This window comes from Paenibacillus sp. FSL k6-2145, from assembly GCF_037976585.1.
In the GTDB taxonomy this organism is placed as follows: domain Bacteria; phylum Bacillota; class Bacilli; order Paenibacillales; family Paenibacillaceae; genus Paenibacillus.
This window is the reverse complement of sequence record NZ_CP150267.1, coordinates 4,094,448-4,152,118: the sequence shown is the minus strand read 5'-3', so window position 1 is coordinate 4,152,118 and position 57,671 is coordinate 4,094,448. Positions and strand designations below refer to the sequence as shown.

Genomic DNA, 57,671 nt, shown 5'->3' with positions numbered 1-57,671 from the left:
TTATATTCATGTTGCTCAATATAAGGGCGGAGGCGAAAAGCTGGATTTGTTGCATTTCCGCCCTTTAAGTATGATGACACTTCATAAAACTTAACAACTTAGGAAGTTGGATCGTACAGATCCGCATCGTGAACCGTTACCCAGTCAATTTGTCTGTAGCCAGTACCGGCCATCGTTTGATTGACTTCCAACACTTCAAGAGCTGGTGCTTGCCATTCCTTTTTTTCCATTTGCATCGTATTCACCTCCTTTCATGTGCCCTCATTCAGAATTTCCGAATGAACCGATAGACAATCAGACTATGCATCATCAATCGCAGATCTGGATGTGAAGCAAGCTCTGGTCTCGGACTCGGAAAGTTCGCCAGGGCAGATTTGATACGCTCCGTGTTTAATATGCCAGCGACCTTGCTGTCAGAACACAAAGCACGCAACTCAGCCGTAAAGGCATCCCAATTCGGAATGATGCGATGCAGCCAATCCGCCGGTTGTACACCCCGTACCCGCTGATTCAGTCTGACCTTGTCAGGCAACTCCGGTGAAGTAGCCCGGCGAATCAATGAACGATCCGTCCCTTGTTTCACATATTGTTCAATCGGAACGGACAGACAGAACCGGATGACTCTGGCATCACTTGTCGGATCACGTTCCCAAGCCCGGTAACGGAGAGAACATTTCGTAGCTACAGCACCGTTTTTGTTGGCGATGGCCAGGTTATTGAATTTCTCGGCACGTACTTTGAGTGCATCAGCCTGGGCACCGCCCTGCAGAACAATAATGGATTTGAGTCTTTCCAGTACACCTGTTCTTTGCGCAAAATCAGGATGGATCAACTGCACGGACGCGGCCTGGCTTGCTCCTTTGGACTGAGCCTTGAACCATTCCGGATATGCCTTTTTCCCGGTGATCTTAGCTATACGGGAGAAGGGCATGCCGGTCCGCTCACTATACTGCTGCATCTCACGGAACCAGCGATACCAGCGGCCACTTTTCAGTAGACTGGCGTAATAATCCAGAGCCGGCCCCCAGGAGATGGTGAAATTACCACGTGCGCCTGTGAGCAGGATGCCTGCATCCTGCTGGCTCGCTTTTTCATAGAATCCGCGAATCCAGAATGAATTTTCAAAGTATTTATAGGGCATTTCCATAATGTCGAGCCAGGTATCCACTTCACTAAGTGGACTTCTGCCTTCAAAATCAAGGTAGTTCTCTGTGATATTGCCGACATGATTAATGGTTGAACGTATAAAGGGCCGTTCGTCTGCGAGCAACGTTTTCGACGTATAATCTGTGAAATCCGGTACGGGAACATAACTGTAGGCCTGCAGCCGTTTGCCCTGACTTCTCAATGTTCCGGAAGCAAAACCAACCACGGCTCCCGAGTCCAGCCCTCCACTTAAAGCAGCAGCCACCTGCCTGTGCGTTCGTAGTCGTGATCCAACCGCCTGCCCAAAGATCTCCCGAAACGCTTCTACATACTCACCATCGGATTTAAGCCTCAGAGGTTCGACTTCATTCCAGCGATGATATTGCTTCAGTTCCAGTCTCCCATCCCGGAAGACAAGTGTATGTGCAGAAGGCAGTTGGCTTATTCCCCGATATACGGTCGAATTGATATCTGCTGAATCATGCATGTCAGGAATGGCAAGGAATTCGGACAGCCAAGTCTCATCAAGTTCTTTATGTACCCCTTCAAGCCCAAGCAACGGATTCATGAGTGTGCAGAAAGCAAAACGTGAACCATCATGTCGGTAATAAAAAGCTCTCATACCTGTAATGTCTCTCGCTGCATACAGTTTGCGATTCCGCTCATCCCAGATGGCGAATACAAAATCGCCCAGTAATCGGACAGCCACATCGTCTCCCCAGCGCTGATAGGCACGCAAGATCAGTTCACTATCCGCCAACATAGCCAGTTCAGCTCTGGATATCTGTAATTGATCTGCCAGTTGTTCCCGGTTATCCAGAATCGCATCTGCCGTGATGGTCAGACCACTTTCCTCATCATATAAAGGCAACTTCTCGCTAACCGATTCCGGTGTAATCCATTGGGCGTGACAGCTAAGGAACGCCTCGTTGCCTTTCCACACCCCTGTTGTATCCGCAGGGACATGCCCCAGGCTTGCGTACAGACGCCAGCTGTCTTCCCATAGCGCCTGCTGACCATCGTTGTGAACAATTCCTGCTATGGCGCTCATGACTTGCCTCCCCGTAGAATCTTGCGCTGTGAAGCCCAGGCGCTGATCTGATGACCAAATGGTACCCATGATTTGATACGCTGTATTTTGCTTTGAGCAGAAGCCAGCTGGACTTTCAAGCGTTCTCGCTCACTGTAACCCCGTTCCAGACGATGATCTGCTGCCCGTAATGCGGCTTGCAGCTGTCTGATCGTCACCAGTGCAGCTAGCGTCGGGTCTGTCTTTTCCGGTTCTTCGGCAACTTGGTCATTAAGATTCCCAAGCGGATCATGAACGACAGAATCTGCCGGTTGCATTCGATATTGCGGTTGCCACTGGCAACCGGTCGCTGCTGTCAACTGATGCGTGATTCGGTCAATGACCTCTTGATCTGGACTTGCATCATAATGTACACCCGTCCATTGTTCGGCTTCTGCCAGCTGTTCACTGTATCCCATCCGGTGGAACAGATCTGCCCCCATCACACGGCAATACAGTTCAACTTCATGTGGTTCTAATATGTTTTTCCAGTTGTTAACAGAACCCTGATGTGCCTCTTGATGCGAAGAGAGGAAAGGATCACCCACGCCCATACTGTAGAACATGTCAGACTTGGCACTGTCCAGAAACTGTCCATACTGCTCCATTCCCTGTTCATATCGAATTCCCAGAAACGTGCATAGTTTCTCAAGTTCTTCTTGAGGATTGGAAACCAATCGTTCATATTGCAATTCATACGCATTGGAGTGGGGTTTGGCAAAATACTCATTCAAGCGGAGCATACCCAGTGTAAGATCTACGGATTTCATATTTAATTTGGGGCTCTGCAGACTATGAATCAGGTCGAATCCTTCTCCTGTGTGGCGGTTTACCTTTTTGAATGATGCAGCTATGGCCAGAGGATTACGCTGGAGATGAATACGCTTGGACTGAGGGAACAGACGATCCAGCCATTCCAGCATGTAATAGTATCGTGGAGATTTATCAACGATGAAGTCTGCACCGCTCCCTTCCAGGAATCCATTGTAGATCTCAAGAGCAAAACTTCTGCACGCCTTTTCGAAGACATCCTCGGATACCATGGCATTGTAGAACTGACGAATGATGGAGCTGCCACCATAAGCACGTGAATCAGCCTTGGGCAAATCGACAAGATTCATCAGAAACCACATTTCCTGGGTGGCAAATATACGACTATGATTTTGCAGCATTACGGTGGATAAGGAACTACCACTGCGGGGAACACATAGTAAGAAAACAAGTCCGTTACCTTGAGCATCGATCAATGGCAGCCTCTCCTCTGTTCATTAGTATAAATATGTAGCTGGGATAGACCAGACTCTACCTTTGTGTTTGGCAAAACGAGTAATATGCACGCTATAGGTCAGCATTTTGCAATATTCCGTCGGAAGTTCACCCGGGAATGAAGCAAAACACATGGTTACATTCGACAACTCTCAGATACAATATGTATTTATAGTTTTACTCTATGATACAAAATGTATCATGTCAATCTTTTATTTTCACCTTTTCATAAATTCATACTCTTTCACTGTATTCTGCTGTCTGTCATTTAAGCACTTATTCATGATCAATTATGTTCTGATTGCACAAACGCGAATAAGCTCCAGACATGTTCTGTGAGGAACAATGCCTGAAGCCATACGTAATCCGTTGAGAAACTTAATATGAAAACGGGTGAACAACCATCAGGTAAACCTTACATCTGAACTTTTCCCAGGAGCTCCAACGCTCCTAGTTCGCTCTTCTTCCTGATCTGCCCGTGTAGCATCCTGCATCCCCTTCTGTACCTTCACGGTTAACAATACAGCAATTCCCGCGACGAAAAAGAAGATGAGCGACAGAATACCCCAACGCGTGGAACCCGTGATCTGCCCAACATAACCAAACACAAATGGACCAAAGATCGAAGAGAATTTGCCTGTAATATTCACAAAACCAAAATACTCTCCTGTTCTGCCTGCCGGCATCAGATTGCTAAACAGGGAACGCGCTGTGGATTGACTCACACCCTGCACGACACCAACCAACCCGGCGAGCACATAGAAGTGGATCGCTTGTGTCATGAAATAACCGAGAATCACAATACATATGTAGACCGATAAGCTAACAATTAATACCTGCTTTGCTCCCCAACGCTGTGCCCATGCTCCCAGTAACAATGTACACGGGAACCCGATGAACTGGGTTAACAGTAGCGCGAGCATCAGGTCGGCTGTGCCTATGCCTATACTTGTCCCATAGATCGTAGCCATCAGAATGATGGTATTAATGCCGTCATTAAAAAACCAGAAAGCCACTAACATGCGGATTAACTGGGGAAAACGCCGCATCTGACGAAAGGTTTGCCGCAGTCTGCGTACGCCCACCGCAGCATACCCTGTCCACGTTCCGGGCAGATCCGGTGATGCAGGCCGTCTTGGAGCATGGCGAAAGATCGGTATCGAGAACAGCAACCACCACAACGAGACGGAGATGAAAGCAAGTCTTGTGCCTGCTAGTGTACTGCTCATCCCGAACCAGCCCGGTTGCTGAATCATCAGCAGGTTCACTGCAAGCAGCAAACCTCCTCCAATATAACCATAGGCATAACCTTTGGAGGATATCATGTCCCTTCGTTCCACGGGTACCAGATCCGGCAGCATTGCATCGTAAAAGGTGTTACCACCCGCAAAACCAATCGTGGATATGACCAGCAACGCGGAAGCAAGGAACCAGTCCCCTTCACCGATTGCGCTGAATCCCAATGTAGCAAGGACGCCTATAATTGCAAATACACGCAGGAAGTCGCCCTTCCGTCCTGACAAATCAGCTAGCGTGCCTAACAACGGTGTTAGCAGAGCTACGCACAACATGCCAATGGAGTGTGTATAGGCCAGATAGGAGGCGGCGGTGTCCGTATCCAGCGTTGCTGCAGCCACCGAAGCATAGAATACAGGCAGTACTGCGGCCAGCACAGTTGTTGCGTAAGCCGAGTTGGCCCAATCATACATAATCCAAGCCTTGATCGCCTTTTTATTCACATGAATCCTTCCTTTACATGCATCTCTATATTAGTGCGAGTTCAACAAGTCTAAGTGACTTTTTAAACAACCTCTATTAGATGCCAGATCGATGTCTTTCTCCTATTGTAAAGGAAGGATATCACACTTGTTCACTGTTTCTGTAAAAAATGGTGCAGTTCTGTTCTTACGACTCACCTTACCTCCGAGGTGAACTTGCGTAATTGTATCATTTTATATCCACTCTCATCACATATCGTCCTCGCCCGTGAATATACTTAATTACCGACAGGCCAAACTGTGCCGCGTAATCAATGGGGGGTGCCTACATGTCAAATTCACACCAGCCTTACTCGTTCGTCGTGTCGAAGGAAGATTGGTCGCTTCACCGCAAAGGGTACCAGGACCAACAGCGCCATCAGCAAAAGGTGAAAGATGTCATCAAGCAGAATCTGCCTGATCTGATTACGGAAGAAAACATCATCATGTCTGATGGAAAACAAATCATCAAGGTACCAATCCGCAGTCTGGATGAGTACCGTTTTGTGTATAACTACCAGAAGCAAAAACATGTCGGTCAGGGAGACGGTGACAGTCAGGTCGGAGACGTCATCGGTCGTGATCCATCTGCTTCGCAGAAACCCGGCAAAGGTGAAAAAGCTGGCGATCAGCCTGGTCATGATATTGTGGAAGCCGAAGTTAGTATTGAGGAACTGGAAGATATGCTCTTCGCTGAGCTGGAATTACCCGATCTGAAGCAGAAAGATAAAGACCTGATTGAGACACATACGGTAGTTTTCAACGATATTCGCAAAAAAGGCATGCAGTCCAATATTGACAAGAAACGTACCATTCTGGAGAATCTGCGTCGTAATGCAACGACCGGTACGCCAGGCATCCATCACATCAGTCCGGATGACCTGCGCTACAAGACGTGGGAAGACAAAATCATTCCACAATCCAATGCCGTTATTATTGCCATGATGGATACATCCGGGTCCATGGGTTCGTTTGAGAAATACTGCGCGCGCAGCTTTTTCTTCTGGATGACTCGTTTTCTACGCCGTCAGTATGAGAAAGTTGAGATTGTTTTCCTCGCCCATCATACGGAAGCCAAGGAAGTAACCGAAGAAGAGTTCTTTACCCGTGGCGAGAGCGGAGGCACCATCTGCTCCTCTGTATATATGAAGGCACTGGATATTATTGACAGTAGGTATCCACCTTCTAGCTACAACATCTATCCTTTCCACTTCTCTGACGGGGATAATCTGACCTCGGATAACGAACGGTGTGTGAAGCTGATCGGTGAGTTAATGAAGCGTAGCAATATGTTTGGATACGGCGAAGTGAATCAGTACAACCGCAGCAGTACACTGATGTCGGCTTATCGTCATATCAAGATGGATCAGTTCATGTATTATGTGATCAAAGAAAAAGGCGAAGTGTACAAAGCTTTGCGCAGCTTTTTCCAGAAACGGGAAGGAGGCAGCGTTAGATGACAGATGAGATCCGCGACCTAGAATACGCTATTGCCGAGATTATGGAGATTGCCAATGGTTTTGGTCTGGACTATTACCCCATGCGGTACGAAATCTGCCCATCGGATATTATTTATACATTTGGAGCCTACGGCATGCCGACCAGATTCAGCCACTGGAGCTTTGGCAAAACATTTCATAAGATGAAAATGCAATACGATTTTGGACTCAGCAAAATTTATGAGCTTGTCATCAACTCCAACCCTTGTTATGCCTTCCTGCTGGATGGCAATTCCCTGATTCAGAACAAATTGATCGTAGCCCACGTATTGGCACACTGCGATTTTTTCAAAAACAATGCCCGCTTCTCCAAATCCAACCGTAATATGGTCGAAAGCATGGCTGCTACGGCGGATCGGATCAGCAATTATGAGATGGAGTACGGAACGGAAGCCGTTGAAGCATTTATCGATGCCGTGATCGCGATTCAGGAACATGTGGACCCACAACTCATTAAACCCCGCCATTTGGACAAACAACGCTACATGGAAATGAAAATGCGGGAGCAGCGCGGTGAGAAAGCACCCCGGCCGGAAGGTCGCTATGATGATCTATGGTCGCTTGATGATGTGCAGACGGAAGAAGCACCCGCCGAAGGTATTCAGGTCCATCACTTTCCGCCTGAACCGGAGAAGGATGTCATGTGGTTTATTCAGGAATTCTCGGAAGTGTTGACCGACTGGCAGCGGGATATCATGAGTATGATGCGTGAAGAGATGTTATATTTCTGGCCACAGATGGAAACCAAAATCATGAACGAAGGCTGGGCCTCCTACTGGCATCAACGCATTATCCGTGAACTCGATCTGAACAGTGAGGATACGATCGAATTTGCGAAACTCAACTCCTCCGTGGTGCAGCCATCGAAACAAAGTCTGAATCCGTATTATTTGGGACTGAAGATTTTCGAGGATATTGAACGGCGCTGGGATAACCCAACCCGTGAAGAACAGGAACGTTGGGGCCGCAAACCAGGGCAAGGTCGCGCCAAAATGTTCGAGGTGCGTGAATTCGATTCCGATACCTCCTTTATCCGCAATTACATGACCAAACAATTAACCGAGGATCTCGACCTCTACGTATTTGAGAAAAAAGGGCCGGACTGGAAAATCACCGACAAGTCTTGGGAGAACATACGGGATCAGCTCGTATTTTCACGTGTCAACGGGGGCTCCCCTTACTTAGTCGTGCAAGATGCTGACTATCTTCGGACCGGTGAACTCGTGCTCAAACACCAATATGAGGGCATCGAGCTGGATCTGAAATATATGGAACGCACCCTGCCTTATCTGTATCGCCTCTGGGGACGTACCGTACATGTGGAGACACGTGTCGAGGATAAACCAATCTGGTTTACGTATGATGGTAAGAAACACCACCGCAAGTTTTTGTGAGGTTGTAAATTATCCTATTTGAAACTAAAATATAAATGCTCTTATCATGAGTGAGATTAGTGATTAATAAAAGATAAGACCTAAAAAAGCGGCAAGTTCCCGACATACACAGGAACTTGCCGCTTGGCATTTATAAAATTAATATTTAAAATTACGTTTCATTGCACCATGCTTAAAAGAAGTGATTACATATCCCTCACCGTTGTCCAACAGCTTGTAAGATACAACGTATCGATCCACAAAACAGTAGTACGTGTTGCGGTACTCACGAGACGGCAGCATTGTTCCCATAGTAACAATCTTCTCTTCAACACGGCGAATGAGATTAATTTTGTATTCCATCGTTTCTTGATCTTTAAAATGTTCGCTTTTGATCTGGCGAAGTCGGTTCATTGCCGTGGCGGTCCATTGAACCATCAATTACAGCTCACCACGCTTCACCAGTTCAATCAAGTCATCTGTTGAATACAGCTTGCCTTGTTTTATGTCTTTCTCAGAAGCTTCAATCATTTGCCGTATCTCCGGATCGGAGTCTAGCTCATCCACCGGGTTATAGATTTCATATTCCAGACCAGCAATACGAATGAATTCCTTATGATCCTTCTCATAGGATTCAATGACGGTCCCATCAGGAGCTTTAAGACTAAAATTCATCCTCACAACCTCCTTCAATGATATTGCTAAACTGCTAAATAGAACTTTTACCTGAATTATAGCATACAACCATGTTGCATCTCAGCCATCAATTTTAGGATTACCAATAATATCAATCATATAAAATATACCAGGTTTTAACTCCCTCTTTTCTAATCATTCCCCTTACAAACTGCTCTAAAAACTAAAACGGCAAGTTCCCTATACGTGATTGGGGATTTGCCGTTTAAGATATACTTCAGCTAAACTGTAAGATCCTTTAATTGAAATGTTCACTCTGATTATACCAGTGGTGCACCATTACCCTGCAATCGCAGCGGCACAAAAAAATCATGCTCCACTTCACTTGCTGGCAGCGGACGACTGAAATAATACCCCTGTATCTCCCGGCAATCATTCTGCATCAGAATATCCAACTGGCCTTTCGTCTCAATGCCTTCCGCAATGACTTCCATCTTGAGATTCTGTGCCATCGATATAATGGTCGCCACAATCGCTTGATCGCTGTGACTCTCTGTAATGTCCGTCACAAACGAACGATCAATCTTGAGTTTGTGAATCGGGAAATGCTTCAGATAACTGAGTGAGCTGTATCCCGTACCGAAATCATCCAAGCTGATCTTGACACCCAGTGCTGTCAGTTCATTCAGAATCGCCGTAGATACCGTTGCATCCATCATCATGCTCTCTGTTATTTCCAGCTCCAGATATCGGGACTCAAGCCCTGTCTCTAAGAGTGCATTCTTGACCTGTTCTACCAAGTTGGATTGGTGGAACTGCTGGCTGGACAAGTTAACCGATACCGGAATGAGCGGTCCGCCACTGGCGTGCCAGAGCTTCATCTGTCTGCAAGCTTCACGCAGCGTCCAGTTGCCAATCTCATAGATCATGCCTGTCTCTTCTGCAAGCGGGATAAACACATTGGGTGCGAGCAGACCTTTGAGTGGATGATTCCAACGAATAAGAGCCTCCACACCAATCATGCGGCTATCCTCGGTACGAATCTGTGGTTGATAGTATAGGACCATCTCATCGCGTTCCAAAGCTTTACGAAGATAACCCTCCAGCTCAATGCGTTCATATAGTTCGGAATCCAGTTGGGCAGTGTAGAATTGGAAGCCATTTTTGCCGTTTTTCTTCACTTCATACATGGCGGAGTCCGCATGTTTCAGCAAAGCATCCACGCCCACTCCATGATCCGGATACATCGCAATCCCAATGCTGGCGGTCACATAAAAATCATTTTCCTTCAGTCGATAAGGTAACTGAATGGCTTCAACAATCTGTTTTGCAAGTTCTGCCACTCTTACTTCTGTCGCTTGATCCTGGGTCACAACGAGTGTGAACTCGTCACCGCCCATCCGGGCCAGCATGACATTCTCCATAGCCAAGGGATCAGAAGCTTCTATAGCTTTCATGATCCGGCTGCTGACTTCTCTTAGAAATACATCTCCAATGGAATGGCCCAGCGAGTCATTAATCATCTTGAACCGGTCTATATCCATCACCATAACGGCAAAAGAATTCCCTTTTTCTGCTGAATCGTGAATCGTACAAGCCAGCACATCATCCAACTTGCGCCGATTGGGCAACCCCGTCAACGGATCATGCAAAGCTTGGTGACGAATCTTCTCCTGAGCCTGTTTCTCCTCCGTAACGTCTTTGATCAAAATGTGACTTCCCACATGTCTGCCATCAATGACAACAGGAACTACAACAATACTAAGGTCCAGAAGTTCACCCTGTACGTCTCTCATTTTGGCCATGTAGTGCGCCTGCTCCAGCCCATGATCATCCCAATCGATGGAATCAAATTCACTTATCCACTGGATATCGATTTGCTGAGCGATCTCATCAATGGAACGATCCATGACCCCTTTTTCAGGATATCCGGTGATTGTTGTTACAGCAGCATTAATCCCTTTGACAATACCTTCCTTATTCACTGAAATAATAGCATCCGAATGGTTATGATACAGGGCCTGATACCATTGCTCATTCTCATGAATCCGTCGATCTTTCTGTGACATTCGCTGATTGATAAATATGCCAAACAACGTCAAGCCCAAAGCAATAAATGTGCCCGATGCGATCAAGTAGGCGAGAATGCCTGGCTCAATCTGCATACCTGAACTTGCCATCGAACCATGTGAGTGATGGAAATGTGCGGCTGACATCCCGGTATAATGCATGCCAGAGATTCCAATACCCATAATGAGACCGCTGCCCATCTTGTAAACCCAGGTATGTCTTGATTGATGATAACGGAAGAAAAACATAAGCCACAATGCTGCAAAGGAAGCAAGCGCTGCAATCAGAATGGATAACACCACTCTGCCTGGTTCATACGTAACCGGAGTTGACATCGCTGCCATTCCCACATAATGCATCGAGCTGATCCCCGCTGTCATCAGCACTCCAGCAATCATGAGCTTGCTTATCCTGCCCGATTGTCTACCCGCAATGTTCAAGGCCACCCCCGATGCGACAATAGCAAGTAGAACAGATAAAACAACCTTACCGGTGGAATAGGAGACTTGCGTAGGCAGAACAAAAGCCAGCATACCTACGAAATGCATGGACCAGATTCCCAACCCCATCGAGACTGCTCCGCAGGTAAGCCATACATTTCGCGCCATCCCGCTGGCCTGACTTACACGGCCTGCAAGGTCGAGGGCTGCGTATGAAGCTAACGATGCAATAATATAGGATAAAATAACAAGTTCTAAGTTGTACGTACCATGTAGGTGCTCCACTCACTCTGTCCTTTCAACCGGGAAATGCCTTGTATGTATGCAAAAATGTAAAAAAGAAGCGAGTGCGCTGTCTGGATGACAGGCACTCCCTCCGCATCATTTGACTCGTGACCACAGACTTAGTTTGAAGCCGTTGTCATACATTGGAACCCGTTTATTTGAATGTATATAGTCTAAACGTCCCAGCATTTAAAATCAACACTTATTTCCAGATATACGATGTCGAATAGCTGACATTCTCATATTCTAATTTACAACTGAATATTCTATTTGCGAGTCAGTAACAGACTGCCAAAACCGGAAGTATCTTGATAAGAATTACCTGATGAATCACTCCAGATGGACACACTGCTTCGCTTGCCATCCCCCGCGCCATCATCATTAACTTGCAGATCAAATCCAATCCATCTTTGGCCTTCAGCACGAACGCTATCTAGTGGGATTGCCACTTCAACTGTATACCCTCCGCTTGTTAATCGAGTAGCTGATTTGAAGCTTTCTTTACGTGCATTTCCTCCAAAAGAAGCCTCATTATCAAAATTGACCCGGTACTGGGCGTCATCCTCCTGATAGAATGTTGTCTGATCTTTGCTCGGGTCGATAAAAATCTCAATCGAATCCTGCTCATGTGCATTAGAACTTAATTTGCTTCGCAAAGGATCCTTCACATCTGCCAATACGTACAGGTATTTCTCATCCCATAACAGCCGTGCAGTTGCCGTTGCTCCGGAGTTTCCGACCACCCAGACATCCGTTTTAACAGATGCAGCCTTTTTCCAGACGTTATCCTTTTTTGCATCAATTACAGGTTTGCCATAAGTGACCTTGGTTTGTTTCAAGACAGAACCGAGCTTCAGTTTGCCCCGGTTGGCTGGTTTGTCGGGCTGCTGATTGGAAATATCATTCCAAACAATGGTCGCTGTCTTTCCAGCAGCATGTTCATCCGTAATCCTAAAATCCAGAGACAAGACCTGGCCTTCGGTAAGTAAAGCAGCTGACACAGGCAGTGATGCGTATACAACATACCCGGTTTTTGTCTCCTGTACGTTGTAAGTATTTTTATCTTTGCCTTTACCGCCATCCCGTTTAAATGTATATTGACCATTTGCAGACGACGGATTTTTCTTCTTGGCAGACAGATCAGCTTCAGAAGTTGCAGCGCCTGTCCCCTTGACTTCTTCCGCGAGGAAAACCTGCACCTGATCCCCTTTGCGACGTGTGGTATCCTTCACTTCCACTCGTAAATTCACCTTTTTGGCATCCCACATCATACGAGCCTCACCCGTAACCGCAGATGTACCATCTGCCAGATGATTAATTTCAAGTCCTTTCACAGCACCCCAAAGAATATCTTCCTGTCCTTTGTGATTCGGGAAAGAAGGGCTGGCCTTAAGTGCTGTCCATTCATTACGATAGATCGGAAGAGTGGTAGCATCCACCAGTGCCCAATAGGCCGGTTTCGCTTTCAATTTACGATCAAACAGCAACGGTGCATCTTTGCGTCCTTTGACTGGATGATTGTCAAGCCATGTACCATCATCCGCAAGTCCCCAGACCGTAACACTGTCCATTACACCGCGTTTTCCTAACTCGTCGAACAGGTCGAACAGGTCACGATAACGATAAGCCTGTTGCAGCATTAATTCATCTGTGACAGGCATCTCCAGTTCAGAATTACTTGAATAGATCGAAACGTCCAGCTCTGTAACCTGTACATTCACACCAAGAGCGATCACTTTCTCAAAAGCCTCACGAATGAGCTTTACATCCGGTCCGTACATGGATACATGCATCTGGAATCCAACCGCATCAATCGGTGTTCCTTTAGCAAGCAGCTTCTCTACAAGCTTCACCATATCATTCAGCTTGTTTCCATTGCCCTCCATTCCATAGTCATTAATCACCAATACCGCATCAGGGTCAGCCTCGCGTGCATATCGGAAAGCCAGCTCAATGTAATCACTGTCATCTCCGTCGCCATCCACATCCCCAATAATATCTTTCCACTTGGAATTACTGGCCCCATTCCGCAAGCCGCCTCCGTCTGAGATGACTTCATTGACGACATCCCATGTATGAACCTTTCCTTTGTAACGAGTCACGATGGTCTGAATATGAGTTTTCATCCGTGCAAGCAACTGTTCCCGCGTGGCAGGTTTTGAAGCATCATTCGGATCGGTAAAGAACCAGTCCGGCACCTGACTATGCCATAACAGCGTATGACCTCTTACCTCCATGTCATTTGCTTCGGCGAAGTTCACCAGACGATCCGCCTCTGACCAGACAAACTGCCCTTCCTTTGGTTGCATCGCATCCATTTTCATAAAATTGCCCGCTGTAATACTATTAAAATGTTTCGTTAACAACTGGGAATGTGGATCTTCTGCATCCAGTGCAGACTGGTCGATTGCCGCTCCCATTGCATAGTGTTGTCCCACAACATCCACTAGATTCGGAATGTTTGGCTCTATTTCAATTTTTTCGGCTTCCGTAATCAGAACATCATCCACGTAAAATGTAATTGTATCCGCCGGCGTCACTTCCGCTGACGTCTTCCAAGGTGTCTCTGCATACATGCGGAATCCAGTGATGCCGCTATTTTCGCCAGGGATCACCACATCTGCCTCGATTTTTTTCCACTGTCCCTTGTTCAGAGTTGCAGAGGCAAACGTAGCATATTCACGACTTGAAGCATCGTTATTGTACTCTTTCTCAAGCGAACCGTTAATGACCTGACTGTCCGGTCCTTCATCGTACATGGCCCAAAACGAAATATGAACCGTGCTGCCCTTTTGTACATGGTCTATTACTTCAATTAAGGGTCCATGGAACGTTTCGGTACGGGAAGAGGTTCTCAGGCTGCGTGTACTGTCGTGACCTACTTGCGTTACGATATCTAGCTTTTCACTCGCACGTGGACGCCATTGTCCCAATACACCATCTTCAAAATTAGCCTCGAACAGCACTTCATCATCGCCAGTCTTAACGTCCGCTGCCGAAACACGTGTCCCTCCTGTTCCCACACTTGGGAACAAACTGAAGATCAATACAGCCGACAAGCACAAGCTCCACCATTTTCTCAAATGCATCCGATCTCCTCCTTGGTTGGTTGTGAAGAGTAACCTTTGTTCTGTCATGCGCCAGCCCTTTACAAGATCGTTGTGCAGGATTGGATAGACGTTATTCAATAGAAATTGAAAGCACTTTCATTATACGATTGCCAGCGAACTTTGTTTACCCGTTAAACTATAGGACTTGCACCACTCCATAAACCATATGTTTCCAAATCAGATATAGAACGACAAAAAGCACAGCTTATTAGCTGTGCTTCGTGTAAACATCTTTACTATTTAGGCTTTTAAGGGTGCTGTCGTCTGACGAATGACCAGATTGGAAGGTTCCGTCACCACAGGAGGAGAATAAGATGGATTCTCGATCATCGCAATCAGATATTCGATGGACTTAATGCCGATGGAATAGATATTCTGATTCACCGTGGTCAACCCCGGTTTGAATACCTCAGCATAATACGTGTTATCGAACCCGACAACCGAGATATCTTCTGGTACACTCAGTCCATGCTTTTCAATTTCATGAATCGCACCAAACGCAGACATGTCTGATGCACAGACAATTCCCGTTGGTTGATCCTGAAGTGCCAACAATCGTCGGGCAGCCTTGCTTCCTCCGTCGAAGGAATAATCGCAGATCTCCAGATATACCGTAGAATACGGGATGCCGCATTCTCGCAGCCCTTCCCGATATCCTTCCAATCGCAGATTGGCTACGGCAGGTCCAAGTGTCCCTGAGATATAGGCAATTTTGCGGTGCCCAAGCTCATGCAGATGTTTGACACCCATCGAGATCCCGTTCGCGTTATCCGTAGTAATGTAACCGGCACGCTTGCCCAACATGTCCGTATCGATAAACATCGTTGGAATCTCTGCATCCACCAGTTCCTGAATACTCGCGTTTTCTCTGCCTTCCCCGAATACCACAACCCCATCCACATTACGACTGCGGCAATGTTTGATGAACGAGTACGCCGGATCATCGAATCGAGTAGACAACCGGACCAGATCATATCCACTGTTCTCCAGCGCTGTTTTGATCCCTTCCAGCAACTCCGACACAAAAGGGTTCGTAAACGGAACCGTTAACAGTACTCCCACCGTCCATGAACGGCGTTTGACAAGTCCACGTGCGACCACATTGGGTTGATATTTCAATAATTCGATGGCTATATTGACTTTTTTGCGTGTTTTTTCACTTACATCAGGATAATCGTTTATCACTTTGGAAACGGTTGCAACAGATACTCCCGCTTCCTTGGCTACATCATGGATAGAAGCCATCTGATCACCTCAACCTCTTTCAAATCCCCTGTCTCCGGCTGCTTTTCTATAACATCGGCAGGTTTGTCTACCCATTATAGCTTAAAACAGCCTGAAACGGTATGGAAGGTTCCTAATGCTTTTAAGCTCTATTCCTGCTGTTCCAGATTCTTCAAATCCAGAGACAGTTTCTCCATTGTTGTTGCAAATACAGCGAGTTCAGCCGAGCGTGAAGCTTGGCTACGTGCTCCGCGAGAGGTATGATCTGACTCCTGCTGCACACTGCTCAGTTTCTTCATGATCTGCTCCAGATTAGACTGAATTTTACCCTGGGCGTCCCGAGAACTGGCTGCAAGCTTGCGCACCTCACTGGCAACCACTTCGAAGCCACGTCCGAACTCTCCTGCATGAGCAGCTTCAATCGCTGCATTCAGACCGACAAGATGACTCTGATCCGATATCTCGCGAATGAGTTCACCCATTTTTCCGATCTGCTGGATCTCCCCTGTTAATTCCGTGAGCAGAACTTGAGCCTGATCCTGAGAAGCCGCTGTTTCTTTGGCTACACTCGATATAGCCATTGCACTCTCATTTAATTCACTAATCATGCCTGTAAGCTCTTGGGTAATCTGCGTAATCGCCTGCAACGTATGTTGTTGGTCATCGGCAAGCTGATGTAACTTTTCTTTTTCTTTCTTCTCATAGGCTTCAAGGACAAGCTGTGAATCCAGATTAAACATTTTGCTGAGCGCCTGAATGACAAGATGCCAGGAATCAGGGATAACCTGTTGGAATATGCTCGTTGCAATATCTAGGTATACCATATAGGTACCCAGATAATAATCTTCGGACAGGCCAATACGGGAATGAACAAGCCCAATTGCAATCCGTTGCTCAATATATGCGTCGTCCACGATTCCATCCGTCATCGATAACCAGTACATCTTCTGTGTTTCTTTTAGACGATCAATGGTAGAAAATCGAGCGATCAGATCTACCAATTCAGGATAATTTCCCACATGATTGTAGAAATGATCTACCACTTCATTAACGACTTTTTTAAAAACAGGCCGATGATCGGCAAGCAGTTTTAGATCCCCTGCGGTTAATCCCATGTAATCAAGTTGCTTCTGTCTTGTTGCGGAAATACTGCTCATATCTGGTTCAGTCAGCTCCTTAATAAACACTAAATTACTTTAAATTGTAAATATATGTATTGATTATAGACTAAAATACCTAAATATACATATACCATTAGAACTAATTCTCTTTAAAATTAACCTTATTTGTCAGCTTTTTAGATTAATATGACCTTCATGTAATTAAAAAGGCCCTGACCCTGCTGTGAAGGAGCCTCACAACAGGCATCAGGAGCCTGATCCGGAATGGTTCGTTGCCGATTAGCGGTTAAGCAGACTGCCCACATAACGTAACAGTTCATTCGCGCTGGCTGCGGTGTATCCATGTTCCTCAATTAAGCGTTTAATGACTTCATTCATACGTTTCAATTGTGTTGCATCCGGTGTTTTGGTTGAGGTTGTGATCTTGACGATGTCTTTCAGATCGGTGAACAACTTCTTCTCAATCGCTTCACGCAAACGGTCATGACTGCTGTATTCGAACTTGCGCTCCTTGCGGGAGTATGCCGAGATTCGGATCAGAATCTCTTCTCTGAACGCTTTCTTTGCATTCTCGGAGATCCCGATCTGTTCCTCAATGGATCGCATTAGACGCTCATCCGGGTCCATCTCTTCATCCGTGAGCGGGTCACGAATCTTGGACCAGTTGCAGAATGCTTCAATATTATCGAGGTAATTCTCGAATAACGTTCTTGCGGATTCCTCGAATGAGTACACAAATGCTTTCTGCACTTCCTTCTTGGCCAGTTCATCATACTCCTTACGTGCAAGAGCAATGAAGTTCAGATAACGCTCCCGCTCTTCCTTTGTAATCGAGGCATGTTGGTCCAGACCGTCTTTGATCGCCCGCAGAATGTCCAGCGCGTTAATGCACTGAAGATTTTGCTTGATCAAAGCACTTGAGATCCGGTTAATAACATACCGTGGATCAATGCCGGACATCCCTTCATCCAAATACTCATTTTGCATCTCGCGCAGATCGGCTTCTTTATAACCTTCTACTTCCTCACCGTCATACATGCGCATCTTTTTAACGAGATCCATGCCTTGTTTCTTCGTTTCCTTCAAGCGGGTAAGTATCGAAAAAATGGCTGCAGTCCGCAGTGCATGCGGTGCAATATGAACATGCTTCATGTCACTTTGCTGAATGAGCTTGGCATAGATTTTCTCTTCCTCGGACACTTTCAGATTGTACGGAATCGGCATGACAATCATCCGGGATTGCAGTGCCTCATTCTTCTTGTTGGAGATAAAAGACTTATACTCCGATTCATTTGTATGCGCCACAATCATTTCATCCGCACTGATTAAAGCGAAGCGTCCTGCTTTGAAGTTCCCTTCCTGCGTGAGCGACAGGAGATTCCACAGGAATTTCTCATCACATTTCAACATCTCCTGGAACTCCATCAGTCCACGGTTCGCCTTGTTCAACTCCCCATCAAAACGATAGGCACGTGGATCGGATTCGGAACCAAACTCCGTAATGGTGGAGAAGTCGATACTACCCGTCAGATCGGCAATATCCTGTGATTTCGGATCGGACGGACTGAACGTTCCTATCCCCACCCGATTATCTTCGGAAACAATGACCCGTTCCACCGGCACCTTGCTGATATCACCACCATATTCGGTACGGAGTCTCATCTGGCAGGATGGGCAAAGGTTACCCTCAATACGGACTCCAATTTCCTTTTCCACTTCAGGACGAAGCTCCAGTGGAATCAGATGCAGCGGTTCCTCATGCATCGGGCATCCATCAATGGCGTATATGGCACCTTTCTCTGTCCGCGAGAACTGTTCAAGCCCCCGCTTCAGCAGCGTCACCAGCGTTGATTTCCCTCCACTTACGGGACCCATCAGGAGCAAGATCCGTTTACGTACATCCAGACGACGTGCTGCCGAGTGGAAGTATTCTTCAACCAACTTTTCAATCGAACGATCCAGTCCAAAGATTTCCTGTTCAAAAAACTTGTACCGCTTATGCCCACCTACTTCTTCCACCCCAAACGATTCAATCATCTCATACACTCTGGCGTGAGCCGTCATTGCCGGAGTCGGGTCCTCTCTCAGCAGTGCAATATAATCTTCAAATGTTCCGTTCCATGTCAAACGGTCACTCTCTGCCCGATGTTCCGCAACGCGTTCAAAAATATTCATGCTTGGTACCTCCCATGGCTCCTTTAGTGTGATTGTCAACCATTCCGAATGGTATGAAGAAATCAATAGAATTGCGGCTCCTGCTTGAATACCAATCTTGCGGTCCTGTGTAGTCCCGCCACCCTCTGTCCAAACGTCTTGTTTTGTTGTGAAAAGTGTATTACATACCTATGCGGCAATTCGGATAAGTTGACCTCTTTTTTTCAATCAACTGCTTCGAATTTTGGCTTTTCCCTGTTCTATCAGACATCTTGTGCCTTCAGAAAAAAAAGAACGAATATGATATAATGAGGGTTCTAAATTCAGGAAACCGGACAACACATGGTCAGAGACAGGCCACTTCTGGAAAGGAGCACGGACGATGGCAGTGAAATACGAAACCGAATTATATTCGCCTGTGAAGGCTTTCTTCGAGCAGCGTGGCTTCGACGTCAAGGCGGAAGTCAGACATTGTGACCTCGTAGGGGTCAGATCGGACCAGAACGAACCACTCATTGTGGAAATGAAAAAAACATTTAACCTCTCCCTGTTGTTGCAGGGCATGCAGCGATTGAAGCTTAGCCCGTTTGTGTATCTGGCCGTCGAACGTAATCGCAGCAAACGCGGAGCTGTGAACCAACGCTGGAGCGAACTGACCGCACTATGCAGACAACTCGGTCTGGGGCTGCTGACTGTCACATTTTACAAAACCAAAGCTCCCCTGATTGATGTACTGTGCGAACCATCTGCCCAGACGGCCCTCACTAGCCACAATCAAGTTACCCGCAAAAGCGGTATTCGGCGGAAACGTTTGCTTAAGGAATTCGATGAACGCAGCGGAGACTACAATACGGGAGGCAGTACACGCAGACAGCTGGTCACCGCATATCGTGAGAAGGCCTTACGCGTCGCATCCGCTCTACGGACGAACGGAGAAGCCTCTCCTGCCAATCTTGCCAGACAGACAGGTGTAGGTTCTGCAGCGGCGATTCTGCAAAAAAATTATTATGGCTGGTTTGAACGCCTCTCCCGCGGAAAGTATATTCTGACAATTAAGGGAGTACAGGCGTTAACCGAGCATGCACACATGCTTGAGGATAATGATATGATTGAACAAACCATTAATGAACTCGATGTAACGTATTCTGTATCTGGTGATAATAAGGACGACCTTGCACACATCGCTGAAGCAGCGGAGTTTTACTTAAAAAATACAGGCAAGATCTGAACCGAATCATCTGAAGTAACGGATGTGAAAAAAATGAGAATGCAAAAAAAACACCTGTAATCTCCACTGGAGACTACAGGTGTTTTGATGTGTTCTATATAGAAGATTGTTATTAGAATTTTACTGCTACTTCGGAAGCCAATTTCAGACCTGCAGTAACGATTTCTTCAGCACGATCTGCAGAAGCGTTATGTCCTTCAACGATAACCAATTCAGGGTTTTGAATGCCCCAGAAAGCCAATACGTTAGTTACATATTTAACAGACATTTCAACAGAAGCCATTGGCTCTACGGAATAAACGCCACCACGTGCGTTCAGCAATGCCACTTTTTTGTCGCCTACGAGACCTACAGGGCCTTCAGCTGTGTATTTAAACATTTTACCAGCTTGGCTCAGGTAGGAGATGTAGTTTACCAGTGGAGCCGGAACAGTGAAGTTCCAGAGTGGGAATGCAAATACCACTTTGTCTGCTGCCAAAAATTGATCTTGCAGTTGTGCAGCAAGCGCTGCAGCTTTTTGCTCTTCAGCAGTTGCTTCAATGCCGTTTGCTGCTTTATAGCCACCTGTAATTACAGTGTTGCCATAGTAAGGAATATCTGTATTGTAGAGATCCAGCTCAGTAACTGTGTCACCTGGGTGGGACTCTTTGTATGCGCTCAAGAATGCATCGTACAATTTAACGCTGACTGCTTGATCTGCAGGACGGTCATTTGCTTTTACGAATAAAATATTAGACATGTTGAATTTTCCCCCGTTAAATAAAATATATGAGTGCTTTTTCTGAACTGGCCACCATTGTAGCTTATATAAAGAAACCAACAACTCATTAATACATATTATATATAAAAATGTTAGTGGATGCAATAACGTAATCACTTTGGTCATGAACCAATTTTAATTTTTGCTACAATCTATTTGTTGATCTGACTTAGCTACGAGCCGTAAATTCGGAAATGGCTTCACTGATCAGGTTCATGCCAAGCAGCAATTCATCCCGGCCTGGATGGCTAAAGTTCAATCGAATGTAACGTTGATCCTGTACACCTGTGGAGCATAGCGATCCAGGAAGAAAAGATACACCTTTGGGCAAAGCCGCCTTAAGCAGAGCGCCACTATCCAAACCTTCAGGCAACTGTACCCACAGATACATTCCGCCCTGAGGGATGTTGTACTGACACCCTTTCCAGCCCGGTCTCTTCAACAGTTCAAGCATCAGTTTGAGTCTTGTCTTATACTCCCTATTCAACATGGATAGGTGATCACTCCAACGAAAAGGGGAATGGGCAAGCAATTGATACAACAGCCGCTGATTCATCGGACTGGACTGACCATCTGCAATTCGTTTAACCGAGGCCATTGCCTGAATCAGCGCAGGATGTCCAGCAGCCCATCCGGTTCGAAGAGCGGGCGCTACTGTTTTGCTGAATGAACCAATGTAGAGAACATGTCCACCCTGATCGGCAGTATCCAGTGCAAAGAGTGAAGGATATTTACGATAGAATTCCGTTGGCTCAAGGCCATCGAAATGGAGCTCTCCGTAAGAATCATCTTCCACAAGCAGTACACCATAGCGCGAACACAGCTCAAGGACAGCCTCCCGCCGCTCCATACTCCACAAAGCACCGGTCGGATTCGAGAAACTGGGTGCAGCAAAAAGCAGCTTCGGTCTAACCTGCTGCATGTGTTGCTCCAAAAGGTCTGGCAGTATGCCGTCCCGATCACCCATTACGGGCACAATCTTGGCTCCTTGCATCTCCAATACCTCAAGACAGCCTGGAGATGTGGGATGTTCAACCAGTACAGAATCTCCTGGCTCAAGCAATAGACGCATCACCAGATCGATGGCCTGCTGGGTACCAGTGGTCAACAGAATCTGCTCGGGTACCGTTCGTATGCCTTTGCGTGCATTCCAGTCTTTGTTCAACCACTCTCTTAGGGGCGTGTAGCCTGCTGGCTCTCCATATTGCAATGCGGAGGGGCCTGAACTAAAGACAGACACGGCTGCTTCTTCCAACAATTTGAAAGGAAACAACTCCTCCGCAGGCAATTCTTCTGCCAGAGAAATGAAATAATCCCTGCCAGACATCTCACGTATATCCCTCAGTGGTGATGACAAAAGCCTGTTGGTACGGGAAGCAAAGAAATATTTCATCGATCCGTTCCCCTTTCGTCCCTATTCCGAAACTGTAATCGCAGTCCGCAGCCCTACAACCTATTCCTGCGCGCCATCGAATATGACCGGATGCATACAGAACTGTTGTGATCATGGGAAGAACAAACCTGTTTCGTCAGGATCCCGTCTTCACTTGTCTTGCATACAAGGCATAACGTTCAATGGCCTGTGCTCTACTGCTTACTTCCAGCTTCACGTATATTTTACGCAGGTAATTATCAATGGAACGTCTGCTAACGTTGATCTCATTCGCTATTTTATCATAGGTTACACCCTGAACAATTCTTTCCATGATAAAAGTTTCGGTTTCTGTTAATTCAATGACACGTGCTTCTGTCGGAGACTCCACAGGTTGCGCCCACTCCGCACTGTTTAACCACGACAATGGAATGGACACATGGCCCTCACGTAATCCAGAGATCAGATGAATCAGCTGGCTAGGGGAAGCCTGTTTGGATAACATGCCGCTTGCACCAAGGCTCATCAGATGACGAAACAGCTTCACATTGTCTTCATCCGTCAAAATGATGATGTGACTGTGAGCTGACAGATTCTTCATCTGGGCAATATATTGATCTGCCTGGCCCTCTGGAAGACGATAATCCATGAGAATCAGATCAGGCTGGTGAATATTCACCAGATCGAGCCCTTCTGTTCCGGTCGAAGTCATGCCACGTACCGTCAGATCTTGCTGCTCTTCCAAAATCAATTTTGTACCGAGCATGCTGGTGGGGTGGATATCTATGATGACCACCTGCCATACTTTTTTCATTGTTGTTCCCCCTGTTATGTATTGGACAAATAACTTCTAGCTTCTATCATGATATTTCCATTGTCTATGCGACAGTCCGAGTATAGAAGAAGCATAGGTCGGATTATGTCGAAAAACAGAAAAATACAGGAGGCAGCCGATAAAAAAGCTCTATTTTCACTGTATTTTGTTATAAAAACACCATGACGTCCATCTTCCCATCCCCGGAAAGGTCAAAATATAGTATAAATTTCCTGCATTTCTATCTAAAAAAGTCGAAAAACCTGCCCAAAGTTCCTACTTATTGCATCTATAAGAAATTGTATCCTAGGACTTCCTTCCGATGCAATCTCTTTTTACTCTATTAAGTAAAGAATTTCATTTTTGCGTAATCAATAGGGGCATGATAGAATGAGGACTGGAAATTTTTTTGTACCTATTAATGACCAGGAGTGATGATATGAAACCATCTGCCCCGTCCTCTGACATCCATCACACCCGGAGCGCCAAAGGCAAGGCTGGATCTTCAATCAAGCTGTTTCTGGTAATGTGGATTGTCCTCATTGCACTAGGAGTCGTTGGAACCTACTATTATAGTAACCATCTCCAACAACAGATGATTAACCAGCTTCAAGCCCATAATCAGCAGCAGATTGCAGCGCTAAAAACCGACTACGAAAATCAGCTAACAACGATATCTAAGGAAGTAGAAGACCTGCAGGGACAGGTTCAATCCTTCAATGAATTGCTGACTTTCACCAAGGATAATGCAAGTGACAAAACGGATAACAGCAACAAACTGTATACCCAGCTGAGCGAAGTCAAAAAACAACTGGAGACACTCCAGAAAAAGATGGACCTGCTCAAATGATTACACCCGTCAAACAGGTTAATCGTTTTTTTATGCTTGCACTCGCTCCTTTTGTTGGATTGATATTATGCCTGCTGCTGCTTCGTCCTCCACTTGAACCCGGAGGTTTGATGCCTACCGAACTGTCAGAGGATACGATTACACCCCGGACCCAAGCAATTAGCCAAGAGCTTGCGGGGGCAAAAGATGCTGCTGTCCAGACTTCTTCTTCTATTAAAAGAACGACACAGCTCTATAATAAAACAACAAGTACGATGTCTACACTTGTGCAGAAGGCTTCCGCCCAAGCGGATCGTCCGGAAACGATCTACAACAAACGGATTTCATCCAAGCTTGGCGTTCCATTTGAACGGGTAGACAGTGACCGGCTAACGATTGAAATGTACAGAGTGAATCCTGGCAGCTATAAGGGCTATGCCATGAAGATCAAGTTAAAAGACCCTACGGCCATGCAGATGGCTCTAGACAGTGAACCTGGGCGTTCTGAGACGACCATGCAGGCTGTGAAGCGTAACGGCGCAATTGCCGGGATCAACGCAGGTGGATTTGCTGACAGTGGAGGCAAACGTTATCCACTTAGCACAACCGTCATGGACGGGAAATACGTGAACGGTTTCCAGGCCAGTTTCAAAGATCTGTTTTTTGTAGGACTTAATGATGCCGGCAAACTGGTTGGAGGCAAGTTCTTTGACAAAAACTCACTGGATCGCCTGCAACCACAATTTGGAGCTACGTTTGTACCCGTGCTGTTACAGAATGGACGTAAAACCGCAATTCCCGACAAATGGAAAGTATCACCAAAACGAGCACCACGTACAGTCATTGGCAATTATAAGGATGATCAGTTATTGATTATTGTAGTTGACGGATATAATGAGGGCGGAAGTTCCGGTGCTACCCTTGAAGAGTTGCAAGGGCGGTTGTACAAGCTTGGGGTGATCGACGCCTATAATCTGGATGGCGGTGGATCATCCTCGCTTATTCTGAATAATCGGGTCGTGAATAACCCTTCAGATGGCAGCCTCAGACCGGTGCCCACACACTTTTTATTTTACAAATAATAGGGTGAAGCATTTCTTTTCTACCTATAATGGTTATAATAGAAGAAAATGAGCTTGTGCAGGAGGTGCGAAGGGCATGTCATTTTCACTGACATTCTGGATTATTGCAATTGTATTGACTCTCTTCATTACAGGCATTCTCACTTCATCCTACAACAATGACAAAACAAAAGGCTTGTAAAGGCCAAGCCTCTCTCCGGAGAGGCTTTTTCTATTGCTTCATCCTCGAAATAGCAAGAGACAAGGCTTAAAAGAATGATTCGATTCTTCTAAGCCTTGTCTCTTGCTGTATTCGGGATCAATAGCTAACCGCCCGGTCATTCCGCATAGATATAACCGAATCAGACGAAATAGGCCCACTCACCGACCCACCCTCAACTAATGTCACATAAATTCGTTCATGATCAACGGGTTCTCCAGCAATAATTTTGATCAATTGTTCAGCAGCGAGCGATCCCCACTTGCGTTTGGAATAATCAATGCTTGCCAGTCTCGGCTGGACGTATTTGCTCAATTCAATATTGTCGAATCCGATGACGTCAATCTCCTGACCAACGCCAAGTGTACTGTCTGCCAGACGATCACACAAGCCAATAGCCATCTCATCATTGAGGCAGAATACCGCTGCGGGTCCATCATACACCTGCACAATCTGATCTGCGGCTTGTTCTCCACCACTCTTTTCAAAATCTCCCGTAATCTCAATCCATTCCACATCGGCTTCACGTTCAGCAACCTGTCTCACAGCCTTTAACCGCTGCACAGAGTCAAACGAACCTTCCGGTCCTGTAACCACGTAGATTTTCTTATGTCCCTGTTCAATAAGATGTTCCATCGCAAGTGTTGCCCCGGCCTTATTATCCAGCAGAACCTGATTAATGTTGGGATGATCCATCTCACGGTCCAATACAACGATTTTGTGCCCACGATCGGCATACTGCATTAGTTCCTCACTTGCAAACGTATGATCCAGAATGATCGCACCATCAATCATCCTCTCTGGAAGCATGCGATGGGATTGTTTACCACTGCACACGATCAGGTCATAACCTTGAGCATTACATACGGCTTTCATGCCACTCAGCAAGTCTCCGTACACATCTCCTCTAAAATCGGTCAAGAATACACCTAGAATTTTGGATTCCCTCTTCTTCAGTGTTCTTGCTGCGGCATTTGGAACATAGTTCAGTTCTTTGGCAATGGCCAAAATTTTGGAACTCGTCTCATCGGTCACTTTGTTGCTGCCATTCAGCGCATATGACACAGTAGAGATGGAAACTCCCGCCTGTTTGGCGATATCCTTGATACTGACCACATTCTTCGCTCCCCTGTTATGTTTATCAGGCCTTTCATAACAAAAGGCCTGACACATTACTCTTTCCATTCACCGGATTAAACAAGTCTGAATGATTTCTTCTGAGTATCCCGACTGTTTGCACCCACAAGAATATGGAACTCGCCTCGATCACTGCGGTGGCTTAAGTCGGAATGGTGATAACGAAGCTGTTCTTCATTTAACGTAAACGTGGCTGTACCACTCTCGCCTGGCGCCAGTGCAAGCTTCACATATCCTTTCAGCTCACGCATCGGACGAACGACTTCACCTGTTACATCACGAACGTACAACTGAACGGTCTCCACACCTGCACGGTCACCCGTGTTTGTAACACGTACCTGGATGCTCAGGGACTCATCTGCAGTCATCTCATTACTTGAGACTTCAAGATCACCATAAGAGAACGAAGTGTATGAGAGACCATAACCGAACGGAAGCAAAGGTTCATTCGGGCTGTCAATGTATTTGGATACGTAACGTTCTTCCGTCTTCTCCGGGTTCAGTGGACGACCTGTATTGAAATGGTTGTAATAGACCGGAATCTGACCTACGGACTGCGGGAAGGACATCGTCAGACGTGCGGATGGATTCACTACACCTGTCAGAACATCTGCGATCGCTGCTCCGCCTTCACTACCTGGGAACCAGGCTTCAAGAACGGCATCCGATTCATCGATTACACCATGCAGATCCAATGGACGGCCGTTGAAAATAACGGTGGCAATCGGTTTGCCGGCTGCTTTGAGCTGTTTGATTAATTCCAATTGGGCTGCTGGCAGACGGATATCCGTGCGTGAGCCACCTTCTCCGCTCATCTCAGAGTCTTCACCCAGAGCGAGAACAATCAGATCTGCTTTGCTTGCCACTTCCAGGGCTTCGGCAATCTGCTCAGCTGTAATCGTATGAACATTACTGCCTTGAGCAAATTGAACTTTTCCACCTGTCAGGCGTTCTTGCAGAGCTGTTCCCAACTTAACTGCATCTTCCTTAACTCCTTCACAGGACCACCAACCCAGAATGTCAGGACTCTGTGCAAAAGGACCAATGAGGGCTACATTAGCGTCAGGTTGAAGTGGAAGCACACTGTCATCATTCTTCAACAGGACAGCTGATTTTGTTGCCAGTTCGTACGATACCTGACGGTGCTCTTTGGAGAACACAATCTCACGTTCACGTTCAGGATCAGCTGCACGCAGCGGATTGTCGAACAATCCCAGCTTTTCTTTCAGTTGCAAAATTCGCAGAACGGCTTCATCAATGAGCTCTTCTTCCACTTCACCGCTCTCAATCAGCTCAGGCAAATGATGAACATAACAAGGTGTCATCATCTCCATATCTACCCCTGCACGAATGGCACGATATGCCGCTTCACGATCATCTTCTGCAGCACCATGTGCAATCATCTCGCGAATGGAAGCCCAATCCGAGATTAATACACCATCAAAGCCCCACTCGTCACGCAAAATGCCGCGCATTAACTTCTCATTGCCACTTGCCGGAATACCGTCAACCGTATTGAACGAAGTCATGACCATCTCCACGCCCGCATCCAATGCTGCTTTGTATGCTGGCAAATAGTACTCACGCAGGTTACGCTCAGACATGTCCACCGTATTGTAATCCCGACCACCCTCAGCCGCCCCATACGCCGCAAAGTGTTTAACACAGGCTGCAAGACGATCTGGCTCATCCTTCAAGTTATCACCCTGATATCCACGTACAAACGCAGCCGCAAACAAACTGTTCAGATAAGGGTCTTCTCCTGTCGTTTCCATCACACGGCCCCAGCGCGGGTCACGAACCAGATCCACCATGGGTGCAAAGGTAACATGCAAACCGGATACAGCTGATTCACGTGCTGCAATTTCAGCACTTTTCTCAGCCAGTTCTGTGTCCCATGAACAACCGATCGCCAATGGAATCGGGAAAATGGTTTTGAATCCATGAACTACGTCAGCCATGAACAAAAGCGGAATGCCCAAACGGCTTTTGTTCATATAAGCTTGCTGTACATCAACGATGGCCTGCGCACCGGACAACCCCAGAATGGACCCACTGGCATCCACGGACTGCTCCGTAATTCCCATCTCTTCCATCGGCCCTGTGATCTGACCTTCGACATTTGTTCCTTCATAAAAGTTGGCAGTCAACTGAAGAAGCTGAGCTGTTTTTTCCTCCAACGTCATCTGTTTTACCAGATCTAGCAACTGCTCGTTATTCATCTGATCGTATCCTCCACTATAAGTTGTTGAAATAAAGAACCCGGCTGCGTTCGGGGAGAGACCGCGCACCGGGTTCAAAATGAATTACTGAATGATTACTAGAATTTATCGTTTAGCTCATCCAGATAAGGTTGAACCAGGGACATTTTACTGTTTACCCATTCTTTCCAGTTCGCCTCTAGATCTCCGTTTTTGAGGATCAAGTTGGCATATTCGTTCTGGTAGTCGAATGAAGCCTGACTCTTAGCTTTGGAATCGTACAGGTTGACATCCCAATCGTATGGTGCAAGCGATTTGCCTTCTGTACCAAGTTTTGCTTTTTCTTCGAACAATTTCACGGCTCTATCACGGTAATCTTTTTTGATTGCAGGGTTTACAACACTGAAGTCGTCACCGAGCAGGTACAGACCTTCGAAACGTGCTGGGTATTTATCTTCCAATACCGTTCCTTCTGGCAACAAGCTAACAAGTTCGTTGTTTTCATCATATTTCCAATCGGTTCCTTCAAAGCCCATGTTGATGAGCAACTGTCCTTCTTTTGTTGCGGAGTAATCGATCAGATCCATGATCCGTTCGAATTTCTCGTCACTGATGTCCGGATTGAAGATCAATGCCGACCAGAAGTTGGCTTGCTCCATGTTACGGTATTTACCGTCATCGCCTACTACGATTGCTGTGTGTACCAGTTCATCACTATCTACACCCAGATTTTTTTTCATATCGGAATCCAGACCTTGTCTGTACGAAGCCAGTCCGCCCAGACTTGTTACAGCAGCTGTACCTGTTACTTTGAAGTTGTTTTGACCTTCATTGTTTTTCCATGTGTAGAACTCAGGATTGAGCAGTCCATCTTTATAGGCTTTTTGCATCAATTTAAGTCCTGTCAGCGTTTCAGGATCTGCTGGTCCCCAGTGGAATTGGCCATCTTCACCTTTGTAGAACGGAGAGTCAGTCATGGCATGCACACTGTTAGGCATAATCATGTTTGTCATGGCATCTGCCGCATTGTAGGACAGAGGTACAAGTTTGTTACCCACTTTGCCTGGATCTTTTTCTTTCACTAGCGCAGCATATTCGTTCAATTCGGTTGTTGTATAAGCATCTTTCAGTTCAAAACCAACCGCTTCAGCCCAGTCTTTACGAAGCGCAATGACACCAATTTGGTTCGTCAGTGGGTCAGCCGGTTTGTTCTCGAAATAGATTGGTCTAGGCAGGACATATGTTCCACCCGTCAATTCTTCCAATTTGTCTCCAAGACCCGTCAAATTGTAAGCTGCTGCCACGTTAGGCCAGCGTTCTTTCCAGTCATCCGGGAATTTGTAGAACAAACCTTGTTCAATACTGTTAATGGCATCGCCATGTACGTAGTTCCATACCGCTACATCCGGCAAGTCGCCAGAGTTGATCCACAGACGAAGCTTCTCGCCCCATGAATCCCAATCGATATAGTTGTAGTCCCAAGTTACATTGAATTTGTCTGTCCAGAACTTGTGGAAGTCATTATCCAGGTTCCCGTTTTTGATTTCTGTCAGGTTAGCTACAGAGATGGTCAGGTTGTCTTTGTAATTTCCCTCTGCATCTTTTTCGTTACCACCTGAAGCTCCTTGGCTGGAACAAGCGGTCACCATCAGCATAACTACACTAAGCGTGATGGCAAAGAGAGCTCGTACTGACAACTTTTTGTTCGTTTTCATGTTTTACCCCCATGTTTTTAGTAGAATTTTATTGCAAAATCCTATACGTATAATCAGGTCTTGATTGCCCCTGTTAATACCCCTTTGGCAAAGTGTTTTTGCAGCATTGGGAAGAAACACATAATTGGTACCATGGTGACAAATACGGCTGCCATCTTCATGCCCATTGAGAAGTTGCTTGCCTGGGCAGCATCCACACTGGATGCATTGGATGCATTCGTCGTAGATGTCACGATAATATTTCGGAGTACATTCTGGAGCGGTAACTGATCCGCTTTTCGAAGGAATATCATCGCATCATACCAACTGTTCCAGTAAGCTACACCGTAGAACAACGTGATTGTAGCCATAATTGGTGTAGCCAGCGGAAGAACAACAGAGAACAAAATTCTCCACTCTCCGGCTCCATCCAGTCTCGCCGATTCCATCAGCGATTCAGGCAAGGTGTAGAAGTAGTTCATCATCAGAATCATGTTAAAAGCACTAAAGCTTCCCGCCAGGATAACAGACCACAGCGTACCAGTAAGATGAAGTGATTTCATGATCAGGTACAGCGGTACGATACCACCATTAAAGATCATGGTGAACAGTACCAGGAAAAATATAAATTTCTTAAACGGAAATTTGTTGCGACTAAGGCCATATGCCATGCTTGTTGTCAGGAACAAGCTGAGTGGCAAGCCGATGACTAGCAAAATAATTGTATTTTTGTACCCCGACAGAATCGTTCCGTCAGCGAACAATGCCTTGTAGGAATCCAATGTCCATTCTTTAGGGAACATCAAAAATGGATTGTCAGCATATTCTTTTTGTGTTGCAAACGAGATCATGATGACATTCCAGAACGGAATCAGGATCATCAGGGCAAGCACTAGTAATACGGCAAAGATAATGTAATCGAGAAGTGTCATTTTTTCTGTACCAATTCTCGGTTTTTTGTTAGCTTTCTTGCTCATCTCATTTTTCCTCCTCTCTTATCGGAACAAACCGTCTCCGCCAAGCCACTTGGCAAATCTGTCAGCAAGAAGCAGCAAGGCCATATTCACCAGGGAACGGAACAAGCTGACCGCTGTCGAGAATGAGAAATCGGTAGATGACTGGAACGTAATCCGATAGATATATACATCGAGTACTTCCGATACATTTTTGGTAGCGGCATTTGCCAAGTTGAAGATCTGGTCAAACCCGGAAGACATCAATCCACCAACCGACAGAATAAACATAATTGTGATGGTTGGAAGGATGTTAGGTAAAGTAATTTTGAACATCTGTTGCATACGGGAAGCCCCGTCAATCTGTGCTGATTCATACTGATCCTGATCAATACCGGAAATGGCAGCCAAGAATATAATCGCGCCCCATCCACTTGATTTCCAAATATCAGTCAACAGCAACATTGGTACAAAGTTGGATTCAGACCCCAGGAAGTTAATCGTTGGCAATCCGAGTAATCCGAGCGCGCTGTTTACCAGTCCGTCATATGCCAGCACATTGATGACTACCCCGGATACGATGATCCAGGACAGGAAGTGCGGAAACGTAAGAACGGTTTGGAACAATTTTTTCCCTCTTCGCATCCGCAATTCATTCAACAACAGCGCCAGAATGATCGGGAATGGGAACTGAATAATCAGTTTCAGAATATTGATGTACAGCGTACGCCATACTGCGTCGATAAAGGTTGGATCACGGAAAACATATTTGAAGTTCTCGAATCCGCTCCATGGACTTCCCCAGATGCCCAGGTTGGCTTTGTAATCTTTGAATGCCAGAGACAGGCCACCCATCGGCATGTAGGCAAACAGGATTAGCCAGACAAGCCCCGGAATAAGCAGGGTGTATGTCATTCGGTGCTTCCAGATTTCAGTCCAGAGCGAATTGCCCTTCACGTTTCCCTTCAGCTTTTTGCTAGGTCCTTCGGCTGCAGGTTTCACATTGCATCTCCTCACTCTACTATGGTCTTGTCGTTGTACAGAAAATCAAACATCGTTCTCAGGTGGTGCTCCCAAAATCTCCATTCATGAGCCCCCGGCGTCTCCACATACCGAAAATCAAAGGCAGTCCCCTGCATGTATTTCGCATAGTCGCGATTCATCTCTACGAAGGGGTCACTATCGCCACAGCAACTGAGGATATCCGGTAAAGGAACACCCTGTTCCAGCAACTTGGCCGACAGTGCGTAAATATCCTGATCGGCTTTCACCTGTAAACGTTCTCCAAAAACCGCTTTCATTTCCTTGATCATGGTCGCTGGCATATGGGGATCATGAAGTCGTGTCTGGATATCCGTTACGCCGGATAGAGACACTACTTTGCGATATCGCTCTGGATAAGTTAGTCCACATTTCAGTGCACCATATCCACCCATGGATAAACCGGCGACGTATGTTTTCTCCGGATCAGGATTCAGATTGAGCAGACGCTTGCATATTTCAGGTAACTCCTGCGTGATGTAGTGGAAGTAATTCAGGCCGTATTCCATATCGGTGTAGTAGCTTCGATTCGCTTCCGGCATAATGATGGTACAGCCATATTGGGCTGCATACATCTCAATTGTAGTTAACCGCTGCCAGGTACTCGCATTATCGCCTGCCCCGTGCAACAGATATAGTGTACCGCCTGAAGTCTCTCCGGAGTCACTGGACACAACATGTATGCTGGTGTTCATGCATAAAGTTGGCGATCCAGTTTCGATCGTTATATGTGCCATAATGTAACCCCTCTCATCATCGCCTGCTGTCTTTACTCATTCGTTTCTCTGGCGTTGGATTGCAGGCTGTTGTAGATTCCCTTGTATTACGATGGGTTATCGAAACGATTTTCTCGAATCGTTTCAAAACATAGCCAACGTTGATTCACATGGACTTCATTACAACACTTTTAATGTGGAAGCGATTTCTTCGAATCGTTTCGAATAAATCATAAGCCCGATGAGTAAATCCTGTCAATAACCTTTTTACAAATTTCGCGTTTTTTTCTCGAAAAAATGCTTTTTTAAGTCTAAATTTGCATCGAAAGACACTATTATTACGAAAAAATGAAAATTTAGTAAGTGCTATTACAACTTTAATTGACACCAAACCAGGTTTATACTAACATGAGTTCTGATTTTGCATTCGAATTACGGAAACGTTTCACCAACCGATTTTACTCAGGTTTCACCTGATATTAGGGAGGTTAATATGTCTGAGCAACTCAAAGGTTTCATTCATACGATTACTGAGCAAAAATTGAACGTTTTTTCCATTCGCATATTACAAAAAGGGCATCTGCTTGCCCATTGGGACCGGGATAAGGATCAGCGCAGGGTACAACATTCCATCAGTAAATCCTTCACGTGTATGGCCGTTGGTCTTGCGCTTGAAGAAGGTCTGTTACATCTGGATGCGACACTTGGTGATTATTTCTCTTATGATCATGTACCAACTGCACAGCGCAATCTTCCATCGCCGCAGGAATTGAAACTGCGTGATCTTCTCCGAATGTCTTCGGGCCATGACTCTCCCCCTCTTTGGGCTGATGAACGAGCTTCATTGACCGAAAAGGACTGGGCGAAATATTACATGTCGCTGCCTCTGGACCGGCTACCTGGAGAACAATTTACATATAGCAGTGGGGATACATTTATGATCTCAGCCATGCTACAGGCTGCTACAGGCCAAACCGTGAAAGATTACCTGACTCCACGGTTATTTGATCCACTTGGCATTCATGATGTAGAGTGGGAAACCTCTCCATTGGGGGTAACACTTGGCTGTGCAGGTCTTTGGATAAGCAATGAGGAACTGAGTCGATTTGGACAGTTACTGTTGCAGGAGGGCTTTTGGGAAGGCAGACAGCTTGTACCTGCGGATTGGATTCGACAGGCTACGTCCCAGCAAATCGAAACGACTGGAGACGGTGATTGGGGAAAAGGTTACGGCTATCAGTTCTGGATGTGTTCTCATGGCGCTTATCGCGCGGATGGAGCCTATGGTCAATTGTGTATCGTAATTCCCTCAAAGGAAGCTGTCATATGTATTAATAGTGAGGAAGAAAATATGCAAGGCATCCTGAATGCCGTATGGAGTGAGGTTTTACCTATATGTATTCAACCTTAGATTTCATACTCTTCTTTTATTCATATGGAACTGAACCATGCACTGGATACTGAAAACAAAAAAAACGCCACGGGGTTAATAAACCCCATGGCGTTACTTCTTATCCGTGTTGTGGAAGCTGAGTCATTTCATCTAAACATTGTGCGCATATGTAACGCTCTTTGAACTCGTTGACTTCCTCGATGGATCCGCAGAAAATACATTTTGGACGATATCTCTCCAAGATAATATGGTCCCCTTGTACTAAGATTTCTACAGGATCTCCCTCATTCATTTGATACCTTTTACGCAAAGATTTAGGCAATACGATCCTACCTAATTGGTCAACTTTGCGAACTACTCCAGCTGGCTTCATAGCTACGGCACACCTCTCCTATCTTACTCTAAATTTCTAGGTACATTTGTACTATGTTTATAGATTCGCCAACATTTTGTCGAATCCTGCTGGAAATAAACATTTTTTGTCCTTTTTTTTGAAAAATGTTTTTTTACCGAATTCTAGCCGTCATTTATAACCTGAATTTATCCTTCTAACCCTGGGAAATTGAGCTGGCGCAACGCTTCATATACAATAATTGCTGCCGAATTGGACAGATTTAATGATCTAACGTCACCAGTCATTGGCATTTTCATGCATGTATCGGGATTCGCAGCAATTAATTCAGGTGGCAGGCCTTTAGTCTCTTTACCAAAAACGAGGAAATCCCCATCCTGAAAATTAAAGTCACTGTATCGGTTCTTTGCCTTCGTAGTTGCGTAGAAGAAGCGACCTTCCGGATATTTTTCCTGAACCTCTGCAAATGAGTCGTGGTATTCAATATGAACGGCATGCCAGTAGTCCAGCCCTGCCCGTTTCAATGTAGCATCATCTGTTCGAAATCCAAGTGGACGCACGAGATGCAGATGGGTACCGGTTGCCGCACAAGTACGCGAAATATTTCCTGTGTTCGCCGGAATTTCTGGTTCAACCAGAACGATGTGTAAAGCCATATGTGTTCAATCTCCTTTTCATTTCATGTTGACGACAACCCTCTAATCTTAAAGAAAAGCCCTCCACACGTCAATGTGGAAGGCTCTGGTAAGGCACAGGATTAGACACGAAGGTCCATGACACCATACCTATACTTTAATTATCCATTTGTCTTCTGGAAGTGGCTCATGAAGTCTGTCAGTGCCTTAACACTCTCATAAGGAGCAGCATTGTAAATGGAGGCACGGAGACCACCCACACTGCGATGTCCTTTCAGACCTACGAATCCTTCTTCCTCCGATGCCTTGATAAACTTCTTCTCCAGTTCCTCAGAAGCAAGACGGAAGGTTACATTCATCAGGGAACGATCTTCTGGTTCCACACAACCACGGTAGAAATCGCCGGAAGCATCAATTGTGTTATAGAGCAATTCGGCTTTTTTCGTGTTTTTTTGCTCAATACCAGCCAATCCGCCCTGTTCTTCAATCCATTTCAATACTTCATTCACCATATATACCGAGAAGGATGGCGGCGTATTGTACAGGGAGTTATTATCTACATGTGTGCTGTAACGAAGCATGGTTGGGATCGATTTAGGTGATTCACTCACCAGTTCCTCACGAGCAATCACAACCGTAATTCCGGATGGACCCAGGTTCTTCTGTGCACCCGCGTAGATCATGCCAAACTGATTAAGATCAAATGGTTTACAGAAAATATCACTCGACATGTCCGCAATCAGAGGTACTGAACCGGTATCCGGGAACGACTTGAATTGCGTACCTTCGATCGTTTCGTTGGAAGTCAGATGTACATAAGCCGTACGTTCTGGCAAACTCAGATTCGAAACATCCGGCAATTTCATGAACTTCTCTGCTTCTGAAGATGCAGCAACATGTGTCTCGCCAATCAATTTCGCCTCAGACAGAGCCTTTTTGGCCCAGCTGCCAGTCATCACGTAACTTGCAGTCTGCCCTGCACCTAGCAGGTTCATTGGCAACATCGCGAACTGAGTGCTTGCACCGCCCTGCAGAAAGAGAACCTTGTATCCTTTTGGATTGCCTAGAAGCGACAACAACCGCTCCTGAGCTTCATTATGTACAGACTCGTACACCGCTCCACGGTGGGACATCTCCATAATCGACATGCCTGTATTACGAAAATCTACAAATTCCGCCTGTGCACGCTCCAGTACCTCAAGTGGTAACGCCGCAGGTCCTGCATTAAAGTTATACGCTCTTTTTGTCACAAAATCCCCCGCCCTTTCCATCCGTAACTCTGACATACAAACAGCATTTTGCACAATTCGATTAGAATCGCTCACGGGTATAAGATATAGACAAATTGAATCATTTTGATCTATATCTTACTTATTGAAAGTCGCTCTATGGATTTGTGCAAAATGCACTCAAAGTGAATATTATCGCTATGATATCAGTATTCTCTATCTGCTTCAAGGGCAATATGCACTGAAGTGTTGAATTCAGGTCATCAAATTCCTTTATCACCCTGCAAAGTTAAAGCACTACATTGTTTAATTCAAGGAAAAGCCTCCGAGAACGTGTCCCGGAGGCTTTAAGTTGGAACAAGAACTGTTCCGACCCCGACCGATTAGCAGTCGAAGTAGAGGCTGTACTCGTGCGGATGAATGCGGATCGCTACTGCTTTTGCTTCATCACGTTTGAGGTTGATGTAGTTTTCAATGAATTCTTTTGTGAATACGCCGCCTTCAGTCAAGAACTCGTTATCAGCTGCCAATGCATCAAGTGCTTCTTCGAGGGAAGCTGGCACACTGCGGATGTTTTCTTTATCTGCATCAGACAGGTCATAGATGTTTTTATCGAGAGGACCATATCCAAGCTCAGTTGGGTTGATTTTGCGTTTGATTCCATCCAGACCAGCCATCAACATTGCGGAGAATGCCAAGTATGGGTTAGCTGTGGAGTCTGGTGTACGGAACTCGATACGACAACCTTTTGGTGTCACAGCTGCAACCGGAATACGAACTGCTGCGGAACGGTTACCTTTGGAGTAAACCAGGTTTACTGGTGCTTCGTAACCAGGTACAAGACGTTTGAATGAGTTTGTACTAGGGTTAGTCAAAGCGATCAGTGCCGGAGCATGGTACAAGATACCTCCGATGTAATGTAAAGCCATTTCACTCAGGTTAGCATATCCCGCTTTGTCATAGAACAATGGGGAATCGCCATCAAAGATGGATTGGTGAACGTGCATTCCGCTACCATTATCACCGAACAATGGTTTTGGCATGAATGTTGCTACTTTACCATATTGACGTGCAGTGTTGTGCACGATGTATTTGTATGCAAGCAGGTTATCTGCTGTTTTCTTCAGTGTATCAAAACGGAAGTTGATTTCAGCTTGACCCGCTGTCGCCACTTCATGGTGATGACGCTCAATCGACAGGCCTGCTTCTTCCAAAAGGCGACACATTTCGCTACGAATATCTTGTTGTGTATCCACTGGCGCTACTGGAACATATCCACCTTTAGTGCGAACTTTGAAGCCCAGGTTTCCGCCTTCTTCTTTGCGGTTAGTGTTCCATGAAGCTTCTTCGGAATCTACATAGTAAGAAGAGCTGTTCGTGCCGCTCTCATAACGTACATCGTCGAAGATGAAGAACTCGGATTCAGGTGCGAAGAATGCCGCTGTACCTACACCGCTCTCTTGCAAATAAGCTTCTGCTTTAACAGCGATGCTGCGTGGGTCACGCTCATAACGCTCGCCATCCGGAGTGAAGATATCACACATAACATTCAATGTAGGGTGTGCAGTGAACGGATCGACATAAGTCGCTTCAGGGTCTGGCATCATAACCATATCGGACTCTTCAATTCCGCGGAAACCTTGGATAGAAGAACCGTCAAAAGCTACTCCATTTACGAACGTGTCTGCATCAACAGCCGAAGCTGGCAACGAGATGTGATGTGCACGACCAGCTAAATCTACAAAACGAAAATCTACCCACTCGATGTTGTTCTCTTGAATTGATTTCAATACGTTTTCAACCGACATGTATTCGTCCTCCCAAATATTCCGAACATTAAACAACCCCACTAAGAAAATGTCTAAATTCGAATTTTTTTCTGTCGTCATTATAAATTTTAAAACATGACATCGTCAATACTTATGTAAGGTATTTTTTGAAGGGATGTTAGATATACTCACACTTTATAAATAACATAAATTCATATAACAACTAGTTTCATATACATTTAACTGGTTTAATGCGGTAAAGCGACCTCTATTTTAACCTAAATCATGGAAAAAACTTCACATCATAAATGTTTCTTATCACTATTGATTAATAAATACGTTCAAAACTGCAAAATATGCAAAAAACCGAGCATCTATCTGATTCCGTTGCAATGAACGAGATCGGAGGAGATGCCCGGATGATGATCCAGACCTTGACTATGAAATTCTTATTATACGCCTACACGTGCCGGGAAAAATTCTGCCGGTTGTTTGGCTGTGCTGAATGATTTACCCACGATTGGTGCCAATTTCTCCAGATCCTGCAACAGGTTGGCGAATTGGTCAGGGAACAAGGACTGCACACCATCTCCTGTCATGGAGTTATCCGGATCGGTATGCATTTCAATGATCAGTCCATTGGCGCCCGCAGCAACGGAAGCTTTTGTCATCGGCTCCACTAGTTCACGTCGTCCAGTACCATGACTTGGGTCAGAAATAACCGGCAAATGGCTCAGAGACTGCAGAACAGGGATCGCTGACAGATCCAGCGTATTCCGTGTGTAGGATTCAAACGTACGAATACCACGCTCACACAGCATGACATTTGGGTTACCACCCGCAAGAATGTACTCAGCCGCATTCAACAATTCATCGTATGTCGCACTGAAGCCACGTTTCAACAATACCGGTTTGCCACACTCACCCAATTTGCGGAGCAGATCAAAGTTCTGCATGTTACGTGTACCTACTTGCAGAATATCGGCGTACTCGGCGCAAATATCCACATACTCAGGTGTCATGACTTCTGTAATGGTCAGCAGATCATGTTTCTTGCCTGCTTCCGCCATCATGATCAATCCCTCTACGCCCGTTCCCTGGAAACTGTAAGGACCCGTACGCGGCTTAAATGCACCTCCACGTAACACTTGCCCACCAGCAGCTTTCACAAGCCCGGCAATCTCATCAATCTGGGCAGCGGATTCAACCGCACATGGTCCGCCCATGACAACAAGTTCTTTTCCGCCGATATCTACACCTTTGATGGAGATCACCGTATCTTCCGGATGGAAGTCGCGGCTTGCCAATTTGTAGGACTTCGAGATTTTAACGACATTCTCGACACCTTTCATTTGGCGAAGATGCTCTTGCATTTTAGGTTCAACTTTTCCAATCAAACCAATGATAGTACGATCCTCTCCGCGAGAGATATGCACCTGAAGCCCTTCTTTTTCAATAACTGCAACGATATCCTGAATCTGTTCCTCCGGTGTAGCCTTGCCTGCAATAACGATCATATTAATTCCCATCCTTCCTTGTATGAGAGCACAATCATTTCTTAATGTGCGTCTGATTAAATATAAAAACTCTGTCGCGCTTAAACGCTTGTTCGCTTTTAAGCTTTTATCCGTTAAAGTGAATATAACATAGTTCTCCTATTGCGTCAAGGTACACATTCTTTATCCCTATATCAAAAAGAACCCTGCTCCACAGGCTCCGACATTCGGATCTGCGTAACAGGGTTCTTCTCATTCACAACTCGTTTGCAATTCACATACACGTAGACTTACATTTTACATTTTTTTCGCCCTATGGTGTACGTGTTTTTTCTCGAACTGGAGGCAGCAGTTTGCTCATGTTCACGGTACGTTTGATCTCCCACGTCTCCGGCTTGTCATGTTCATACTGCTCCAGATAAAGGATGACTTCCTTCGTAATCGGTGTTGGTGTTGATGCACCCGAAGTAACAGCCACCTTATTTACACCTTTCAGCCATTCTTGCTGAATCTCGGAGACATCGGATACACGGTAGGCCGTAACCCCGGCGATCTCCTCCGACACTTGTGCCAGACGATTAGAGTTATTGCTGCGAGGATCACCCACCACGATAACCAGGTCCGCTTGACCTGCCTGTTCAGCAACAGCTTCCTGACGAACCTGAGTTGCGAGGCAAATCTCATTATGAATCTCTGCGCCCGGAAACTTCTCCAGCAGACGGCTCATAATGTGTTTGATATCCCACTGGCTCATCGTTGTCTGATTCGTAATAAGGATTTTGCCCGGAGATACGTTCAGTTCTTCGATCTCTTCTTCCTTCTCGATCAGATGAACGAGATCTGGTGCAACACCTACGGCACCTTCTGGTTCAGGGTGATTCTTTTTGCCGATATAGATGATCTGATAACCTTCTGCTGTCTTCTCCCGAATGAGATCATGGGTCTTGGTGACATCAGGGCATGTTGCATCCACTGTTGTCAATCCTTTGTCCCGTGCCAACTTGCGCACTTCAGGAGATACACCGTGAGCTGTGAAAATAATCGTGCCACTCTCCACTTGGCTCAAAATATCCATCCGGTTCGGACCATCCAATGTAATAATACCTTCATCTTCAAAGGAATCCGTCACATGTTGGTTATGCACAATCATACCCAATATATAAATAGGTCGTGGTAAATCCAGATTGCGTGCCGCTTGACGCGCGAGCACCATCGCATCCACAACGCCGTAACAATATCCCCGCGGCGAAATTCGTAGTACTTCCACTTGGTTGCCACCCGCTTTCTTTCTCGGCAACGTTGCCGATGTAATTGCAGTCCTGTCTATTATACCTTTATTCGATAGGCGGAGCAAAGACAACCGGCAACCAGATAATAAAGGTGGTTCCTTCTCCACGTCTGGTCACAACCTCAACCGATCCATGGTGTTCCTCAATAATCCACTTCGCAATCGAAAGTCCCAGACCTATGCCAGGTGTAGCCCCGCGGGATTCATCTGCCCGATAGAAGCGATCAAAGATGAACGGCACTTCGTCCCGATCCATCCCAATACCGGTGTCGCTGATGCGTAGTCCCACCTGGCCTTTGTATAATACGGCATCCAGCGTCACGGAGCCTTCAGGTGTGTATTTAAATGCATTTTCGATGAAGATAAATAACATCTGTTGCAGATAGTCCTTGCTACCGTTCACATAAATGCCGTTAAGGATGGAAAAATCTCCCGGAAGCCAGTCTGCCTGACGATCCAGAAATTGTGCTCTGCGTGCCACTTCCTGTACGAGAATCTGCAGCGGGATCGGATTCAGTTCAATTTTCTGACCCGTATCCGCTCTCGCCAGCGATAACATGTCGCTGATCAGCCTGCTCATACGTTTTCCCTCGTCCGCCATATCTTCAATGGCTTCCAGCGACATTTGTTTGACAGTCTCCTCATCCAGATTCGGTCGGTCGGTTCCCTCCTGATCCCACAGCTTCTTCAAGAAGTCTACGTTCCCGCGAATGGTGGTCAGCGGCGTACGCAGTTCATGCGATGCATCGGATACAAAGCGGCGCTGGGCAGCATTCGTCTCCTCCAAACCACGGAATGACAATTCTGTACGTTCAAGCATATTATTCACCGTTTCAATCAGACGCCCGATCTCATCCTTCGGCCCAGCATATTGAATACGTACACTTAAGTCATCTCCAGATTGAATCTGATTGGCGGCATCAATGACAGTCACGAGCGGACGCATCGACTTGCGAGCCAAGACGAGACCTGAGGTAATAGCGAGGGCCATCGCTACCAGCCAACCAAAAACCAAAATATTAAGCAACGCTTCCAACAGGCGCTCCTGTGAACTTACATTCGCACCAACCTGAAGAATTCCACGTACTTCATTGGTACCCTGAAGAGAAAGGGGAAGCTGATTCACCAGAAACGGTGTCCCATCCACATAGATCTTGGATATGCCACGCTTTTCAAGAATTTCATTGGTTTTTAATACCGGAAACTGAATCCCTAATTTCTTCATATTGCCGGAAATTATGCCCGAGCGGCTCTGGTAATCCCAGAGTTGAATATAGATTTGTGCCTCCTGAAGCTGACTCTCTGTAAATGGGTCCAGATCCAACGACTGTGAAAGAGGATTAACACCGATCTGCTCCGTAATCCGGGTACTCTTCACCTTCAATTGCTGTTCGACTTCCTGATAGGAGTTAAAATACACAAAGGCATAGATTACAACGCCCCAAAAGATAAGAACAGCCGCCAAAATGCCAGAATACCATGCGGTTAGTCTTAACCGGATGGACATATCAGGAGTCACCTCTCAGGATATAGCCGGCTCCCCGGATGGTCTGGATTAGACGCTTGCCACCGTATTCTTCGGTCTTCTGTCTGAGCATGGCAATGTACACTTCAAGCACATTAGACTCACCGCTGTAATCATAACCCCAGATTTTATCCATAATCAGATCACGGGAAAGTACCCGTCTTGGATTTTGCATGAACAGATTCAACAGTTCGAATTCTTTGGCAGTCAGCTCCAGACGCTGCCCATCTCGCAATACTTCACGTGAGTCATTGTCCAAAATGATATCTTCATACATTAAGCGGTTGTCCGGCGTACCCCCACTATCAGACTTGCGGCGCAGCAATGCACGGACACGTGCCAATAATTCTTCCAGCGCAAAAGGTTTTACAAGGTAGTCATCGGCTCCCGTGTCCAGTCCGGTCACGCGGCTCTGCACTTCATCCTTGGCCGTCAGCATCAGCACAGGCACTTTACTGCCTGCTTCTCTCAATCTGCGACATACCTCAAATCCGTCAATCTGCGGCATCATCACATCCAGCACAACGATGTCCGGCTCCTTGTCCATCAGTTTGCTGAGGCCTTCAGCTCCGTTGGAAGCCGTCTGTACCTCATATCCTTCAAAAGCCAGCCCCCGGCGGAGCATGGATACAATTTTTTCGTCATCATCCACAATCAAAATAGTTGAGCGCATGGTCTTTCTCCTTTATCCTAACGTTTTATCCCATTGTAACAGGCAGAAGCACAATCTGCATCTTCAAGTAGGCGGACTCCAATCAGTATTAGTCCATTAAACCTTACCCCATCAGGGCAAAAAAACGGAAGGGCCTTCAAACCCTTCCGTTCTGTCAATCCGTACCCGATATTTATGGTTGCTGCTGTTGTGTACCTGTTGTTTGTGAAGTATCAAAATCATTTTTGTTGCCGATTTTGATTTTCAGATCCATTTTCTTACCGTCACGCACCACGTTTAATGTCACTTCACTGCCGATTTCCTGTTTCTTGATGAAATCAATCAGATCTTGACTTGTCGCGTAAGGCGTACCGTTGGCACCTGTGATGATGTCATATGCACGAAGATCTGCTTGATAAGCCGGTGATTGGAAGATCGTGCTGGCTACGACAGAACCTTCGGTTACATCTGTTCCCATTTGTTTAGCAACTTCAGGCGTGAGAGCCATCAGGGACGCACCGATAAATGGTACTGGCTCTTTGGGAACTTCTTTGTTCTCTTTAAGATATTTAACAGCTTCAGAGATGACGCTCGACGGGATCGCAAAACCAATCCCTTGTGCATCTGCGCTTACTGCAACGTTCATTCCGATGACTTCCCCATTCAGGTTAAGCAATGGGCCACCGGAGTTACCCGGATTAATCGAAGCATCTGTTTGCAGCAAATGGCTGTACTCACGTGTTTTTCCTGTTTCTTCATCTGGAATGCTGATCGTACGTTCTTTAGCACTCAATACACCTGCTGTAACCGTGTGTTCAAATCCTTCCGGGTTACCAATAGCTACAAGCCATTCACCGACTTGAGTACTGTTGGAATCACCCAGTGGAGCTACAGGGAACGCATCGTCACCACTGTTTTTCTCAATTTTCAATACAGCCAAATCCAGATCAAAGCTGCTTCCCAGCAATTTAGCTTCATAAGGTTTACTGTTGTTCTCCAGGGTTACCTGGATTACGTCTGCACCCTGAACAACGTGTTGATTCGTCAGGATATATCCTTCTTTGTCAAAAATGAACCCGGAACCAATGCCCATAGGCACAAGCTGATTACTGCTTTGTGGTTGCTGGCTTTGGCCTTGATTGCCTTCCGTTCCGCCGCCATTACCAAAGAAATATTGGTACAACGGATCACTTGTATTTGATCCACCCTGACCCAATCCTGTACGTGAGGACTGCTTCGCGAGTGTTTCGATTTTGACGACAGCCGGACTTGTACTTGTTACTACGGAAGACACATCTTCTTTGCCTGTTGGCAGTAACGACGCTGTCACATTGTTGCCTCCGCCTGTGTTTGTGGACGCTTCCTGTCCTGAACTTTGATTGTCAGTGTTCGTAAGTGCCGTCTCCGGTGTGAACATGTTTGTTCTGTCAGCTGTGTACATGAGAACGGTGATGACCAGCATACCGGCAATAAAGGAAAATAGAAGTGATCTTACGGAAGAACGCGGCTTGCGGTTATTATAGTTCCAGTTGCCTTTGCCGCCATTCCCTTGATCTCCACCGTTACCTGAGCCGTTTCCGCCGCCTCCTGATGATCTTTTCGCTTGTTCAGATGATTCACTATTATAGTAAGTAGGTACGGGTCTCACCGGATCAGGTTTTGTAATCTCTACATTTCCTTCTTCACGCTGATTATTGCTTCCCATGTGATTTGCTGTATCTTCCTGATTCACGGACTGAAAAGGTCCATAAGAATAATAATAGGAGGATTCGTCCGTTCCGGAAGAATTGCGGTTCTCCGTTTGTTTGGTTTCGTTTTCCTCGTCTTGACGGTTCGATCTATAGTTGCGTTCGTCCATGCCTCTCTACCTCCCAATCTCTTATTCCCAAGAGATATTCTTTAACTGTCCTTATTTTGTACTTTAAACCTTAACCGTACCTTAAAAACAATTAAAAAGGAGATAAAAGCACGTAAGAATAGACTCTTTTCCCTGTCATGACAGCATTTTACCCTTTCGTTTTCACCCAACCCTGACGATGCGCATAGATGGCCAATTGTGTACGATCGTCCATCTCACATTTCATCAGCAGGTTACTCACATGTGTTTTGACGGTTTTGATACTGATATGTAATTCTTCTCCGATATCTTTGTTGGTCTTTCCCTCTGCAATAAGCAGCAGCACTTCCTTCTCCCGTTCAGTCAGACCCGATTCACTCTCTCTAGCTGTACGTTGTCTGATTCCCCGGGTTAATGCCTGCGACACATCACCTGTCATAACAGGCATGCCTCTATAGGCCCCTTGAAGAGCATATATCAGTTCTTCAGCAGAGACTGTCTTCAGTACATAACTTACCGCACCCGCTTCAATCGCTTGCACAACCAGATCATCCTCCAGGAAACTGGTGAGCATCACAATTTTCATCCCTGGAAATTCAGTCATAATGGCTTTTGTTGCTTCAGCGCCATTCATTACCGGCATCATCAGATCCATTAGAATCAGGTCCGGCATTTCACTATCATTTAACTTACGTAACTGATCAAGCGCATCCTGCCCGTGGCCCGCTTCTCCCATCACATGAAAAGTAGGTTCCAGCATTAGATATGTTTTCAACCCCATGCGCACCATATCATGGTCATCCACAATCATCACGTTTACTTTACCACTCATTCCGTCTCCCCCTCTGGTTCACTCAGGAACGTTCGGGAATTTCGGGATCAATACCCGCACCGTCGTTCCCGCTCCCGGTTTCGATATAATCTGAACTTGCCCCCCAAGCTTCTCCGCCCGTTCACGCATGGTAGATAACCCGTATGAACCCGGACGCTCCGCTTGCTGCAAAAATCCCTGACCATCATCGCTGATGCTCATGCTGATCTGATGTTCACTCTCCCGTATGGACAGACTAACCACTCCCGCCTCTGCATGCTTCACAACATTGGCAACCGCCTCCTGAATAACAAGAAACAGCTGGTGCTCAATGGCATCCGAGATTCCGCCATCCAGTTCCAGCTCTTTCACACCTTTAAGACCATTCTGCCTGCAATAATCAGGAAACCAACTATCCAGTGCTGCGGTGAGATCACGCCCTTCCAGCTCCACCGGTCGAAGTTGGGCAATCAGTCCTCGCATCTGACGCTGTGCAATATGTGACATCTGGATTAACTGGTCCAGTACTTTACCGCCATGTTCAGGATTCATCTCCAGCAGACGAGGTAAGGACGAAGCCGACATATGCATGGCAAACAGCTGCTGGCTAACCGTGTCATGGAGGTCCCTTGCCATTCGTTTGCGCTCTTCAAGCACAGCCCGCTCCGAGGCTTGCTCCTTCTCAATGACTTCCTGCTCACCGAGGCGCTGAAGCAGTCTCATTTTTTTCTCAATCGAATCCATCATGACATTGAACTCCTGATAGACACGACCAAACGAAGCGTCATCCGCTTCAGGCATTCGCACCGCCAGATTACCCTTGGAAACTTTCAACATGTTGAGATCTAGCAGGTCGATCTTACGCTGAAGCCGTAATGCAGCGATATATCCGGTGATAACGGTGGCCAGCACAACAACGGCAACATAGGTCCATGCCCGCTGACGACCAGCCCCCATCAACACCTCTCCATACAATAGATAGAAGCCGCCCAGCGTAATCAGACCGGTTAGCGCAAAATACATCATCAGTTCCCATTTATTGGCCTTGAGAATTGTTCGAATCATGCGTTAACCCACCTTATTCACTTTGACGTCTCCGATAAACACACTTACGATAATCCGTACCTTTTTGCTTGCTTCATGGTAATGAGCAGTTTCAGCTTGGGCACTACTCAGGAATCCGCCGCGTTTCTGGTTCAACAGTGACATATCTCCAATGAAGGAATTTGTCGTCACCGTCACACCCAAATCCATATCTTCCGGTACAAATACTTTCACATCCCCAATAAATGAAGAAATGACAATCTTCGTCTCCCCATAAGGAATCTGTGCCTTGGTCAAATCAATTACAGTATCTCCGATAAAAGCCGAGATGTTCATTGGTTTCAACGAGAACACTTCCTGCCCCATGTACAGATCACCGATGAACGCCGATTTGTTAATGGTATTGCCACTGCCATAATCCCCATAACCATTTCCGTAGCCATCACCATAATGTTCTCCATATCCGGTATCGTTAGAGTTATACGATTGATGTTTCTTCTTATATTGATGCCCTTGTGATGATGAATCCGTTGATCCTGTGAAATGAGGGCCATGTGGATCGTTCTTCTGTTCCTGTTTTGGTTTGCCAAATGTTTTCTCGAATTGTTCGTCAAACGACGACGGCATCTCCAGATCCTCCGGAGCCAACGGTTTATAGGGTTGCTCAGGTGCGGGAGGTGGCTGCATCTTGTCATGATGTTTCCGATCACGACGTCGTGGCCCGATCAGTACAAACAATCCTCCGCCAATCAGCATAACCGGAATCAGATAACGGATGAACTCACCCATGGAGTAATCAATCCATCCCAGGTTACGGGCAAGAAAGTAACCACCAATCGCCAGTACAATTACCGGTCCAATAAAGGCGTAACCCCCGTTTCGACGAATCTCGGAGATTCCTTTGACCCCCCACCAGATTAGAAATAACGGCCAATATGTTCTGAAAATATATCCTACATCAATGTCATATCCCAATTGTCTGAACAAGATCATCGCACCAATAGCAATAAGAGGTATGCCAACCCACCAGCGGTCACGCGTCGATCGTTTCATCGCTCATGTCTCCTTTGTCTGTATTATGTATCCAGTGTAACTCAGACAAGACAATGAGAACAGCGGCGGCAGATGGAATTCATCTCGGTCTCGAGACTGAGATGAGAGGATATTAATGTAAAAAACTTCGCATATGTAAAACACCCCGGAGCTGCTGCTCCAGGGTGCTGAATCATCATTAGATTAATGAATCTTCAATTATTTTTTGTATTTTGATGCTTTGCCTTGACCTTGGCCAGTTTGGCCTGTGTTTTCTACACCGAACTCGGCATTGTATTTTTCATCAGGTGTTTGGAAATTATCTTGTACTTTGTTTTGAGCGGATTGCTTCACTTTTGCTGCTGCATTCTCTTCTCCAAACTCTGCATTGTACTTCTCGTTTGGCGTTTGGTACCCTTGTGATTTCTTAGCCACAACGAATCACCTCTCTCTTCATATTTACGATGCATTGCTGCACCGCGGGGTTCGTCCCCAGTCAATATTATGTGGAGAGAGCACTTCTGTTATTCATGTTCACATGTGAAATTAAATGGCCTTGTCCAGCCAGGAATCCGGTACAGATTTGTACACATCGATCGCATCGGCCAACTCGCTGAGCATCTTTTCTGTACACTTTCCAGCGCCTTGCCTGATCACCTGTACCTCCACATCCTTTTTGCCCCACTCTTTGTACACTTGCTTGGTTGTCGGGAAATACAGATCGATTTTATTACCTTTGATCGCCGAACCAGTATCTGCAACAATACCGTATCCATAACCCGGAATATACAGAATGGAACCCATCGGGAACAATTTTGGATCAGCTGCAATCGTGGAAACTGTTTCTTTATCACGACGTACTTTGACACCGGAATACGTAATTCCGTATTGAGGATGTTTAGGCCCTTTTCCTGTAGACTCCACTCCTGCCGTGTATCCCGTTGCTGTAACCTTTTGTGTACCCAGGATTTGTTCTGAACGCGGAGCAAGCACCGGCATAGACGGATCCGCCACTTGTTTTTCTGGAAGCTCAGGCCTTGGAATGACCATTGGTTGTGGTGACCACAATAATGCCATATACACCATGGTGGTCAGCTGGGCCTCATCGCTGTATTGATGGCTGACCTGTTCTGGAAATTCTTGATAAGACTTGCTCGAAGTTTCAATAATCGGACCTTCACTGCTGCTGCTCTGACTCTCGACATGCAGTACTGTACTTTCCTCTTCAAATGTATAGGCATCCGCCTGATTCAGGTTAATCATCATCCCGGCGAATATCACACAGCCAACCAATAAACCCCGTATATGTTTCTTTTGAATTGAGAATTGCTTTTTCATTGTATAACCTCCCCCTCACTGCAAAGGTTTTCCAAAAAGCAATTAATCTATACTTTTTACTGCAAACACTACGAAAAAACGCCTGAATAACATAGTCAATCCCATGTTATCCAGGCGTTATGCAGAGTGATCAGCGCAACTTATGCACTGGTTATCTGATAGATCATTTGTTCATTTATACCAAACGTGTTGCAATTTCTTCTTTCAATTGAGCGATAATTTCATCGACCGGTTTCATGCCCAGATCGCCTTCTCCACGCTTACGCACAGATACTGCTTCTGCATTGCGCTCATTCTCACCAACAACAAACATATAAGGCATTTTCTCAAGCTGCGCCTCACGGATTTTATATCCAAGCTTCTCATTCCGCAGATCAGCTTCAGCAGAGATTCCCGCACGTTTCAGCTTTGCTTCCACTTCACGCGCATAATCGTCGAAGTTTCCGGATACCGGGATTACTTTTGCCTGAACCGGAGACAACCACAGCGGGAAAGCTCCTGCAAAGTTCTCCAGCAAGAATGCTGTGAAACGTTCCATTGTACTAATTACACCGCGGTGAATAACGACCGGACGATGTTTCTGTCCGTCATCTCCCACATATTCAAGTTCAAAGCGCTCAGGCAACAGGAAGTCCAGTTGAACCGTAGACAATGTCTCTTCTTTGCCCAGGGCTGTTTTGATCTGAACATCCAGCTTCGGACCGTAGAACGCCGCTTCACCTTCTGCTTCATAGAATGGAAGGTCAAGCTCTTCCACAACTTCACGCAGCATGCGTTGGGACATTTCCCACATCTCGTCGTTCTGGAAGTATTTCTCGGTATCCTTCGGATCACGATAGGACAGACGGAAACGGTATTCGTTAATACCGAAATCCTTGTACACGGTTTGAATCAACTCGATAACACGAGCAAACTCTTCTTTGATCTGATCCGGGCGTGCAAAAATGTGTGAGTCATTCAGTGTCATTGCACGTACACGGTGCAGACCTGTTAATGCCCCCGACATTTCATAACGGTGCATCATTCCAAGCTCGGCAATCCGGATTGGCAGATCACGGTAGCTGTGCATACTGGACTTGTACACCATCATATGGTGAGGACAGTTCATTGGACGGAGAACAAGTTCCTCATTATCCATAACCATTTTCGGGAACATATCTTCCTGGTAGTGCTCCCAGTGTCCAGATGTTTTGTACAATTCCACGTTACCCAGAACCGGTGTGTATACATGTTGGTATCCCAGGCTTTCTTCCAGATCCACAATATAACGCTCCAGAGTGCGGCGCAGCTTCGCACCGTTAGGCAACCAGATTGGCAGACCTTGACCGACCAGTTGGGAGAATGTGAACATTTCCAGCTCTTTACCCAACTTGCGGTGATCGCGTTTGCGAGCTTCTTCAAGGAAGTGCAGATGCTCGTCCAGCTGTGCTTTTTTCACAAAAGCCGTACCATATATACGTTGAAGCATTTTGTTTTTGCTATCTCCACGCCAGTAAGCACCAGCGACATTCATCAATTTGAACACTTTGATTTTGCTAGTCGATGGTACGTGAGGACCACGACACAAGTCGAAGAATTCACCTTGCTCATAAATGGTGATTACACTGTCTTCCGGCAAGTCACGAATCAACTCAAGTTTGTAAGGATCGCCTACTTCTTCGAACGTTTTGATCGCGTCCTCGCGGCTAACTTCCTTACGTACAATTGGCAAGTTCTCGTTCACAATACGTTCCATTTCCTTCTCGATCTTTTGCAGATCTTCAGGATTGAGCGCATGTTCGAGGTCCATATCATAGTAGAAACCATCTTCGATGACAGGGCCGATACCGAGACGTACCTCTTTGTTACCATATAAACGTTTCACTGCTTGAGCCATCAAGTGAGCTGTACTATGACGCATCACTTCAAGTCCTTCTGGTGAATCCAGAGTTACGATCTCCACCAATGCTCCCTCATGAAGTGTTGTGGACAAGTCCACCACGATACCATCCAGCTTGCCGGCTACGGCATTTTTGCGCAATCCGCTGCTAATCGAAGCGGCTACGTCCTCAATGGTGCTGCCATCCGCGTACTCACGTACCGAACCATCCGGTAGTTTAATGTTCACTGCCATTTGTCTCATTCCTCCTGTTAATGTAACCTTCGTGTCCAGATATTTATGGACTGATTATCTATTGCTATTCCAGTCATTTTGCAAAGGAACGCAAAAAACACCCGTCCCGGCAAAGGGACGAGTGATATATACTCGTGGTTCCACCCTAATTCAGCTGATTCATCCATATTCGGAAATACAGCCCTCATTGGCATGACGATAACGGGCATGACCCGGCAGATCCTTACTCGCGGATAATCCCCAATAAAGGCGATATTCTAACTCCACTTTCAAAATTGCAGCTACAAAGGGGTAAACCATACGTGATATCCGGAGGAAATTTCAGCCTAGGTTCCTCTCTCTGCACCGATCTTGCGTGTGGTTGTTGTCTTTGTCAACGCTTTTGGTTCAATGGTTCACATGAAAAATTCATGGATCAACAGTTATTATAATTGCCGAGATCACTTGCGTCAAGACCTGTCAACAATCCTGAGCGCAGCACTTCGCATTCCGGGCAATGATGACATATTTGCACTTTGTCTTCAAAGATCTGGCATATGGTCGAGATGATTGGCAGATCCGGGGTGCGTGTATGGAGCATGACCTTCTCAGGAGAGATGGAGATGAGTGTACTTACAATCATATCTTCGATATCCATCTCCAGTTCCAGACCCGGCATTTCCACAACGACCTGTTCATCCTTTTGCACGGGTAACAGATTAAGTCCAGCATCCAGGACCTGAAATTCATGCATTCCCTTGTGTACAAGATGAACCAGAGGTACTTTGGCTTCTTGAAAAAACACAAAATATTTTAACAGCCCCATAAACTCTTCATACTGCCGATCCATCCAGAACTCATCCAGCGCATACTCCACTAATTCCTGAAGCTCCTGCTTATATGGCCGTATGCGGAAGTTGATAATACCTTCAAGGTGAAAAAAGTGAACATCCTCCAGATCCTGCCGTAGTCCACTGGCTAACGTAGTACGGCGGCGCTCTCGAAGTCCGGGCTGATCCAGATCACCATTTAATAGAAGTGGCATGCAGATTCGATTGACCTTTTCCACCTCATGCTCATCCATAACAGAACACGCCTTGGCGATCATATCCTCCACCATGCTCCGTTCTTGTGTCTCCATAATGAAGTCGGCGAGTCCAAGGGAGAGCAGATCACTAATCCGGGGAAGCCATTGCTGGAAGTCTTCGTGATTCTCATTCCCTCTGCACACCCAGGTTGCTCTTCCATCATTATGTTTGAAGGTGAGCCGGAATCCTCTTTTACTTATATGTAAACCTTTGGTTTTCTCCTTGACACAACGATAAAATTGATCCGCTTCCTCTTGCCCTGATACATCGGTCCATACAGCAAACAGTTCCACAAGAATCACTCCTTTCCTTCCTGTTCAAAGTATATGGCAAGGCCGATAGGGATATACGAAGCGGATTGATGGAAAGCGTGTCATGATTTCTCAGTATATTATGAAGAGGTTTGGAGTTAAGACAAAAATGTGTTATTATTTTAATAACAGTATGTTTCACGGAAAAGGAGGGAAGCCAAAATGAGACAACAACCTAGAATACTCCACTATACTATCATTATCATTTTGTGCGTTTTCCAAGCCTTGTGCTTCCCTATTCCGATGCAGTCCGAATCTGCCGTTGGGGTGTCTGTAGAAGCAACTTCCAACAAAGAAGTGCTGTTGCAAATACCCGAATCCCAGCAGAAACCTGTCATTCGCAAATACCCACAAGTCATGTCCAAGCTGATTGCGGTTACGCATAATAAGCCTGTCTTTCTTGTCCTCGCATTGTTATTGATGCTGCGAATCCCTACAACGGGTCTGTCCTTTAAACCGTGGTATTGTCTGTTTAAACGCAGATTATTTCTGCTACCTATTAAGTTTACCAGCATGTATGTATCCCTCACCCCTATAGCACCAAAATACGTGAACGCTCTTAACTAGCCGTTACGACGTATTTACAGGTTGCTTTTGCATGGAGACACCTCTGTATTTAAAGACGGTGTGCTTGTGCATAACTTATAACCCTTTTAGCACACGTTAGATAAACCCATGTTTATGACAGTACCTATTTTTGTTGTACCCACACCGACAAATTCAAATCATATGGCTGTGTCAGGAATTTCTGGCTCTGTTTACCCGCATCTTTTGATGTTCCTTTGAGCAGCAGATTAATCATTTTCGGGAAATAAGCCTGTCTTCTGTGGCCAGCCCCTAATTATAAGGAGGCAACAATCCATGGATGTACGCGAAACAGACTTGCCGGGAATCGGCAAAAAATTTCAGATTGAAACAAGCAGCGGTGATAAAATTGTCATTATTATTCACGATGACGGTCGCCGGGAAATGTACCACTTCGAGTATGATGATCCCGATCAAAGCATCTCGATGATCACACTTGACGATTACGAAGCACGACAGATTGCTGCTATTGTTGGCGGATTAACTTACAAACCAAAGCAGCTTGAAAATATTGAAGTAACGTTTGACGACCTGATTATCGAGTGGTACAAAATCGAACCATCCTTCGGATGTATCGGCAAATCCATCGGTGAATTGGACGTACGTCAAAACTCTGGGGCAACGGTTATCGCCGTTGTAGAGAAAAATCACAAAAAACATATCAGCCCAGGTCCGGAGGTAGTTATCAGTGCAGAATCCACGGTGGTAGCCGTTGGCGAACGCAATCAGCAGAAACTGTTTAAATCCCTCCTCCTGACTGGAAGGGGGTAAATAGATGGATCATTTGATATTCGAAGTAGGTCTGGCCCTTGTGCTCATTGCGGCAGCCGGCCTTTTATCGGCAAAACTAAGATTTTCGGTCGTTCCGTTTTATATTCTGATCGGGATGGCCGTTGGGCCACATGCCATGAAAATCTGGCATCTGGACTTCCGTTTTATTGAGAGTCAGCCTTTTATTGAATTTATGGGTCGGATCGGTATCCTGTTCCTTCTCTTCTACCTTGGACTTGAATTCTCGGTAGGTCGTTTAATTAAATCGGGTCGCTCTATTGCAGTTGGCGGCTCGATCTACATCGGCATTAACTTTACGCTGGGATTAATATTTGGTTTTATGTCCGGTTTCCCAGTTGCAGAAGCACTTATTATCGCAGGTATAACTACCATCTCTTCCAGTGCCATTGTGGCCAAGGTACTCGTCGATTTGAAACGAACGGCCAACCCGGAAACAGAGATGATATTGGGTATTATTATGTTCGAAGATGTATTCCTCGCTGTATATATCTCGATCTTGTCCGGACTTGTGCTTAGTGATTCATCCTCCATCGGAGGCGTCATCATGTCCGCACTTATTGCCCTAGGATTCATGCTTATCGTGATTATCCTTGGACGCAAAGCAACACCGCTACTAAACAAATTGCTTAAAATTCGATCGAATGAGCTATTCTCTCTCGTTGTATTTGGAGCTTTGTTCCTAGTAGCCGGTTTCTCTGAAACCATTCATGTTGCCGAAGCAATTGGTGCATTACTGGTTGGTCTGGTGCTTGCTGAAACAGAACATGCAAAACGGATTGAGCACTTGATTCTACCGTTCCGTGACTTCTTCGGAGCAATCTTCTTCTTCAGCTTTGGATTGTCCATTGATCCGTTGTCCTTGGGTGGCGAAGCCGTATGGTTAGCTCTGATTGCAGTTGTTATTACATTGTTCGGTAACTTCCTGGCAGGTATGATGGCCGGACGCAGTGCAGGACTATCGCCCAAAGCATCGGCCAATATTGGATTAACCATTGTGTCACGGGGTGAATTTTCAATCATCTTGGCCAACATGGGGAAAGCCGGGGGACTGTTGCCAATGATTCAACCGTTTGCCGCACTGTATGTCCTAATTCTGGCCATTCTGGGTCCTTTATTAACCAAAGAGTCCAAACATGTATTCCGTTTATTGGATAAAATATTCAAGTTCAAAGATCCTCGGAAAAAGAAAGAAGAACCGAAGGTTCTGCAGAAAGAAGGATAATCCCTATGTCTGTACAGAACAGACATACTATCGTACTTCGCGGCTCTACGCCGATCTTTCTGTGATGAACCCAGGGGGAAGGCTCGAAAGCCGCACTAAGGAGGATGACCTATGAAAGCACCTCTGATATCGGCTAATCCGGTGCCAAACACCGCCAAGACCAGAATATCGTCAACCCGCCGCTGGTTAAACCTGTTTCTCGTTATTGCGGGCGGAATTCTGGCCTCCGTGGGACTTGAATTGTTCTTACACCCCAATAAGATTATTATTGGAGGCATTACAGGCATTTCCTCACTCTTCGCCCACTGGACCGAAATGAGGATTGGATTGTTCCTATTTTTATTCAATGTTCCGTTTATATTTCTGTCTTACAAGATTGTGCAGAAGAAATTTGTACTGGTTACTGTTCTGGGTCTGGTTGTCTTTTCGATCGGTGCCATTGTGCTTCATCCCATGCCGCCACTTGTAGAGCATCCGCTGGCTGCCGCCATGTTTGGCGGATTATGCCTCGGACTCGGAATTGGGCTCGTCGTGCGGTATGGCGGGACACTGGATACGCTGGAAATCGGTGATCCGTCTTCCCGCCCACCTGAACGTGTATTTAGCGGAAAACGGATGCTTATCGAAAAAATAATCATGCTGCTTAACTTGTTGATACTGACAGCCGCTGGTGTTGTCTTTGGCTGGGACCAAGCGATGTATTCCGTAATCGCCTATCTTATTGCTTATGAAATGGTATACATTGCGTTCAGGGGTTTCTCCTCCAAACGCAAAGTATGCATTTTGACCACACAAAGCTCTCAAGTTGAAAAAGCTGTACGCAAACGGCTGCGCCGTGAACCTGGAACGCTGGAAGCCACTTCTGACTCAACACAACTCGCGATGGCGGAAGGATGGATCAGGCAGATCCCGGGTGCACTTTATTATGAGGTACATGTTCTGGAGATGATCTGGTTGAAGTCCATTGTGCGTCACATTGATCCACATGCGGGTATTGTGACAAATCCGGAAAAATAAAAATGGATCTGTGCAAAACACAAAACAAAAAACGCTCTCTTACCCTATGGATGAACAGTTTTGTTCAACAAGGTCAGAGAGCGTTTTTTTCTGTTATCAGACTTACTTGTTATTATAGCTCAACGATGGCTTTGACTACATGTGAATCTGGCAATAGCCATTGGTCTATTGCAGTAGGTAACTCATCAAATTCCACTCGGTGTGTGATATACCCATCCATACTTAATTTCTTTTGACGCAAGGTGGACAGGACCTGTTCAAAATCTTCACGGGTTGCGTTTCGACTGCCCAGGATGCTCATCTCCCGCTTGTGAAACTCAGGATCATGAAAGGTAATATCCGCTTTCACCAGTCCTACAAAAATGAGTTGACCACTATGCGCAACATATTGAATGGCCTCATTCATGGAATTCACGTTACCTGTTGCATCGAAGACAGCCGTAGCATAGTCGCCCCCCGTGATTTCAGCCACTTGTTGTACAGTATGTTCATTAGCCTGGACCAGGTCATCGGCTCCAGCCCAAGTCCGGCTAAGCTCAAGTCTGTCCAGATTACGATCAACAGCGATAACACGCGCCCCCGCCTGTTTGGCAAATGCCATCACGCCCAATCCAATAGGGCCAGCTCCAATCACAACCACATGCTCACCAGGTTTAATTCCTGCTCTTCTGACGGCATGGGCTCCAATGCTTAATGGTTCTACCATTGCCGTCTCATCCAGCGTCAAACCTTCTGCTGAGAGTAAATGTGAGACAGGCACGCTGATTTTTTCTCTCATGCCTCCGTCTACGTGCACACCCATGACTTGCATGGACGCACAACAATTGGTTTTTCCACTGCGACATGCAATACAGTGACCACAATGAAGATACGGAATAATACTTACCTGATCCCCTGGCTGTAGCCCTGCATCGTTCGGACCGATCTCTTCAATAACAGCCGCCAGTTCATGACCCAGAACACGAGGATAGGTAAAGAATGGTTGGT

General features: G+C 46.0%; 47 protein-coding genes (1 of these 47 only partly in view). 10 read left to right on the top strand and 37 right to left on the bottom strand.

The genetic code is table 11. The annotated features are described in order from the left end of the window. Positions 1–98 precede the first annotated feature (98 nt). From NZ043_RS18515 to NZ043_RS18500, 4 genes are all read right to left on the bottom strand, one after another. Complete coding sequence (locus NZ043_RS18515; RefSeq protein ID WP_105408482.1) at positions 99–230, bottom strand: paeninodin family lasso peptide; 132 nt, start codon at positions 228–230, stop codon at positions 99–101. 35 nt (positions 231–265) lie between these two features. Continuing rightward, a complete protein-coding gene (locus tag NZ043_RS18510; RefSeq protein ID WP_133384153.1) occupies positions 266–2,197 on the bottom strand; it encodes an asparagine synthase-related protein in 1,932 nt (643 codons plus the stop codon). Further along, positions 2,194–3,462 (bottom strand): sulfotransferase, encoded by a 1,269-nt coding sequence (locus tag NZ043_RS18505; RefSeq protein WP_133384152.1) that lies wholly within the window; start codon positions 3,460–3,462, stop codon positions 2,194–2,196. Before NZ043_RS18505 ends, NZ043_RS18510 begins: the two co-directional genes overlap by 4 nt. A gap of 423 nt (positions 3,463–3,885) precedes the next feature. Continuing rightward, the gene (locus tag NZ043_RS18500; protein WP_091032669.1) at positions 3,886–5,220 is read right to left on the bottom strand and encodes an MFS transporter; all 1,335 of its coding nucleotides are present in this window, start codon (positions 5,218–5,220) and stop codon (positions 3,886–3,888) included. A 308-nt stretch (positions 5,221–5,528) separates the two neighbouring features. Here NZ043_RS18500 and yhbH point away from each other — a divergent pair, with 308 nt between their 5' ends. Together yhbH and NZ043_RS18490 are read left to right on the top strand one after the other, a co-directional pair. After that, complete coding sequence (yhbH, locus tag NZ043_RS18495) at positions 5,529–6,698, top strand: sporulation protein YhbH (protein WP_036609998.1); 1,170 nt, start codon at positions 5,529–5,531, stop codon at positions 6,696–6,698. After that, the gene (locus NZ043_RS18490) at positions 6,695–8,131 is read left to right on the top strand and encodes a SpoVR family protein (protein WP_091032671.1); all 1,437 of its coding nucleotides are present in this window, start codon (positions 6,695–6,697) and stop codon (positions 8,129–8,131) included. Before yhbH ends, NZ043_RS18490 begins: the two co-directional genes overlap by 4 nt. A 138-nt stretch (positions 8,132–8,269) precedes the next feature. On the opposite strand, the gene NZ043_RS18485 is transcribed toward NZ043_RS18490, so the two are convergent. The 7 genes from NZ043_RS18485 to NZ043_RS18455 all read right to left on the bottom strand — a co-directional run bounded on the left by NZ043_RS18485 (position 8,270) and on the right by NZ043_RS18455 (position 19,171). Continuing rightward, positions 8,270–8,548, bottom strand: coding sequence for a hypothetical protein (locus NZ043_RS18485; protein ID WP_143023580.1), 279 nt, complete (start codon positions 8,546–8,548; stop codon positions 8,270–8,272). Between the two features lie 3 nt (positions 8,549–8,551). Next, the gene (locus tag NZ043_RS18480) at positions 8,552–8,785 is read right to left on the bottom strand and encodes a hypothetical protein (protein ID WP_091032678.1); all 234 of its coding nucleotides are present in this window, start codon (positions 8,783–8,785) and stop codon (positions 8,552–8,554) included. Between the two features lie 281 nt (positions 8,786–9,066). Continuing rightward, the gene (locus NZ043_RS18475) at positions 9,067–11,541 is read right to left on the bottom strand and encodes an EAL domain-containing protein (protein WP_133384150.1); all 2,475 of its coding nucleotides are present in this window, start codon (positions 11,539–11,541) and stop codon (positions 9,067–9,069) included. Positions 11,542–11,807: 266 nt separating this feature from the next. Continuing rightward, the gene (locus NZ043_RS18470; protein WP_165980133.1) at positions 11,808–14,630 is read right to left on the bottom strand and encodes an endo-1,4-beta-xylanase; all 2,823 of its coding nucleotides are present in this window, start codon (positions 14,628–14,630) and stop codon (positions 11,808–11,810) included. Between the two features lie 261 nt (positions 14,631–14,891). Next, entirely contained in the window at positions 14,892–15,896 is a 1,005-nt protein-coding gene (locus tag NZ043_RS18465; RefSeq protein WP_091032684.1) for a LacI family DNA-binding transcriptional regulator, read from the bottom strand. Positions 15,897–16,024: 128 nt separating this feature from the next. After that, on the bottom strand, positions 16,025–17,032 hold the full coding sequence (locus tag NZ043_RS18460; RefSeq protein ID WP_047842288.1) for a globin-coupled sensor protein: 1,008 nt from the start codon (positions 17,030–17,032) through the stop codon (positions 16,025–16,027). A 243-nt stretch (positions 17,033–17,275) separates the two neighbouring features. Further along, complete coding sequence (locus NZ043_RS18455; RefSeq protein WP_036610009.1) at positions 17,276–19,171, bottom strand: PrkA family serine protein kinase; 1,896 nt, start codon at positions 19,169–19,171, stop codon at positions 17,276–17,278. A 361-nt stretch (positions 19,172–19,532) separates the two neighbouring features. Here NZ043_RS18455 and NZ043_RS18450 point away from each other — a divergent pair, with 361 nt between their 5' ends. Next, on the top strand, positions 19,533–20,378 hold the full coding sequence (locus tag NZ043_RS18450; protein WP_339309035.1) for a DUF2161 family putative PD-(D/E)XK-type phosphodiesterase: 846 nt from the start codon (positions 19,533–19,535) through the stop codon (positions 20,376–20,378). Positions 20,379–20,490: 112 nt separating this feature from the next. On the opposite strand, the gene NZ043_RS18445 is transcribed toward NZ043_RS18450, so the two are convergent. The 3 genes from NZ043_RS18445 to NZ043_RS18435 all read right to left on the bottom strand — a co-directional run bounded on the left by NZ043_RS18445 (position 20,491) and on the right by NZ043_RS18435 (position 23,324). Next, entirely contained in the window at positions 20,491–21,117 is a 627-nt protein-coding gene (locus NZ043_RS18445) for an FMN-dependent NADH-azoreductase (RefSeq protein WP_091032692.1), read from the bottom strand. 190 nt (positions 21,118–21,307) lie between these two features. Further along, on the bottom strand, positions 21,308–22,531 hold the full coding sequence (locus NZ043_RS18440) for a PLP-dependent aminotransferase family protein (RefSeq protein WP_091032695.1): 1,224 nt from the start codon (positions 22,529–22,531) through the stop codon (positions 21,308–21,310). A 136-nt stretch (positions 22,532–22,667) separates the two neighbouring features. After that, the gene (locus NZ043_RS18435) at positions 22,668–23,324 is read right to left on the bottom strand and encodes a response regulator transcription factor (RefSeq protein ID WP_133384146.1); all 657 of its coding nucleotides are present in this window, start codon (positions 23,322–23,324) and stop codon (positions 22,668–22,670) included. A gap of 439 nt (positions 23,325–23,763) precedes the next feature. Between NZ043_RS18435 and NZ043_RS18430 the strand changes: the two genes are divergently transcribed. After that, complete coding sequence (locus tag NZ043_RS18430) at positions 23,764–24,174, top strand: uroporphyrinogen-III C-methyltransferase (protein ID WP_017689578.1); 411 nt, start codon at positions 23,764–23,766, stop codon at positions 24,172–24,174. Beyond that, entirely contained in the window at positions 24,171–25,235 is a 1,065-nt protein-coding gene (locus NZ043_RS18425) for a phosphodiester glycosidase family protein (RefSeq protein ID WP_091032697.1), read from the top strand. Before NZ043_RS18430 ends, NZ043_RS18425 begins: the two co-directional genes overlap by 4 nt. Before the next feature lie 298 nt (positions 25,236–25,533). Here the strand turns inward: NZ043_RS18425 and NZ043_RS18420 are convergent, their stop codons facing one another. The 6 genes from NZ043_RS18420 to NZ043_RS18395 form a co-directional block, all read right to left on the bottom strand. Then, a complete protein-coding gene (locus tag NZ043_RS18420; protein ID WP_133384145.1) occupies positions 25,534–26,550 on the bottom strand; it encodes a LacI family DNA-binding transcriptional regulator in 1,017 nt (338 codons plus the stop codon). Between the two features lie 77 nt (positions 26,551–26,627). Beyond that, on the bottom strand, positions 26,628–28,793 hold the full coding sequence (bglX, locus tag NZ043_RS18415) for a beta-glucosidase BglX (protein ID WP_339309034.1): 2,166 nt from the start codon (positions 28,791–28,793) through the stop codon (positions 26,628–26,630). 98 nt (positions 28,794–28,891) lie between these two features. Then, positions 28,892–30,487 carry an ABC transporter substrate-binding protein gene (locus tag NZ043_RS18410; RefSeq protein WP_289391846.1) on the bottom strand — a complete coding sequence of 532 codons (1,596 nt, stop codon included), beginning with the start codon at positions 30,485–30,487 and terminating at the stop codon, positions 28,892–28,894. Positions 30,488–30,540: 53 nt separating this feature from the next. After that, positions 30,541–31,443 carry a carbohydrate ABC transporter permease gene (locus tag NZ043_RS18405; RefSeq protein WP_289391845.1) on the bottom strand — a complete coding sequence of 301 codons (903 nt, stop codon included), beginning with the start codon at positions 31,441–31,443 and terminating at the stop codon, positions 30,541–30,543. An 18-nt stretch (positions 31,444–31,461) separates the two neighbouring features. Then, positions 31,462–32,421 (bottom strand): ABC transporter permease subunit, encoded by a 960-nt coding sequence (locus NZ043_RS18400; protein WP_017689585.1) that lies wholly within the window; start codon positions 32,419–32,421, stop codon positions 31,462–31,464. An 11-nt stretch (positions 32,422–32,432) separates the two neighbouring features. Further along, positions 32,433–33,197 carry an alpha/beta hydrolase family protein gene (locus NZ043_RS18395; RefSeq protein ID WP_076318319.1) on the bottom strand — a complete coding sequence of 255 codons (765 nt, stop codon included), beginning with the start codon at positions 33,195–33,197 and terminating at the stop codon, positions 32,433–32,435. Between the two features lie 472 nt (positions 33,198–33,669). Here NZ043_RS18395 and NZ043_RS18390 point away from each other — a divergent pair, with 472 nt between their 5' ends. Further along, entirely contained in the window at positions 33,670–34,587 is a 918-nt protein-coding gene (locus NZ043_RS18390) for a serine hydrolase (protein WP_289391844.1), read from the top strand. Between the two features lie 100 nt (positions 34,588–34,687). Here the strand turns inward: NZ043_RS18390 and NZ043_RS18385 are convergent, their stop codons facing one another. The 16 genes from NZ043_RS18385 to NZ043_RS18310 all read right to left on the bottom strand — a co-directional run bounded on the left by NZ043_RS18385 (position 34,688) and on the right by NZ043_RS18310 (position 53,059). After that, positions 34,688–34,942, bottom strand: coding sequence for an AbrB/MazE/SpoVT family DNA-binding domain-containing protein (locus NZ043_RS18385; protein WP_036610032.1), 255 nt, complete (start codon positions 34,940–34,942; stop codon positions 34,688–34,690). Between the two features lie 167 nt (positions 34,943–35,109). Beyond that, positions 35,110–35,577 (bottom strand): tRNA (uridine(34)/cytosine(34)/5-carboxymethylaminomethyluridine(34)-2'-O)-methyltransferase TrmL, encoded by a 468-nt coding sequence (trmL, locus tag NZ043_RS18380; RefSeq protein WP_017689589.1) that lies wholly within the window; start codon positions 35,575–35,577, stop codon positions 35,110–35,112. 140 nt (positions 35,578–35,717) lie between these two features. Then, positions 35,718–36,806: a 3-phosphoserine/phosphohydroxythreonine transaminase gene (gene serC, locus NZ043_RS18375; protein ID WP_133384141.1), complete on the bottom strand. Its 1,089-nt coding sequence runs from the start codon at positions 36,804–36,806 to the stop codon at positions 35,718–35,720. A 362-nt stretch (positions 36,807–37,168) separates the two neighbouring features. After that, positions 37,169–38,593, bottom strand: a complete 1,425-nt coding sequence (gene glnA / locus NZ043_RS18370; RefSeq protein ID WP_074094318.1) for a type I glutamate--ammonia ligase — start codon at positions 38,591–38,593, stop codon at positions 37,169–37,171. Between the two features lie 413 nt (positions 38,594–39,006). Next, positions 39,007–40,071, bottom strand: a complete 1,065-nt coding sequence (gene aroF, locus NZ043_RS18365) for a 3-deoxy-7-phosphoheptulonate synthase (RefSeq protein ID WP_036610039.1) — start codon at positions 40,069–40,071, stop codon at positions 39,007–39,009. Between the two features lie 292 nt (positions 40,072–40,363). Continuing rightward, positions 40,364–41,317, bottom strand: coding sequence for a 4-hydroxy-3-methylbut-2-enyl diphosphate reductase (locus tag NZ043_RS18360; RefSeq protein WP_091032713.1), 954 nt, complete (start codon positions 41,315–41,317; stop codon positions 40,364–40,366). A 67-nt stretch (positions 41,318–41,384) separates the two neighbouring features. After that, a complete protein-coding gene (locus tag NZ043_RS18355) occupies positions 41,385–42,845 on the bottom strand; it encodes a HAMP domain-containing sensor histidine kinase (protein ID WP_289391843.1) in 1,461 nt (486 codons plus the stop codon). A gap of 1 nt (position 42,846) precedes the next feature. Next, positions 42,847–43,536 carry a response regulator transcription factor gene (locus NZ043_RS18350; protein ID WP_091014684.1) on the bottom strand — a complete coding sequence of 230 codons (690 nt, stop codon included), beginning with the start codon at positions 43,534–43,536 and terminating at the stop codon, positions 42,847–42,849. Between the two features lie 172 nt (positions 43,537–43,708). Further along, positions 43,709–45,373: a trypsin-like peptidase domain-containing protein gene (locus NZ043_RS18345; protein ID WP_091032719.1), complete on the bottom strand. Its 1,665-nt coding sequence runs from the start codon at positions 45,371–45,373 to the stop codon at positions 43,709–43,711. Between the two features lie 148 nt (positions 45,374–45,521). Beyond that, on the bottom strand, positions 45,522–46,184 hold the full coding sequence (locus NZ043_RS18340; RefSeq protein ID WP_017689597.1) for a response regulator transcription factor: 663 nt from the start codon (positions 46,182–46,184) through the stop codon (positions 45,522–45,524). Positions 46,185–46,202: 18 nt separating this feature from the next. Further along, positions 46,203–47,228: a sensor histidine kinase gene (locus NZ043_RS18335; RefSeq protein ID WP_036669825.1), complete on the bottom strand. Its 1,026-nt coding sequence runs from the start codon at positions 47,226–47,228 to the stop codon at positions 46,203–46,205. A 3-nt stretch (positions 47,229–47,231) separates the two neighbouring features. Beyond that, positions 47,232–48,260, bottom strand: a complete 1,029-nt coding sequence (gene liaF / locus NZ043_RS18330; RefSeq protein ID WP_133384139.1) for a cell wall-active antibiotics response protein LiaF — start codon at positions 48,258–48,260, stop codon at positions 47,232–47,234. Positions 48,261–48,458: 198 nt separating this feature from the next. Further along, positions 48,459–48,674: a hypothetical protein gene (locus NZ043_RS18325; protein WP_036610057.1), complete on the bottom strand. Its 216-nt coding sequence runs from the start codon at positions 48,672–48,674 to the stop codon at positions 48,459–48,461. A gap of 111 nt (positions 48,675–48,785) precedes the next feature. After that, positions 48,786–49,577, bottom strand: a complete 792-nt coding sequence (locus NZ043_RS18320; RefSeq protein ID WP_256332303.1) for a 3D domain-containing protein — start codon at positions 49,575–49,577, stop codon at positions 48,786–48,788. Positions 49,578–49,752: 175 nt separating this feature from the next. Next, the gene (gene thrS, locus NZ043_RS18315; RefSeq protein WP_339309033.1) at positions 49,753–51,690 is read right to left on the bottom strand and encodes a threonine--tRNA ligase; all 1,938 of its coding nucleotides are present in this window, start codon (positions 51,688–51,690) and stop codon (positions 49,753–49,755) included. A 415-nt stretch (positions 51,691–52,105) separates the two neighbouring features. Further along, a complete protein-coding gene (locus NZ043_RS18310) occupies positions 52,106–53,059 on the bottom strand; it encodes a putative sporulation protein YtxC (protein WP_051447153.1) in 954 nt (317 codons plus the stop codon). Positions 53,060–53,230: 171 nt separating this feature from the next. Between NZ043_RS18310 and NZ043_RS18305 the strand changes: the two genes are divergently transcribed. The 4 genes from NZ043_RS18305 (at position 53,231) to NZ043_RS18290 (ending at position 56,684) form a co-directional block, all read left to right on the top strand. Further along, the gene (locus tag NZ043_RS18305) at positions 53,231–53,635 is read left to right on the top strand and encodes a hypothetical protein (protein WP_091032733.1); all 405 of its coding nucleotides are present in this window, start codon (positions 53,231–53,233) and stop codon (positions 53,633–53,635) included. Positions 53,636–53,929: 294 nt separating this feature from the next. Then, positions 53,930–54,424 carry a cation:proton antiporter regulatory subunit gene (locus NZ043_RS18300; protein WP_091032736.1) on the top strand — a complete coding sequence of 165 codons (495 nt, stop codon included), beginning with the start codon at positions 53,930–53,932 and terminating at the stop codon, positions 54,422–54,424. A 4-nt stretch (positions 54,425–54,428) separates the two neighbouring features. Next, positions 54,429–55,667, top strand: a complete 1,239-nt coding sequence (locus NZ043_RS18295; RefSeq protein ID WP_076289901.1) for a cation:proton antiporter — start codon at positions 54,429–54,431, stop codon at positions 55,665–55,667. 111 nt (positions 55,668–55,778) lie between these two features. After that, a complete protein-coding gene (locus tag NZ043_RS18290; RefSeq protein ID WP_133384137.1) occupies positions 55,779–56,684 on the top strand; it encodes a YitT family protein in 906 nt (301 codons plus the stop codon). A 112-nt stretch (positions 56,685–56,796) separates the two neighbouring features. Here the strand turns inward: NZ043_RS18290 and NZ043_RS18285 are convergent, their stop codons facing one another. After that, a protein-coding gene (locus NZ043_RS18285; RefSeq protein WP_133384136.1) for a zinc-binding alcohol dehydrogenase family protein crosses the window boundary here: on the bottom strand, positions 56,797–57,671 show its 3' portion. It continues 139 nt past the right edge of the window; 875 of the gene's 1,014 nt are visible here — the last part of the coding sequence; its start codon lies beyond the right edge, outside the window; its stop codon occupies positions 56,797–56,799.

What these genes read in the sequence shown, in the direction of transcription:
- NZ043_RS18515 (WP_105408482.1), bottom strand. Translation starts at nt 230, where the DNA reads ATGGAAAAAAAGGAATGGCAAGCACCAGCTCTTGAAGTGTTGGAAGTC.
- NZ043_RS18510 (WP_133384153.1), bottom strand. Translation starts at nt 2,197, where the DNA reads ATGAGCGCCATAGCAGGAATTGTTCACAACGATGGTCAGCAGGCGCTA.
- yhbH (WP_036609998.1), top strand. Translation starts at nt 5,529, where the DNA reads ATGTCAAATTCACACCAGCCTTACTCGTTCGTCGTGTCGAAGGAAGAT.
- NZ043_RS18490 (WP_091032671.1), top strand. Translation starts at nt 6,695, where the DNA reads ATGACAGATGAGATCCGCGACCTAGAATACGCTATTGCCGAGATTATG.
- NZ043_RS18485 (WP_143023580.1), bottom strand. Translation starts at nt 8,548, where the DNA reads ATGGTTCAATGGACCGCCACGGCAATGAACCGACTTCGCCAGATCAAA.
- NZ043_RS18480 (WP_091032678.1), bottom strand. Translation starts at nt 8,785, where the DNA reads ATGAATTTTAGTCTTAAAGCTCCTGATGGGACCGTCATTGAATCCTAT.
- NZ043_RS18470 (WP_165980133.1), bottom strand. Translation starts at nt 14,630, where the DNA reads ATGCATTTGAGAAAATGGTGGAGCTTGTGCTTGTCGGCTGTATTGATC.
- NZ043_RS18465 (WP_091032684.1), bottom strand. Translation starts at nt 15,896, where the DNA reads ATGGCTTCTATCCATGATGTAGCCAAGGAAGCGGGAGTATCTGTTGCA.
- NZ043_RS18460 (WP_047842288.1), bottom strand. Translation starts at nt 17,032, where the DNA reads ATGAGCAGTATTTCCGCAACAAGACAGAAGCAACTTGATTACATGGGA.
- NZ043_RS18455 (WP_036610009.1), bottom strand. Translation starts at nt 19,171, where the DNA reads ATGAATATTTTTGAACGCGTTGCGGAACATCGGGCAGAGAGTGACCGT.
- NZ043_RS18450 (WP_339309035.1), top strand. Translation starts at nt 19,533, where the DNA reads ATGGCAGTGAAATACGAAACCGAATTATATTCGCCTGTGAAGGCTTTC.
- NZ043_RS18445 (WP_091032692.1), bottom strand. Translation starts at nt 21,117, where the DNA reads ATGTCTAATATTTTATTCGTAAAAGCAAATGACCGTCCTGCAGATCAA.
- NZ043_RS18440 (WP_091032695.1), bottom strand. Translation starts at nt 22,531, where the DNA reads ATGAAATATTTCTTTGCTTCCCGTACCAACAGGCTTTTGTCATCACCA.
- NZ043_RS18435 (WP_133384146.1), bottom strand. Translation starts at nt 23,324, where the DNA reads ATGAAAAAAGTATGGCAGGTGGTCATCATAGATATCCACCCCACCAGC.
- NZ043_RS18430 (WP_017689578.1), top strand. Translation starts at nt 23,764, where the DNA reads ATGAAACCATCTGCCCCGTCCTCTGACATCCATCACACCCGGAGCGCC.
- NZ043_RS18425 (WP_091032697.1), top strand. Translation starts at nt 24,171, where the DNA reads ATGATTACACCCGTCAAACAGGTTAATCGTTTTTTTATGCTTGCACTC.
- bglX (WP_339309034.1), bottom strand. Translation starts at nt 28,793, where the DNA reads ATGAATAACGAGCAGTTGCTAGATCTGGTAAAACAGATGACGTTGGAG.
- NZ043_RS18410 (WP_289391846.1), bottom strand. Translation starts at nt 30,487, where the DNA reads ATGAAAACGAACAAAAAGTTGTCAGTACGAGCTCTCTTTGCCATCACG.
- NZ043_RS18405 (WP_289391845.1), bottom strand. Translation starts at nt 31,443, where the DNA reads ATGAGCAAGAAAGCTAACAAAAAACCGAGAATTGGTACAGAAAAAATG.
- NZ043_RS18395 (WP_076318319.1), bottom strand. Translation starts at nt 33,197, where the DNA reads ATGGCACATATAACGATCGAAACTGGATCGCCAACTTTATGCATGAAC.
- NZ043_RS18390 (WP_289391844.1), top strand. Translation starts at nt 33,670, where the DNA reads ATGTCTGAGCAACTCAAAGGTTTCATTCATACGATTACTGAGCAAAAA.
- NZ043_RS18385 (WP_036610032.1), bottom strand. Translation starts at nt 34,942, where the DNA reads ATGAAGCCAGCTGGAGTAGTTCGCAAAGTTGACCAATTAGGTAGGATC.
- trmL (WP_017689589.1), bottom strand. Translation starts at nt 35,577, where the DNA reads ATGGCTTTACACATCGTTCTGGTTGAACCAGAAATTCCGGCGAACACA.
- glnA (WP_074094318.1), bottom strand. Translation starts at nt 38,593, where the DNA reads ATGTCGGTTGAAAACGTATTGAAATCAATTCAAGAGAACAACATCGAG.
- aroF (WP_036610039.1), bottom strand. Translation starts at nt 40,071, where the DNA reads ATGATCGTTATTGCAGGCAAGGCTACACCGGAGGAACAGATTCAGGAT.
- NZ043_RS18355 (WP_289391843.1), bottom strand. Translation starts at nt 42,845, where the DNA reads ATGTCCATCCGGTTAAGACTAACCGCATGGTATTCTGGCATTTTGGCG.
- NZ043_RS18350 (WP_091014684.1), bottom strand. Translation starts at nt 43,536, where the DNA reads ATGCGCTCAACTATTTTGATTGTGGATGATGACGAAAAAATTGTATCC.
- NZ043_RS18345 (WP_091032719.1), bottom strand. Translation starts at nt 45,373, where the DNA reads ATGGACGAACGCAACTATAGATCGAACCGTCAAGACGAGGAAAACGAA.
- NZ043_RS18340 (WP_017689597.1), bottom strand. Translation starts at nt 46,184, where the DNA reads ATGAGTGGTAAAGTAAACGTGATGATTGTGGATGACCATGATATGGTG.
- NZ043_RS18335 (WP_036669825.1), bottom strand. Translation starts at nt 47,228, where the DNA reads ATGATTCGAACAATTCTCAAGGCCAATAAATGGGAACTGATGATGTAT.
- liaF (WP_133384139.1), bottom strand. Translation starts at nt 48,260, where the DNA reads ATGAAACGATCGACGCGTGACCGCTGGTGGGTTGGCATACCTCTTATT.
- NZ043_RS18320 (WP_256332303.1), bottom strand. Translation starts at nt 49,577, where the DNA reads ATGAAAAAGCAATTCTCAATTCAAAAGAAACATATACGGGGTTTATTG.
- thrS (WP_339309033.1), bottom strand. Translation starts at nt 51,690, where the DNA reads ATGGCAGTGAACATTAAACTACCGGATGGTTCGGTACGTGAGTACGCG.
- NZ043_RS18305 (WP_091032733.1), top strand. Translation starts at nt 53,231, where the DNA reads ATGAGACAACAACCTAGAATACTCCACTATACTATCATTATCATTTTG.
- NZ043_RS18300 (WP_091032736.1), top strand. Translation starts at nt 53,930, where the DNA reads ATGGATGTACGCGAAACAGACTTGCCGGGAATCGGCAAAAAATTTCAG.
- NZ043_RS18295 (WP_076289901.1), top strand. Translation starts at nt 54,429, where the DNA reads ATGGATCATTTGATATTCGAAGTAGGTCTGGCCCTTGTGCTCATTGCG.
- NZ043_RS18290 (WP_133384137.1), top strand. Translation starts at nt 55,779, where the DNA reads ATGAAAGCACCTCTGATATCGGCTAATCCGGTGCCAAACACCGCCAAG.